This is a genomic window from Mycolicibacter algericus DSM 45454 (assembly GCF_002086455.1).
GTDB classification, from domain to species: Bacteria; Actinomycetota; Actinomycetes; order Mycobacteriales; family Mycobacteriaceae; genus Mycobacterium; species Mycobacterium algericum.
Genome location: NZ_MVHC01000020.1, coordinates 1 through 55,835, shown reverse-complemented (window position 1 = coordinate 55,835; position 55,835 = coordinate 1). Strand labels below are relative to the sequence as shown.

56 protein-coding genes, 2 tRNA genes and 1 pseudogene (1 of these 59 running past the window's edge) are annotated in these 55,835 nt (G+C 67.9%); 31 read left to right on the top strand and 28 right to left on the bottom strand.

The features are described from left to right. The 4 genes from BST10_RS16540 to ilvC all read left to right on the top strand — a co-directional run. A protein-coding gene (locus BST10_RS16540) for a metal-dependent hydrolase (RefSeq protein ID WP_083039092.1) crosses the window boundary here: on the top strand, window positions 1-106 show its end. It extends 767 nt beyond the left edge of the window; only the last 106 of its 873 coding nucleotides appear in the window; its start codon lies beyond the left edge, outside the window; the stop codon is at window positions 104-106. Between the two features lie 201 nt (window positions 107-307). After that, window positions 308-2,170, top strand: coding sequence for an acetolactate synthase large subunit (locus BST10_RS16535; protein WP_083039090.1), 1,863 nt, complete (start codon window positions 308-310; stop codon window positions 2,168-2,170). Then, a complete protein-coding gene (gene ilvN, locus BST10_RS16530; RefSeq protein ID WP_083039088.1) occupies window positions 2,170-2,682 on the top strand; it encodes an acetolactate synthase small subunit in 513 nt (170 codons plus the stop codon). Before BST10_RS16535 ends, ilvN begins: the two co-directional genes overlap by 1 nt. Window positions 2,683-2,741: 59 nt before the next feature. Then, on the top strand, window positions 2,742-3,743 hold the full coding sequence (gene ilvC / locus BST10_RS16525) for a ketol-acid reductoisomerase (protein ID WP_205277480.1): 1,002 nt from the start codon (window positions 2,742-2,744) through the stop codon (window positions 3,741-3,743). 162 nt (window positions 3,744-3,905) lie between these two features. On the opposite strand, the gene BST10_RS16520 is transcribed toward ilvC, so the two are convergent. Beyond that, a complete protein-coding gene (locus BST10_RS16520; RefSeq protein WP_083039085.1) occupies window positions 3,906-4,529 on the bottom strand; it encodes a hypothetical protein in 624 nt (207 codons plus the stop codon). Between the two features lie 334 nt (window positions 4,530-4,863). On the opposite strand from BST10_RS16520, the gene serA reads away from it, so the two are divergent. Together serA and BST10_RS16510 are read left to right on the top strand one after the other, a co-directional pair. Next, window positions 4,864-6,450 carry a phosphoglycerate dehydrogenase gene (gene serA / locus BST10_RS16515; RefSeq protein WP_041318314.1) on the top strand — a complete coding sequence of 529 codons (1,587 nt, stop codon included), beginning with the start codon at window positions 4,864-4,866 and terminating at the stop codon, window positions 6,448-6,450. Beyond that, entirely contained in the window at window positions 6,447-7,463 is a 1,017-nt protein-coding gene (locus tag BST10_RS16510) for a 3-isopropylmalate dehydrogenase (RefSeq protein WP_013829646.1), read from the top strand. Before serA ends, BST10_RS16510 begins: the two co-directional genes overlap by 4 nt. A gap of 45 nt (window positions 7,464-7,508) precedes the next feature. Here the strand turns inward: BST10_RS16510 and pcaDC are convergent, their stop codons facing one another. Genes pcaDC through BST10_RS16465 form a run of 9 tightly spaced genes read right to left on the bottom strand, consistent with a single transcriptional unit; the run spans window position 7,509 to window position 15,001 of the window. Continuing rightward, window positions 7,509-8,669, bottom strand: coding sequence for a bifunctional 3-oxoadipate enol-lactonase/4-carboxymuconolactone decarboxylase PcaDC (gene pcaDC, locus BST10_RS16505; protein WP_083039082.1), 1,161 nt, complete (start codon window positions 8,667-8,669; stop codon window positions 7,509-7,511). Further along, a complete protein-coding gene (gene pcaB, locus BST10_RS16500) occupies window positions 8,666-9,865 on the bottom strand; it encodes a 3-carboxy-cis,cis-muconate cycloisomerase (protein ID WP_083039079.1) in 1,200 nt (399 codons plus the stop codon). The genes pcaDC and pcaB overlap by 4 nt, the downstream gene beginning before the upstream one ends. Continuing rightward, window positions 9,862-10,413, bottom strand: a complete 552-nt coding sequence (gene pcaG / locus BST10_RS16495) for a protocatechuate 3,4-dioxygenase subunit alpha (RefSeq protein WP_083039076.1) — start codon at window positions 10,411-10,413, stop codon at window positions 9,862-9,864. Before pcaG ends, pcaB begins: the two co-directional genes overlap by 4 nt. Then, complete coding sequence (gene pcaH / locus BST10_RS16490) at window positions 10,410-11,156, bottom strand: protocatechuate 3,4-dioxygenase subunit beta (protein ID WP_083039074.1); 747 nt, start codon at window positions 11,154-11,156, stop codon at window positions 10,410-10,412. The genes pcaG and pcaH overlap by 4 nt, the downstream gene beginning before the upstream one ends. Window positions 11,157-11,186: 30 nt before the next feature. Next, entirely contained in the window at window positions 11,187-11,915 is a 729-nt protein-coding gene (gene phtC, locus BST10_RS16485; protein ID WP_165757206.1) for a 3,4-dihydroxyphthalate decarboxylase, read from the bottom strand. Next, the gene (gene hcaB / locus BST10_RS16480; RefSeq protein WP_083039073.1) at window positions 11,912-12,727 is read right to left on the bottom strand and encodes a 3-(cis-5,6-dihydroxycyclohexa-1,3-dien-1-yl)propanoate dehydrogenase; all 816 of its coding nucleotides are present in this window, start codon (window positions 12,725-12,727) and stop codon (window positions 11,912-11,914) included. The genes phtC and hcaB overlap by 4 nt, the downstream gene beginning before the upstream one ends. Then, the gene (locus tag BST10_RS16475) at window positions 12,724-12,984 is read right to left on the bottom strand and encodes a dihydrodiol dehydrogenase (protein WP_083039071.1); all 261 of its coding nucleotides are present in this window, start codon (window positions 12,982-12,984) and stop codon (window positions 12,724-12,726) included. Before BST10_RS16475 ends, hcaB begins: the two co-directional genes overlap by 4 nt. After that, entirely contained in the window at window positions 12,981-13,607 is a 627-nt protein-coding gene (locus tag BST10_RS16470) for a 3-phenylpropionate/cinnamic acid dioxygenase subunit beta (protein WP_083039070.1), read from the bottom strand. The genes BST10_RS16475 and BST10_RS16470 overlap by 4 nt, the downstream gene beginning before the upstream one ends. Further along, window positions 13,604-15,001 carry a Rieske 2Fe-2S domain-containing protein gene (locus BST10_RS16465; RefSeq protein WP_205277479.1) on the bottom strand — a complete coding sequence of 466 codons (1,398 nt, stop codon included), beginning with the start codon at window positions 14,999-15,001 and terminating at the stop codon, window positions 13,604-13,606. The genes BST10_RS16470 and BST10_RS16465 overlap by 4 nt, the downstream gene beginning before the upstream one ends. A gap of 165 nt (window positions 15,002-15,166) precedes the next feature. Between BST10_RS16465 and BST10_RS16460 the strand changes: the two genes are divergently transcribed. Then, entirely contained in the window at window positions 15,167-15,979 is an 813-nt protein-coding gene (locus BST10_RS16460) for an IclR family transcriptional regulator (protein WP_083039067.1), read from the top strand. 7 nt (window positions 15,980-15,986) lie between these two features. Here BST10_RS16460 and BST10_RS16455 read toward each other — a convergent pair whose 3' ends face one another. The 3 genes from BST10_RS16455 to BST10_RS16445 are packed head-to-tail and all read right to left on the bottom strand — an operon-like array spanning window position 15,987 to window position 18,141. Then, window positions 15,987-16,670, bottom strand: a complete 684-nt coding sequence (locus BST10_RS16455; protein ID WP_083039065.1) for a GntR family transcriptional regulator — start codon at window positions 16,668-16,670, stop codon at window positions 15,987-15,989. Further along, window positions 16,667-17,386, bottom strand: coding sequence for a maleate cis-trans isomerase family protein (locus BST10_RS16450; RefSeq protein ID WP_083039063.1), 720 nt, complete (start codon window positions 17,384-17,386; stop codon window positions 16,667-16,669). Before BST10_RS16450 ends, BST10_RS16455 begins: the two co-directional genes overlap by 4 nt. Further along, complete coding sequence (locus tag BST10_RS16445; RefSeq protein ID WP_083039062.1) at window positions 17,383-18,141, bottom strand: maleate cis-trans isomerase family protein; 759 nt, start codon at window positions 18,139-18,141, stop codon at window positions 17,383-17,385. The genes BST10_RS16450 and BST10_RS16445 overlap by 4 nt, the downstream gene beginning before the upstream one ends. A gap of 81 nt (window positions 18,142-18,222) precedes the next feature. Between BST10_RS16445 and BST10_RS16440 the strand changes: the two genes are divergently transcribed. Both BST10_RS16440 and BST10_RS16435 read left to right on the top strand, forming a co-directional pair. After that, complete coding sequence (locus BST10_RS16440) at window positions 18,223-19,188, top strand: D-2-hydroxyacid dehydrogenase (protein ID WP_163762353.1); 966 nt, start codon at window positions 18,223-18,225, stop codon at window positions 19,186-19,188. Window positions 19,189-19,201: 13 nt separating this feature from the next. Continuing rightward, a complete protein-coding gene (locus tag BST10_RS16435) occupies window positions 19,202-20,575 on the top strand; it encodes an amidase (RefSeq protein ID WP_083039060.1) in 1,374 nt (457 codons plus the stop codon). A 65-nt stretch (window positions 20,576-20,640) separates the two neighbouring features. On the opposite strand, the gene BST10_RS16430 is transcribed toward BST10_RS16435, so the two are convergent. The 6 genes from BST10_RS16430 to BST10_RS16405 all read right to left on the bottom strand — a co-directional run bounded on the left by BST10_RS16430 (window position 20,641) and on the right by BST10_RS16405 (window position 25,760). Continuing rightward, window positions 20,641-21,132, bottom strand: coding sequence for a DUF3830 family protein (locus tag BST10_RS16430; RefSeq protein ID WP_013829630.1), 492 nt, complete (start codon window positions 21,130-21,132; stop codon window positions 20,641-20,643). 27 nt (window positions 21,133-21,159) lie between these two features. Beyond that, complete coding sequence (gene thpD / locus BST10_RS16425; RefSeq protein ID WP_013829629.1) at window positions 21,160-22,062, bottom strand: ectoine hydroxylase; 903 nt, start codon at window positions 22,060-22,062, stop codon at window positions 21,160-21,162. Beyond that, window positions 22,059-22,466, bottom strand: a complete 408-nt coding sequence (locus BST10_RS16420) for an ectoine synthase (protein ID WP_013829628.1) — start codon at window positions 22,464-22,466, stop codon at window positions 22,059-22,061. Before BST10_RS16420 ends, thpD begins: the two co-directional genes overlap by 4 nt. Next, on the bottom strand, window positions 22,463-23,734 hold the full coding sequence (gene ectB, locus BST10_RS16415) for a diaminobutyrate--2-oxoglutarate transaminase (protein WP_041318294.1): 1,272 nt from the start codon (window positions 23,732-23,734) through the stop codon (window positions 22,463-22,465). The genes BST10_RS16420 and ectB overlap by 4 nt, the downstream gene beginning before the upstream one ends. Window positions 23,735-23,926: 192 nt before the next feature. Next, window positions 23,927-24,433 carry a diaminobutyrate acetyltransferase gene (gene ectA, locus BST10_RS16410; RefSeq protein ID WP_013829626.1) on the bottom strand — a complete coding sequence of 169 codons (507 nt, stop codon included), beginning with the start codon at window positions 24,431-24,433 and terminating at the stop codon, window positions 23,927-23,929. A gap of 64 nt (window positions 24,434-24,497) precedes the next feature. Then, the gene (locus tag BST10_RS16405; protein ID WP_013829625.1) at window positions 24,498-25,760 is read right to left on the bottom strand and encodes an MFS transporter; all 1,263 of its coding nucleotides are present in this window, start codon (window positions 25,758-25,760) and stop codon (window positions 24,498-24,500) included. 128 nt (window positions 25,761-25,888) lie between these two features. Here BST10_RS16405 and BST10_RS16400 point away from each other — a divergent pair, with 128 nt between their 5' ends. From BST10_RS16400 to BST10_RS16385, 4 genes are all read left to right on the top strand, one after another. Next, a complete protein-coding gene (locus BST10_RS16400) occupies window positions 25,889-26,686 on the top strand; it encodes a fumarylacetoacetate hydrolase family protein (RefSeq protein ID WP_013829624.1) in 798 nt (265 codons plus the stop codon). Then, on the top strand, window positions 26,683-28,170 hold the full coding sequence (gltX, locus tag BST10_RS16395; RefSeq protein ID WP_083039058.1) for a glutamate--tRNA ligase: 1,488 nt from the start codon (window positions 26,683-26,685) through the stop codon (window positions 28,168-28,170). The genes BST10_RS16400 and gltX overlap by 4 nt, the downstream gene beginning before the upstream one ends. A 118-nt stretch (window positions 28,171-28,288) precedes the next feature. After that, window positions 28,289-28,360: transfer RNA gene (locus tag BST10_RS16390), tRNA-Gln, on the top strand. 73 nt (window positions 28,361-28,433) lie between these two features. After that, a tRNA-Glu gene (locus BST10_RS16385) sits at window positions 28,434-28,506 on the top strand. Window positions 28,507-28,564: 58 nt separating this feature from the next. On the opposite strand, the gene BST10_RS16380 is transcribed toward BST10_RS16385, so the two are convergent. Together BST10_RS16380 and BST10_RS16375 are read right to left on the bottom strand one after the other, a co-directional pair. After that, entirely contained in the window at window positions 28,565-29,065 is a 501-nt protein-coding gene (locus BST10_RS16380) for a pyridoxamine 5'-phosphate oxidase family protein (RefSeq protein WP_013829622.1), read from the bottom strand. 33 nt (window positions 29,066-29,098) lie between these two features. After that, window positions 29,099-29,800 (bottom strand): IclR family transcriptional regulator, encoded by a 702-nt coding sequence (locus BST10_RS16375; RefSeq protein ID WP_083039056.1) that lies wholly within the window; start codon window positions 29,798-29,800, stop codon window positions 29,099-29,101. Between the two features lie 56 nt (window positions 29,801-29,856). Between BST10_RS16375 and leuC the strand changes: the two genes are divergently transcribed. The 3 genes from leuC to BST10_RS16360 all read left to right on the top strand — a co-directional run bounded on the left by leuC (window position 29,857) and on the right by BST10_RS16360 (window position 32,781). Beyond that, window positions 29,857-31,275, top strand: coding sequence for a 3-isopropylmalate dehydratase large subunit (gene leuC, locus BST10_RS16370; RefSeq protein ID WP_083039101.1), 1,419 nt, complete (start codon window positions 29,857-29,859; stop codon window positions 31,273-31,275). Between the two features lie 28 nt (window positions 31,276-31,303). Then, the gene (leuD, locus tag BST10_RS16365) at window positions 31,304-31,900 is read left to right on the top strand and encodes a 3-isopropylmalate dehydratase small subunit (RefSeq protein ID WP_013829619.1); all 597 of its coding nucleotides are present in this window, start codon (window positions 31,304-31,306) and stop codon (window positions 31,898-31,900) included. Between the two features lie 188 nt (window positions 31,901-32,088). After that, window positions 32,089-32,781, top strand: coding sequence for an HU family DNA-binding protein (locus tag BST10_RS16360; protein ID WP_083039054.1), 693 nt, complete (start codon window positions 32,089-32,091; stop codon window positions 32,779-32,781). A 47-nt stretch (window positions 32,782-32,828) separates the two neighbouring features. Here the strand turns inward: BST10_RS16360 and mutT1 are convergent, their stop codons facing one another. From mutT1 to cofC, 3 genes are all read right to left on the bottom strand, one after another. Beyond that, window positions 32,829-33,761 (bottom strand): 8-oxo-(d)GTP phosphatase MutT1, encoded by a 933-nt coding sequence (mutT1, locus tag BST10_RS16355; protein ID WP_083039100.1) that lies wholly within the window; start codon window positions 33,759-33,761, stop codon window positions 32,829-32,831. Window positions 33,762-33,828: 67 nt separating this feature from the next. Continuing rightward, window positions 33,829-36,039, bottom strand: a complete 2,211-nt coding sequence (locus tag BST10_RS16350; RefSeq protein WP_083039052.1) for an RNA degradosome polyphosphate kinase — start codon at window positions 36,037-36,039, stop codon at window positions 33,829-33,831. Beyond that, window positions 36,032-36,697 (bottom strand): 2-phospho-L-lactate guanylyltransferase, encoded by a 666-nt coding sequence (gene cofC, locus BST10_RS16345; RefSeq protein ID WP_165757207.1) that lies wholly within the window; start codon window positions 36,695-36,697, stop codon window positions 36,032-36,034. Before cofC ends, BST10_RS16350 begins: the two co-directional genes overlap by 8 nt. 133 nt (window positions 36,698-36,830) lie before the next feature. Here cofC and BST10_RS16340 point away from each other — a divergent pair, with 133 nt between their 5' ends. After that, a complete protein-coding gene (locus BST10_RS16340) occupies window positions 36,831-37,865 on the top strand; it encodes an NAD(P)H-dependent glycerol-3-phosphate dehydrogenase (RefSeq protein WP_264079695.1) in 1,035 nt (344 codons plus the stop codon). Between the two features lie 27 nt (window positions 37,866-37,892). Next, window positions 37,893-39,008, top strand: coding sequence for a D-alanine--D-alanine ligase family protein (locus BST10_RS16335; RefSeq protein WP_083039048.1), 1,116 nt, complete (start codon window positions 37,893-37,895; stop codon window positions 39,006-39,008). Window positions 39,009-39,080: 72 nt separating this feature from the next. On the opposite strand, the gene BST10_RS16330 is transcribed toward BST10_RS16335, so the two are convergent. Then, window positions 39,081-39,626: a DUF3515 domain-containing protein gene (locus BST10_RS16330; protein ID WP_083039046.1), complete on the bottom strand. Its 546-nt coding sequence runs from the start codon at window positions 39,624-39,626 to the stop codon at window positions 39,081-39,083. 39 nt (window positions 39,627-39,665) lie between these two features. On the opposite strand from BST10_RS16330, the gene BST10_RS16325 reads away from it, so the two are divergent. Genes BST10_RS16325 through BST10_RS16315 form a run of 3 tightly spaced genes read left to right on the top strand, consistent with a single transcriptional unit; the run spans window position 39,666 to window position 41,608 of the window. Next, window positions 39,666-40,631, top strand: coding sequence for a thiamine-phosphate kinase (locus BST10_RS16325; protein ID WP_083039044.1), 966 nt, complete (start codon window positions 39,666-39,668; stop codon window positions 40,629-40,631). A 9-nt stretch (window positions 40,632-40,640) separates the two neighbouring features. Beyond that, entirely contained in the window at window positions 40,641-40,931 is a 291-nt protein-coding gene (locus BST10_RS16320) for a DUF1330 domain-containing protein (protein ID WP_083039043.1), read from the top strand. Beyond that, on the top strand, window positions 40,928-41,608 hold the full coding sequence (locus BST10_RS16315; protein ID WP_083039041.1) for a uracil-DNA glycosylase: 681 nt from the start codon (window positions 40,928-40,930) through the stop codon (window positions 41,606-41,608). Before BST10_RS16320 ends, BST10_RS16315 begins: the two co-directional genes overlap by 4 nt. Before the next feature lie 99 nt (window positions 41,609-41,707). On the opposite strand, the gene rpmB is transcribed toward BST10_RS16315, so the two are convergent. Then, complete coding sequence (gene rpmB / locus BST10_RS16310) at window positions 41,708-41,899, bottom strand: 50S ribosomal protein L28 (protein WP_083039039.1); 192 nt, start codon at window positions 41,897-41,899, stop codon at window positions 41,708-41,710. A 173-nt stretch (window positions 41,900-42,072) separates the two neighbouring features. Between rpmB and BST10_RS16305 the strand changes: the two genes are divergently transcribed. The 3 genes from BST10_RS16305 to BST10_RS16295 are packed head-to-tail and all read left to right on the top strand — an operon-like array spanning window position 42,073 to window position 46,699. After that, entirely contained in the window at window positions 42,073-43,755 is a 1,683-nt protein-coding gene (locus BST10_RS16305) for a DAK2 domain-containing protein (protein WP_083039037.1), read from the top strand. A 2-nt stretch (window positions 43,756-43,757) separates the two neighbouring features. Further along, window positions 43,758-45,986, top strand: coding sequence for an ATP-dependent DNA helicase RecG (recG, locus tag BST10_RS16300; RefSeq protein WP_013829606.1), 2,229 nt, complete (start codon window positions 43,758-43,760; stop codon window positions 45,984-45,986). Beyond that, window positions 45,983-46,699 (top strand): HNH endonuclease family protein, encoded by a 717-nt coding sequence (locus BST10_RS16295; protein ID WP_013829605.1) that lies wholly within the window; start codon window positions 45,983-45,985, stop codon window positions 46,697-46,699. Before recG ends, BST10_RS16295 begins: the two co-directional genes overlap by 4 nt. A 42-nt stretch (window positions 46,700-46,741) precedes the next feature. Here BST10_RS16295 and BST10_RS16290 read toward each other — a convergent pair whose 3' ends face one another. After that, window positions 46,742-47,581 carry an aldo/keto reductase gene (locus tag BST10_RS16290; RefSeq protein ID WP_083039035.1) on the bottom strand — a complete coding sequence of 280 codons (840 nt, stop codon included), beginning with the start codon at window positions 47,579-47,581 and terminating at the stop codon, window positions 46,742-46,744. Between the two features lies 1 nt (window position 47,582). Further along, complete coding sequence (locus BST10_RS16285; protein WP_041319985.1) at window positions 47,583-48,428, bottom strand: aldo/keto reductase; 846 nt, start codon at window positions 48,426-48,428, stop codon at window positions 47,583-47,585. Here BST10_RS16285 and BST10_RS16280 point away from each other — a divergent pair. From BST10_RS16280 to BST10_RS16250, 7 genes and pseudogenes are all read left to right on the top strand, one after another. Beyond that, complete coding sequence (locus BST10_RS16280; protein WP_083039098.1) at window positions 48,427-49,551, top strand: alpha/beta hydrolase; 1,125 nt, start codon at window positions 48,427-48,429, stop codon at window positions 49,549-49,551. The two genes, BST10_RS16285 and BST10_RS16280, sit on opposite strands and share 2 nt — an antisense overlap. Window positions 49,552-49,617: 66 nt before the next feature. Then, window positions 49,618-50,373: a DsbA family protein gene (locus tag BST10_RS16275; RefSeq protein WP_083039033.1), complete on the top strand. Its 756-nt coding sequence runs from the start codon at window positions 49,618-49,620 to the stop codon at window positions 50,371-50,373. Continuing rightward, complete coding sequence (locus BST10_RS16270; RefSeq protein WP_083039031.1) at window positions 50,370-50,987, top strand: vitamin K epoxide reductase family protein; 618 nt, start codon at window positions 50,370-50,372, stop codon at window positions 50,985-50,987. Before BST10_RS16275 ends, BST10_RS16270 begins: the two co-directional genes overlap by 4 nt. Window positions 50,988-50,997: 10 nt before the next feature. Beyond that, window positions 50,998-54,381, top strand: coding sequence for a pyruvate carboxylase (locus tag BST10_RS16265; RefSeq protein WP_083039030.1), 3,384 nt, complete (start codon window positions 50,998-51,000; stop codon window positions 54,379-54,381). After that, window positions 54,378-54,932, top strand: coding sequence for a 16S rRNA (guanine(966)-N(2))-methyltransferase RsmD (gene rsmD / locus BST10_RS16260; RefSeq protein ID WP_083039096.1), 555 nt, complete (start codon window positions 54,378-54,380; stop codon window positions 54,930-54,932). The genes BST10_RS16265 and rsmD overlap by 4 nt, the downstream gene beginning before the upstream one ends. A 24-nt stretch (window positions 54,933-54,956) precedes the next feature. Beyond that, on the top strand, window positions 54,957-55,436 hold the full coding sequence (gene coaD / locus BST10_RS16255) for a pantetheine-phosphate adenylyltransferase (protein WP_013829597.1): 480 nt from the start codon (window positions 54,957-54,959) through the stop codon (window positions 55,434-55,436). 239 nt (window positions 55,437-55,675) lie between these two features. Further along, a pseudogene (locus BST10_RS16250) lies at window positions 55,676-55,835 on the top strand (IS256 family transposase); the annotation flags it as partial.

The following is a 55,835-nucleotide window of genomic DNA, read 5'->3' as shown; positions in this document are numbered from 1 at the left end:
CCGGCCGGGATTCCACCCCGATGACCACGACAACACCGTGCTGCTGCAGCGCTGGGAGGCGGAGTTGTTCGGCGAACGCGGATCGCTGGTCGGTCACCTGCACTGAACCGTGGACCGGCCATTTGACCCTGGTCGGTCCAGCGACTACCGTCATCCGCTATGGACAACGGCATGCTCGTAGTAGCCCCCTGCGCGTTGGTTGTTGCCTGAGCTTTCAACCACCAACGCGCAACCCTCGTGCAGCAGCTGAGCTGGCGGGGGTTTTTTGTTGCCACCAGTCCAGAGCACCAGAGACAAAGAGGAAACCGTGAGCGCACCCACCACGCGACCGCCGGAGCGGCCGGCCGCAACTGACAGGCCGCAGCCGGCCAACGGGACCGCCGCCGGCCAAGCCAAACCGTCGGCCAAGAGTGTCCCCCCCGAGCAGATGACCGGTGCCCAGTCGGTGATCCGCTCCCTGGAAGAACTCGACGTCGACGTCATCTTCGGTATCCCCGGCGGCGCGGTGCTGCCGGTCTACGATCCGCTGTTCGACTCGAAGAAGCTACGCCACGTGCTGGTCCGCCATGAGCAGGGCGCCGGACACGCCGCCAGCGGTTACGCGCACGCCACCGGCCGGGTCGGAGTGTGCATGGCCACCTCCGGGCCCGGCGCTACCAACCTGGTCACGCCGCTGGCCGACGCGCAGATGGACTCCATCCCGGTGGTCGCCATCACGGGGCAGGTGGGTCGGCAGTTGATCGGCACCGACGCCTTCCAGGAGGCCGACATCTCCGGGATCACCATGCCGATCACCAAACACAACTTTCTGGTTCGCAACGGCGACGACATCCCCCGGGTGATCGCCGAGGCGTTCCACATCGCGGCAAGCGGACGGCCCGGGGCAGTTCTCGTTGATATCCCCAAGGACGTGCTGCAGGGCCAGTGCACCTTCGCCTGGCCGCCGAAGCTGGACTTGCCGGGCTACAAACCCAACACCAAACCGCACAACCGACAGATCCGTGAGGCGGCCAAGCTGATCGCCGCGGCGCGCCGGCCGGTGCTCTACACCGGCGGCGGGGTGATCCGCGGCGACGCCTGCGCGGAGCTGCGTGAACTGGCCGAGCTGACCAACATCCCGGTGGTCACCACCTTGATGGCGCGCGGCGCCTTCCCCGACAGTCACCGCCAGCACCTGGGCATGCCGGGTATGCACGGCACCGTGTCGGCGGTGGCCGGCCTGCAGCGCTCGGATCTGCTGATCACCCTCGGCGCCCGGTTCGACGACCGGGTCACGGGCCAGCTGGACTCGTTCGCACCGGACGCCAAGGTTATCCACGCCGACATCGACCCGGCCGAGATCGGCAAGAACCGGCATGCCGACGTGCCGATCGTGGGCGACGTCAAGGCCGTCATCACCGAACTGACCGCCGCGCTGCGCCAGGAGAAGGCCGAGCTGGACCTGGATGAGTGGTGGGCCTACCTCGACGACGTGCGCTCCACTTATCCGCTGAGTTACGGTCCGCAGAGCGACGGCAGCCTCGGTCCGGAGTTCGTGATCGAGAAGTTGGGTCAGATCGCCGGGCCCGAGGCGCTGTACGTCGCCGGCGTGGGTCAGCACCAGATGTGGGCGGCGCAGTTCATCAAATACGAGAAGCCGCGCACCTGGCTGAACTCCGGGGGACTGGGCACCATGGGCTTTGCGATCCCGGCGGCGATGGGGGCCAAGATGGGCCGCCCGGACGCCGAGGTGTGGGCGGTCGACGGCGACGGCTGCTTCCAGATGACCAACCAGGAGTTGGCGACCTGTGCGATCGAGGGCATCCCGATCAAGGTGGCGCTGATCAACAACGGCAACCTGGGCATGGTGCGGCAATGGCAGACCCTGTTCTACGGAGAGCGGTACAGCCAGACCGACCTGGCCACCCACTCGCACCGGATTCCCGACTTCGTGATGCTGGCCGAGGCGTTCGGTTGCGTCGGATTGCGTTGTGAGCGTGAAGAAGACGTCGAAGACGTCATCAATCAGGCGCGGGCGATCACCGATCGCCCGGTGGTGATCGACTTCATCGTCGGCGCCGACGCACAAGTGTGGCCGATGGTGGCCGCCGGCACCAGCAACGACGAGATCCAGGCCGCCCGCGGTATCCGTCCGCTGTTCGACGACGACGACAACGAGGGACACGCCTGATGACCACCGCCTGGAAGACCCACACGCTGTCGGTGCTGGTCGAGGACAAGCCCGGCGTGCTCGCCCGGGTGGCGGCGCTGTTCTCTCGGCGCGGCTTCAACATCGAGTCGCTGGCGGTCGGTGCCACCGAGACCAAGAACATGTCGCGGATGACGATCGTGGTCTCGGTGGAGGACACTCCCCTGGAGCAGATCACCAAGCAGCTCAACAAACTGATCAACGTCATCAAGATCGTCGAGCAGGAGGACGACAACTCGGTGTCGCGCGAGATCGCGCTGATCAAAGTCCGTGCCGACGCCGGCACCCGAGGGCAGATCATCGAGGCGGTGAACCTGTTCCGCGCCAGGGTGATCGACGTCTCGCCGGAGTCGCTGATCATCGAGGCCACCGGCACCCCGGCCAAGTTCGAGGCGCTGCTGCGGGTGTTGGAACCCTATGGCATCCGCGAGATCGTCCAATCGGGTCTCGTATCGTTGTCGCGCGGTCCGCGCGGCATCGGCACGGCCAAATAGTCCCGCCAATACTTCATCGAAGAACGAACAGAAAGAAGTGACACAAAGTGGCAGTTGAGATGTTCTATGACGACGACGCCGACCTGTCGATCATCCAGGGCCGCAAGGTCGGCGTGATCGGCTACGGCAGCCAGGGCCACGCGCACTCGCTGAGCCTGCGCGACTCCGGCGTGCAGGTGAAGGTGGGCCTCAAAGAGGGCTCGAAGTCGCGCCCCAAGGTCGCCGAGCAGGGCCTCGAGGTCGACACCCCCGCCGAGGTCGCCAAGTGGGCCGACGTGATCATGCTGTTGGCGCCCGACACCGCGCAGGCCGAGATCTTCACAACCGACATCGAGCCCAACTTGGTGGCTGGCGACGCGCTGTTCTTCGGCCACGGCCTGAACATCCACTTCGGTCTGATCAAGCCGGCCGCCGACATCGTCGTCGGGATGGTCGCGCCCAAGGGGCCGGGCCACCTGGTGCGCCGCCAGTTCGTCGACGGCAAGGGTGTGCCGTCACTGATCGCGGTCGCCCAGGACCCGCGCGGCGACGGCGAGGCGCTGGCACTGTCGTATGCCAAGGGCATCGGCGGCACCCGGGCCGGCGTCATCAAGACCACCTTCAAGGAGGAGACCGAGACCGACCTGTTCGGTGAGCAGGCCGTGCTGTGCGGCGGCACCGAGGAACTGGTCAAGGCCGGCTTCGAGGTCATGGTCGAGGCCGGTTACGCCCCGGAGATGGCCTACTTCGAGGTGCTGCACGAGCTCAAGCTGATCGTGGACCTGATGTACGAGGGCGGTATCGCCCGGATGAACTACTCGGTGTCCGACACCGCGGAGTACGGCGGCTACCTGTCCGGGCCGCGGGTGATCGACGCCGACACCAAGCAGCGGATGCGCGACATCCTCTCCGACATCCAGGACGGCACCTTCGTCAAGCGCCTGGTCGCCAACGTCGAAGGCGGCAACAAGGAACTCGAGGGGCTGCGCAAGGCCAACGCCGAGCACCCGATCGAGGTCACCGGCAAGAAGCTGCGCGACCTGATGAGCTGGGTGGACCGGCCCATCACCGAGACGGCCTGACGAGCTGATATCGGCCCGATAGCCGTTGGTCTCCAACGGCTACCGTGCCGGACACTGTCCCCACAAACGAGCGGCCCCTGCCATGGCAGGGGCCACTCGCTTATCGTCACGGGCTCGACTGGACCTCCGGCCCGCCCGGGTCCGGTCTGCCGGCGCCGCCCTTTACAGGCCGCCGAACAGGTCGTCGAGCAAGCCGGACAGATCCAGGCCGCCCAGGAGCTCCGACAGGTCGAAGTCGGCGAAGAAGTCGCCGAGGCCGGTGAAGATGCCGGACAGGTCGAAGTTGGCGAAGAAGTCGGTGATGCCGGTGAAGATGCCGGACAGGTCGAAGTCGGCGAAGAAGTCGCCGAGGCCGGTGAAGATGCCCGACAGGTCGAAGTCGGCGAAGAAGTCGGTGATGCCGGTGAAGATGCCCGACAGGTCGAAGTTGGCGAAGAAGTCGGTGATGCCGGTGAAGATGCCCGACAGGTCGAAGTTGGCGAAGAAGTCGCCGAACATTTCGGACAGATTCAGGTTGGCGAAGAAGTCGCCGAAGATCTCCGACAGATTCAGGTTGCTGAAGAGGTCGCCCAGGATCTCCGACAGATCCAGGCTGCTCAGCAGGTTGCCCAAACTGTCGCCGAGCGAGCCGAGCGCACCCTCGAACGCGCCGCCGGCGTCGGCAGTGAGCTCGATGACCGGTGTCGGCACGCTCACGGGTACGACCACCACGGGTGTGGCGGCGATTGCGGTGGCGCCGATGATCGCGGCGCCCGCCAGGGCAAACGGACGAAGGGTGGCGTTCATGGCTGCTCCTCGGGACTGTGACCTGCATCATGGCTAGGACTGTTTGTTATGTTCACCACAGAGGAACTGAGATTACATTAAAGTGCAAACAAGTCCATACTTAATTGAAAATTAGCGGTGTCGCACGTTCGATGCCCGATACGTCCGCCAGCACGGAATTCGGTCGCCGACGAAGTCGCTCCGGTCCAGGTGCGGTGCAGCCGCGGTCGATACGGCGTGGCGCCGGCCTCGGTGCAATCCCGGGGATCGACGGCAACAGCCCTTCCCCACAAAGCGGGAGGTGCCCGCCAGCGCCCGGCTACGCCGCTCCGGCGGCCATCGTTAGGCTGTTCGGGTGACTCTGCCCGTGGTACTGATCGCTGACAAGCTCGCCCAATCCACCGTCGCCGCACTCGGGGATCAGGTCGAGGTTCGCTGGGTCGATGGCCCCGACCGGGAGAAGCTGCTGGCCGCTGTACCGGAGGCGGACGCACTGCTGGTGCGCTCGGCGACCACAGTCGACGCCGAGGTGCTCGCGGCCGGCACCAAGCTCAAGATCGTGGCCCGCGCCGGGGTCGGCCTGGACAATGTCGACGTCGACGCCGCCACCGCACGCGGTGTGCTGGTCGTCAACGCCCCGACCTCGAATATCCACAGCGCCGCCGAGCATGCCATTGCGCTGATGCTCGCCGCCGCGCGGCAGATCCCGGCCGCCGACGCCTCGCTGCACGGCAGGGAATGGAAGCGCTCGTCGTTCTCTGGCACTGAGATCTTCGACCACACCGTCGGCGTGGTCGGCCTGGGCCGGATCGGCCAGCTGGTCGCTGCGCGCCTCGCCGCGTTCGGCGCCCACATCGTCGCCTACGACCCCTATGTGTCGGCCGCGCGCGCCGCCCAGTTGGGCATCGAGTTGCTGTCCCTGGACGAGTTGCTCGGTCGCGCCGATTTCATCTCGGTCCACCTGCCCAAGACCCCCGAGACCGCGGGCCTGATCGGCAAGGAGGCGCTGGCCAAGACCAAGCCGGGGGTGATCATCGTCAACGCCGCCCGCGGTGGGCTGATCGATGAGGCGGCGTTGGCCGATGCGATCACCAGTGGTCATGTGCGGGCCGCCGGGCTGGACGTGTTCGCCACCGAACCGTGCACCGACTCCCCGCTATTCGACCTGCCGCAGGTGGTGGTGACACCGCACCTGGGCGCCTCCACATCCCAGGCGCAAGACCGGGCTGGCACCGATGTCGCCAAGAGTGTGAAGCTGGCGCTGGCCGGCGAATTCGTGCCCGACGCGGTCAATGTGGGAGGCGGCGCTGTCAACGAGGAGGTCGCGCCCTGGCTGGACCTGGTGCGCAAGCTCGGGCTGCTGGCGGGTGCGCTCTCCGACGGCCTCCCGGTCTCGCTGAGTGTGCAGGTGCGCGGCGAGCTGGCATCCGAAGACGTTGGAATACTTAAACTTTCGGCGCTACGCGGGCTGTTCTCGGCGATCATCGAAGATCCGGTGACGTTCGTCAACGCGCCGGCGCTGGCCGCCGAGCGCGGAGTCGACGCCGAGATCGGCACGGCCACCGAAAGTCCCAACCACCGCAGCGTCGTCGAGCTCAAGGCAGTCACCGCCGACGGTGCGGCCGTGACGGTGGCCGGCACCCTCTCCGGCCCGCAGCTGGTGGAGAAGATCGTCCAGATCAACGGACGGCACTTCGACCTGCGCGCCGAGGGTGTCAACCTGATCATCAACTACTCCGACCAGCCCGGCGCGCTCGGCAAGATCGGCACCCTGCTGGGCTCCGCCGACATCAACATCCACGCCGCGCAACTGTCCGAAGACGCCGAAGGGCCGGCGGCGACGATCCTGCTGCGGGTGGACCGCCCGGTGCCGGCGGACGTGCAGTCGGCGATCACCGCCGCGGTGGGCGCCAACAAGTTCGAGGAGGTCGACCTGGCATGAGTGTCAAACTCGCGGTCATCCCGGGCGACGGCATCGGCCCGGAGGTCATCGCCGAAGCCGTCAAGGTGCTCGACGCGGTGCTGCCCGGCACCGAGAAGACGACCTACGATCTCGGGGCCAAGCGCTATCACGCCACCGGTGAGGTCTTGCCCGACTCGGTGCTCGAGGAGCTCGGCGCACACGATGTGATCCTGCTCGGCGCGATCGGCGACCCCTCGGTGCCCTCCGGGGTGCTGGAGCGCGGCCTGCTGCTCAAAGCACGTTTCGCGCTGGATCACCACGTCAATCTGCGTCCGGCCCGGCTCTATCCCGGGGTCAGCGGCCCGCTCGTCGGCAATCCGGAGATCGACCTGGTGGTGGTGCGCGAGGGCACCGAGGGGCCCTACGCCGGCACCGGTGGTTTCCTGCGGCGCGGCACCGAGCACGAGATCGCTTCCGAGGTCAGCGTCAACACCGCATATGGCGTGCGCCGCGTGGTGCACGATGCGTTCGGCCGGGCCCAGCGCCGACGCAAGCACCTGACGTTGTTGCACAAGACCAACGTGCTCAACTTCGCCGGGGACCTGTGGTGGCGCACGGTGCAGGAGATCGCTGCTGAATATCCCGATGTCGAGATCGCCTACTGCCACACCGACGCCGCGACCATCTATCTGGTCACCGATCCCGGCCGGTTCGATGTGATCGTCACCGACAACCTGTTCGGTGACATCGTCACCGACCTGGCGGCCGCGGTGTGCGGCGGTATCGGACTGGCGGCCAGCGGCAACATCGACGCCACCCGCACCAACCCGTCGATGTTCGAACCGGTGCATGGCAGCGCGCCGGACATCGCCGGTCAGGGCATCGCCGATCCGACCGCGGCGATCATGTCGGTGGCGTTGCTGCTGGCACACGTCGGCGAGGACACCGCAGCCGAGCGGGTCGACCAGGCCGTCGCCGAGCACCTGGCCACCCGAGGTGAGGCGAAGTTGTCCACGGCCGCGACCGGCGATCGGATCCTGGGCCTGCTCTGAGGCTGCGGCAGCGGCCCAGCCGCGATGGGACCGCCGCTCATCGGATCAGGGTGCGTCGCCGTCCGAACTCTCGTGGTCGGCGAGCACCCGCGCTGCGATGCGGAACGCCGCATTGGCATCGGGCACACCGCAATAGACGGCGGTCTGCAATAGCACCTCCTTGATCTCGTCGTCACTGAGACCGTTGCGGCGCGCTGCGCGCAGATGCATTGCCAACTCCTCATGGTGGCCGCGGGCCACCAGCGCGGTCAGCGTGACGATCGACCGGCTGCGTCGGTCGAGGCCGTCCCGGGTCCAGATGCTGCCCCACGCGTAGCGGGTGATCAGGTCCTGAAAGTCGGCGGTGAAGTCGGTGGTGCGCGCGATCGCCCGATCGACGTGGGCATCGCCGAGAACCTGTCGTCGCACGGCCATGCCCGAGGTGTAGACCGGGTCGCGCACCATCAGCTGGTCGAGAATCAGGTTGGCGGTGGCCTCGGGCGCCTCGAGTGGTGCTAGGTGACCAACGCCGTCGAGTGTCACCAGCCGGCCGTGCCGGGCGCCGGAAGCGATACGCCGCAGCGATTCCGGGGGAGTGGCGACATCTTCCGAGCCCGCAACGGCCAACACGGGCACCGTGATCTGAGCAAGTCGCGCGGTGACATCGAAATTGGCCAGGGCCTCGCACGCTTGCGCATACGATTCAGTGTCGGTGAGGCTCAGCGCCTCCGACAGCGCCGCGACCGCATCGGGCCGGCCGGCGGCGAAACCAGGGGCGAACCAGCGTTGCAGGGAAGACTCGATGACCGCGCCGGTGCCCGATGTGCGCACGGTGGCGGCGCGGTTGGCCCAATCCTCGGCCCGTCCGATGCTGGCGCCGGTGCACAGCAGCGTGGCGCTCGACAACCGCTCGGGGGCATCGAGCAGCAATTGCAGGCCGACCGCACCCGCGATGGAGACACCGGCGTAGTGGAACGCAGTGTGCGGGCCGATCTCGTCGGCCAACGCAAGCACGCCGGTTGCCAGATCCGGTATCCCGAATCGCCCTGCCGGGCTATGGCCGTGGCCGGGAAGATCCCACGCGACGACGCGCACGTGCTCGGCGAGTCGTTCAGCGGCCGCGCCCCACAGCGCGCTTGCCGATGTGCCCAGTGATGGCCCCAGCAGCAGCAGATCCGCGTCCGGCGGTCCGCCGAAGTCGGTCCCGACCAGCCCTGGCACGCTCATGTCACTCCCGTCGTGTGGCGCGCGCGTTGCAGCACGACATCGATGAGATGGCCTGCCGCGCCGGTGTAGTCGCGCCGAGCCGTACGACTGGTCAACTCGGTCATGGACCGCTGCTCTGCGAGCAGATCACCGGCGGCGGCCAGATTCGCCGCGGCACGGTCGGTGTCGATCACCAGGCCGGCGAGCAGTTCGGCGGTCTGGGCCGCGGCCACGACGGTGTGACGGCTCAATGTTCGGAGAGTGGCCCATTCGGCATGCCAGCCGCCGTCGGAGCGCTCATCGACGCTGGCTGCCGACGCGACGTGCACGGCGGCACTCAGCGACGGCGCAACCAACGCGGCGCGCCGGATCAGGATGGACAACACCGGATTGCTCTTGTGCGGCATGGTAGATGAACCGCCACCTCGGCCCTCCGCCAGTTCGCCGACCTCGGCCCTGCTGCCGATCGCAACATCGCCGGCGATGTGGCCCCAGGCGTCGCAACACGTCGCCAACGCGTCGCCCACACGGGTCAAAACGGACCGGGTGGTGTGCCATGGTGGGCTGTCGGTGAGATCAAGCGCGGCGGCCAGTCGCCCTGACAGTGTGACGGCGTCACCGGGTGAGCCGGCTAGCTCGGTGGCAGCCGCCAGCGTCCCCGCGGCGCCACCGGCCTGAACCGGAAGTGCCGGCAGTGCGGCTAACGAGTCGGCCGCGTCGAGAACCCCGCCAAGCCAATGTGCGACCTTCATGCCGATCGTCGTGGGCAGCGCGGGCTGGGTCAGGGTGCGGGCGAGCATGGGGTTGTCGCGGTAGGTTTCGGCCAGCTCGGCCAACCTGCGCACCTGCGCGACGGTTTCGCCGTGGATCCGCTCCAGGGCATCGCGAAGACAGAGCATCAGCGCGGTATCGACGACGTCCTGGCTGGTCAGGCCTCGGTGCAGCCAGCGTGCCGGTTCACCGCCGGTGCGATCACGAAGCAGGGTCACCAGCCCGGGCACCGGGTTGCCGGTGGTCTCGGCCGCTACGGCCACCTCCTCGACGTCGGTTGCCGCGATCGTCGCGGTCAGATCGGCTCGCGCCGAGTCCGGCGCGATACCGGCGTCGACGAGCACACTGAGCCAAGCGTTTTCGACCCGTGCCATTGCGGTCAGAAACGCCGCGTCGCTGAAGATGTGCCCCGCCCGGTGGTCGCCGGGCCACAACAAGTCCGTCACGGTTGCCCCCGATAACGTAGGAACACCGTCTCCTCGAGGCCCTGCAGCCTGATGTCGAAACGGAAACCTTGCTCGTCGGGCACCGCGATGAGGGTATGGCGCCGATCGTCGGGCAGCGAGCTGAGCAGTCGGTCGGCCTGGAGTCGCTCGTCGGGCAGGTAGGCGCGGGTGAACAACCGGTTCAGCAGACCGCGTGCGAACACGGTGACCGCGATGAATGGTGTCAACCGTTGCCGCGCACCGGGTTTGATCGTCGTGAAGCTGTAATGACCGTGCGCGTCGGTCTCAGCGCGTCCCCAGCCGGTGAACGCCCGGCCGTCCCGGCGAAAGGACCCGGTGGCCGTTGACACCGAGCCGTCGGTATCGGGCTGCCAGATCTCCAGCAACGCATCGGGAACCGGCGCTCCGGCGCCGTCGGTGACGGTGCCGTGCAGGCGGATGGCATCGGGTGAGCCGGGGGAGACGAGTTCGTTGCCACGGTCGAACGGCAACGCGAACCCGAAGAACGGGCCGACGGTCTGCCCCGGGGTGGCGGTCAACCTGGTCATCGCGGCTCCTCGCACGGCGTTGCTGCCGGACCGGTGAGCACCACGTCCCATCGGTAGCCCGTGGCCCATTCGTGGCTGGTGATGTCGTGGTCGTAGCTCGCGACGAGCCGGTCGCGGGCCTGCTGATCGGTGATTGACTGGTAGATCGGGTCCAACGCGAACAGCGGGTCGCCCGGGAAGTACATCTGAGTGATCATCCGCTGCGTGAAATCACTGCCGAACACCGAGAAATGGATATGCGCGGGGCGCCAAGCGTTGTGGTGGTTACGCCACGGGTAGGGGCCCGGTTTGATCGTCGTGAACCGGTAGGAGCCGTCGTCGTCGGTGAGGCAACGTCCCGCGCCGGTGAAATTGGGGTCCAACGGCGCCGGGTGCTGATCCCACTGGTGGATGTAGCGGCCGCTGGCGTTGGCCTGCCAGATCTCGACGAGTTGCCGACGCACCGGCCTGCCGTCACCGTCAAGGATGCGCCCGGTCACCACGATGCGCTCGCCGATCGGTTCGCCGGGGTGCTGGGCCGTCAGATCGGCGTCGGCTGCATCGACATCGGAGTCGCCGAAGCAGGGCCCCCGCAACTCGACGGTCTCCGGATCGGTGAGGTGTAGAGGCCTTTTGGGATGGCGAAGCCTGCTGCTGCGATACGGCGGATAGTCCAGCCTCGGTTGGCTCTCCTGGGTACCTGCGGTCGGGTACTCGGCCTGGATCGCCGCGATCTCTGCGCTGATCTCCGCCTGGCCGGTCATAGCGTCACGGTATCGGTAGGCGCCATCGGTTCAGCCGGTTTCCACTCGGGCGATCTCATGGCGCCAGGCCGCGTCTGCGGTGAACGACGGGCCCAAATCGGGCAGATCTGCCCAATCCGACTCGTCGATCGGTGTCAACGTGCCGCCCGCGGCGCGGATGCGCAGCGACATGGCCGCCAACTGGTCGAGGCTGATCGCTTGCAGGACGGCCTGGGGGACCGTGGCGGCGGCACTGGTGATGCCGTGGCCACGACAGATCACCACCGGCTTTCCCCGCATGGCGGCGACCATCTCCTTGCCCAGTTCCGCGCTGCGGATCAGCACGGCCCTCGGATAGACCGGAACACCGTCACGGGCCAGCCGTGCGCCCGGGATATCGAAGGCGCCGTAGATGGGTTCGATTGTGATACCGGCCAGATCAGCCGCCACGACGGTCGGCGGATGCAGGTGGGCCACCGCGCGGTGCTCGGGATGTGCCAGCAGCGTCTCGACGTGGATCGGCAACTCGTTGGGTACCCGGTAGCCGTCCAGTTCGCCTGTCGCCCCGGGTGTTCCGTCGAAGCGGATGAGGCGGATGTCGTCGGGTCGGGTGAATGCCACACCGTCGTCGGAGTGGCTGCGGCACCGGATGAGCAGGTGATCTTCGTCGATTCGGGCACTGATGTGTCCGAGAATGCCGTCGACGAGGCCGCGTGATGCAGCCACTCGGCACGCTTGTGCGATCTCGGCCCGTAGCACCGTCAGGTCGGCTGCCGTCACGCGTTGTCCCCGGTGGGCGCTGCGGCTTTACCCATCCCGAACCCGCCGTCGGGGTGGATGCTTCCGGCGGTGATGCCGCGGGAGCGGTCCGATGCCAGGAACACAAAACTCCAGGCGTGATCCTGCGGTGTGAGGGCGACATTGAGTGGGGTGCGTGCTGCCAGATCGCGGGCACGGTCGGGGGTGTCGTCCAGCCGGATATGGTCCAGCGACAGGTTGCGCAGGCCGCGCAGGTCGGTGTGCAGCGTTCCGCCCGGTGCAACGCCGTTGACGCGGATGTGCGGGGCGAGTTCGTGGGCGAGTGTGGTGACCAGGCCGCGAACCGCGAACTTCGAGGCGACGTAGAGCACGCCGCCGCGGCCCGGATGGAACGAGGACGTGGACTCGGTGAGAACGATCGAGGACCGCTCCTGGGCTCGCAGCGCCGGAAGGGCCGCCTTCACCGACTGCAGATGGCTCAACACGTTGGTCGTGAACATCTCGTCGAAGGCCGGCGCAAGCTCATCGGTCGATATGTCACTGATGCCCTGGTAGAAGTCGAAGATCCCGACGCAGTTGACCAGCGTGTCCAGTCCGCCGAAGGACGCGACGGCGGCGGCGACGGCACGCGCGTTGGCCTCGGCCATTGTCGCATCTCCCCGTGTCACCGGCAGCCCCGGCAACTGCTCCTGCAGGGCAGCGCATTTGGCGGTATCGCGCTCCAGGACGGCGACCTGCGCTCCCTCTTCGAGATATGCGTCCACGACCGCTCGACCGATACCGGACCCAGCGCCGACGACCAGTGCCCGTTTGCCCTCGAGCCATCGCGTCATGGCAGTTCGGCTTCGTCGCACAGCAGCGATTCGTGCATCTTTCCGACCATCGCCGCCAGGGTGTAGGCGTTCTGCCACGTCAGTGCTTCGATCTCCAAGGCGTCGAGACTGATCCACTGTCCCGACTTCGGTGAGGTGACGAGCAGCCGCGAACCGTTGCGGGTGTCGACTCGGCGCAAGGTCACCTCGGTGAATTCATTGGCGATGGTGATGGTTTCGCCCACCGAGCAGTCGATGAGGTCTTCGAGTTCACTCACAGGAACACCGCCAGATTCTGCATGCGAAGGACCGACTCGTCGAGATAGATCGTGCGGCGCGCCAGCTTCCAGCCCTGATCGGTGAGACGCAGCAGATCCTCTCGACCGCAGGAGATCAGCGCGGCCTCGTTCACATCACCACGGCTGCGGAAGAGCAACTCGGCCGACTCCACGATCAGATGCGCGTCATCGTCGCAGGCGAAGGTGCGCACGTTGGTGATGTGATGGCGCAGCCGTGACGGCGGATCCTCGGTCCAGGCGTGTTCGGTCGCAAAGCGCGCGACGCGTCGGTTCAGCGAGTACTTGTTCTCGTCGAAGTGGGCCATGCCGGGCGAGGTGTCGAATCCGGCGCCCGAGGCCGTGGTCACCCGGACCGGGGCGAAGTAGTGGATGTCCTCGGTGAGGGTGTCGAGCCATTCGCTGTAGCGCTGTGCATCCAGCAGATAGGCCTCATCGACCAGGAACTGATGCGCTTGCAGATGCCGGATGTCGTTGAACGGCAACGGCTTGCCGGTGCGGACCTGCCGGGGCGCATCACCGCCCAGCACGGCGAGCTCCCACGGTCGCGCGGCGTCGCTCGGCCGGGGGAATCCGGCGCGCTCGTCTCGTTCGGTCGCCGTCATGCCCGGGCCTCCTGGTAGGCGGTCCGGCATGCCGACGTGCCGTTGGTCTGCACCAGCGGGGTGATCCCATCGGGCTGTCCGCCGATAACCGCCGGCTCCAGCGGCACCGGAGGCAGCTGCAGGTGATCTGCCCACATCCGCAGGATGGCGCGCTGGTTGTTCTCGTTGTAGCCGACCTGGGCGACACCCGGTCCATGGAACTGTTCCGGCGGCAACGCATTCACCACCGGTGTTCCGTCAGCGAGCAACCCCATCCGGCCGTTGAGCAGTAGTTGGCGGGCCATGGCGCCGGCAGCGGTATTGGTCAGCGAGACCCAGTTCTCCACATCGTCCTGTTCGAACATGCCGGTGGAACCGAAGCACATCAGGTAGGCCTTGTAGGAGTCCTTTTTGAACTGCTCGGGCGCCGCTGCGTCGACCGCGAACCACGAATACACCTCGGTTTCGTTCTCGCTGATCGGCTGCCAGGTGCGAATCGATATGAACGGCAACACATCGTCGCTGTCTTGGATCTTCGGCCAATTGTGCACCAGGCTCAGGTTCGGAAAGCAGGATGCCGCCGAGATCATGAAGCCGTCGTCGCCGACGACGCGCTGATGGTCCTCGGACCACACTTGTTTGATTCGCCCCACCATGTCGTCGGGGTAGCCGACGTAGCGCATCCGCTCCTCGAACGTGCCCGGCGGCAGCTTGTACGTCGTGCCACCGCCACAGCTGGCCCAATACGTGGCGCCGTCTTTGCGTTTCTGCGCCTTGGGTTCGCGGAACAACCCGATGTCGACGACCGAGGCGTGGGTATGGGGCGTGTGATACATGTCGCCGGCGAAGTTCTCGACGCCGATCTTCCAGTTCGCCTTGATGCGCCACCGCTGCGGGCCGCGCACCTCCAAACCGCTTCGGCTTTGCCTGGTGTAGAAGTCGAGGTAGAACCTGAAGTCGCCGAGAAACTCCTCCAGTGGCGGGGCTTGCGCGTCGAGACTGATGAAGATCATGCCGTTGTAGCTGGCCAGGTTCGGTGCCGGCAACAGCGTCTGGCCCCGTTTCTGGAAGCCTGCCTCGCCGCCGTAGGCCTCCTGGTGAAAGGGCAGGCCGGTGAGTCGCCCGTCGTTGCGGTACGACCAGCCGTGGTACGGGCACCGGAAATTCGAGGCATTGCCCATCTCGGCGCGGCACACCTGCATGCCGCGATGCAGGCACATGTTGAACATGGCCCGCACGTCGCCCTTCGAGTCGCGGGCGATGATGAACGAGTCGTTGAGGAGTCGCCGTACGACGTAGTCGCCGTCTTGCGGGATCTCCGACTCGTGCGCCACGAACATCCAGGCCCGGCGGAAGAGTCGCTCGCGTTCGAGTTCGAAGATCTCGGCGTCGTTGTAGATGTGCGCGGGGACCATCCCCCGTCGGACCTCGTCGAGGACTTGCCGGTGATCACTCACTAATGCGACTCCAGTCTCTGAGCCCGCCAGGATATCTGCTAGGCAGAAAAAGCTCCTGGTACATAATGGAAATTCTGCCAGGGATGCGCTTTGAAGGTCAATTGGCCAGGTAATCTCTCTGCTATGCAGAGACAACGGCGTGCCCGGTCCGCGGCCGTCGGCCCCGCGGCTCCGAACCACGGGGTGCCGCAGTATCCGATCGGATCGGTGGACAGGGCGCTGAAGCTCATCCTGTTGCTGGGAGAACAACCGCGGCTCCGCTTGACGGATGCGGCCGAACATCTGGCCGTCGCGTCATCGACGGCCCATCGGCTGTTGGCGATGCTGCAATACCGCGGCTTCGTTCGCCAGGACCCGGTGTCCAAGGCGTACTACCCCGGGCCCGCGTTGATGAGCGTGGCGTCGTCGGTGTTCAACCGCCTCGACATCGAAGACGCGGCGACCCCGGTGCTGCGCCGGCTCAGCGAGCACCTCAGGGAATCGGTTCATATCGGGATGATCGAGGGCGCCCACGTCCGGTTCATCGCAGCCGCCGAGGGGCCGACGGCGGTTCGGGTCGCATCACGGCTCGGACGCACGATGCCCGCGCACTGCACCTCGACCGGAAAGGCGCTGCTGGCACGCCTGTCCGAGGCTGAGGTCGCCCGCCTCTACCCGGACGAGGAACTCGAGCGTGTCACGGCGCATTCGGTCGGCACCAGAACCGAACTGCAACGGGAGCTCAGCCGGATACGACAACAGGGGTACGCGGTGAACCGGGAGGGGAGCGAGGACGGTGTCGCCTCCGTCGCGGTTCCCATTCCAACGCGGGCGTCCGGTGTGCTGCTGGCGCTCAATGCCGCCGCGCCGGTTCACCGCCTGAGCCCGTCGCGGCACCGAGCGGTGGCAGCTCTGCTGGTCGAGGCCGCCAAAGAGATCGGCGACCGGATCGGATAACCGGCGGCTACAACGCCAGCTGCGCTCTGCGCGCCAGCAACCGGCGGACCGCATCGTCCATGTGCTCGTCGATCAGCCGGACCGCGGCTGCCTCGTCACCGGCCGCGATCGCCTTGCGCAGCACGACATGTTCGGTGACCTGCTCGCGCAGATCGGGATAGGCCTCTTCGAGCTCGCCGAGCAGGATCCGGGTCTCCGAGAGCAGGGTCCGCATGGCCCGGTGCAAGCGGGGACTGCCCGCGCAGTCGACCAGGACCTCATGGAACGCCTGGTCGGCGTCGGCCACCGCGGAGCCGTCGCCCGCGGCGGCCGCGGCGCGCAGCGCCTCGACCGGGTCGCGCAACCGGGCGGCGGCCGCCGCCGGGTCGCCGCCCAGCACCTCGATCACGGCGGCACGCTCGATGGCCTTGCGTGCTTGATACACGTCGCGGACGTCGTCGTCGCTGAGTTCCACAACGAAGATGCCCCGGTTGCGCTCGCTGCGCAGCAGGCCTTCGGCCACCAGCCGCTGCATGGCCTCGCGCAGTGGGCCGCGAGACACCTCGAACTGCGCGGCGAGACTGGCTTCACCGAGCTGCTGTCCGGGCGTCAGCCGGCCGCGGGTGATCGCCTCCCGGAGCCGCTCGGCGATCAGCTCGGGCGTCGATGGCCTGCTCAACGGCTCGAACCCGGCCTCGTGCGAGAGCGTCATCGGTTGTCCTCGAACAATATGCCGAGTCCGGCTGTGCGCCGGGTTATCCCGGCGATGCGCAGGCCTTCCCAGACTGTCACGGCATTGGCGGTCAGTACCGGCTTGCCCAGCAGTCGCTCGAGCTCGTCGACCTGGTCCACGGTGTGCATGGCGGTGTCGGGGATCAACAATGCCTCCGCCCCGGGCGAATCGTTGCCCAGCGCCAGGTCCCGGACCTGACTGCGGGTCAGGCGGCCGACCTGCGCAGCCGTGGGGATGCCGGCATCTCCCATCGCCTCGACTGAGACACCGTGGGCCGCAACGAAATCCGCAAACAGCGCGGCGATGTCGCGCGGATAGCTGGCGGCGACCGCAACGCGGCGGCAGCCCAGCGCAGCCAGGGCGTGCACGAACGCGAACGACGTGCTCGACGCGGGCACACCGGCTTGGGCGGCCAGCCGGTCGACCTGTTCGGCAGCACCGTCGGGACCGAATACGAAGCTGCCCGACGTGCAGGCCCACACCACAGCGGCCGGTCGCTGCGGGGCCAGCAGTGCGGCCCCCTCGGCGAGCCTGGCCGGGCTGCCGAGATCCAGCAGCTCCGGTACGGCGTGCAGGTCGGTGCCGTAGATGTGGACGACGGGCAGGTCCACGCCCAGCAGCCGGGCGGCGCGCGGGTAGTCGGACTCGGCGGCATGGTCGGGATAGATGATTCCGACGCGGCCGGTGCTGCTCACTGCGGGGCTCCGGTGAAGACATCGCGAAGCCACTGGCCCGGCCCCATCATCGGCAGATTCATCCGGCCCAGGCACGCCCACATCGTCAGCTGGTTGGCCGTCAGGATCGGTTTGCCGAGCATCTGCTCCAGCGGGGCGATGATGTCGTAGGTGCGCAGGTTGGTGCAGCTGACGAAGATCGCCTGGGCTTCCGGGCGGTTGGCGGCGAGGATCCGCTCGGCCACGGTCCGGTAATTGACCTTCCAGATGCCGCCGCCCAGGCCGAGGTAATCCGAGTGCAGCACCGTCACACCCAGTTGATTCAGAAACACCCGTAGTAGGTCGGTCAGCTCCTCGTCGTAGGGGGTCAGCACGCAGATCCGGGAGATGTCCAACGCGACGATGGCCTCGGCCAGCGCCCCGGACGTCGTGACCGCGGCTTTGGCGCCTGCCGCTTCGATCGCGGCGACCAGCGTTTTCTCGTACTCGACGCCGTGGATGAAGCTGCCCGACGCGCACAGGTAGGCGACCACCTCCGGCTCGACGTGCAGCACGTCGCGGGTGGCGGCCTGCAGATGGTGGGTATCGGAGACCAGTTCGGCCATCGCCCGGCTCACCGGGACGGGTTCGTAGTGCGTGCGCGCAAGGTGCAACGTCACTTCGGCGGGGATCCAGCGCCACAGTTCGCGCTCGATCGCCAGGTCGAAGGGCGCGATGATGCCGACACCGCGCTGATCGGCCGGCCCGTCGAAGTCCGGCAATTGGGACAGATCCATGCGTGTCCCCGTACTGACGTCGCAACCCCAGGCCGCCCCTGGATTGTTGACAATCATACGATCGCTTTTTACCGTGTCAATGTGGACGCGCGTCCGGTGGTGACCGTCCAGCACGGTGAGTCGGTTCCCGCCCAACTCGATTCGATCAGCGCAGCCGCGGAACTGCGGATGGTTCCGTCGTCGCGGCTGGGTGAAGCGATCGCCGGGACCGATGTGCTGTTCGTGTACGACTTCTCCTCTCCGGCCCTGGCGTCGGTGTGGTCCGACGCCGACGCGCTGCGCTGGGTTCAGGTGGCCGCCATCGGGGTCGATGCGGTGTTGTTCGCCGGCCTGATCGACAGTGACGTCGTCGTCACCAATTCCCGCGGCATCTTCGAGGAACCGATGGCCGAGTACGTGCTGGGGCAGATCCTGGCCTTCGCCAAGGATTTCCGGCGGTCCTGGGACGCGCAGGCTGCAAAGCGCTGGCAGCACTTCGACACCGAGCCGATCGCCGGCTCGTCGGTCACCATCGTCGGCCCCGGCCCGGTCGGGCGGGCCGTGGCGCGGTTGCTGCACGCGGTCGGCATGTCGGTGCGCGGCGTCGGGCGCTCAGCACGCGACGACCCCGACTTCGGCGTCATCACCACCGATGTGGTCGACGCGGTCGCCGACGCGGACTATGTCGTGCTCGCCGCCCCGCTGACGCCCGAGACCCGGGGCATGGTCGATGCCGCCGTGCTGGCGTCGATGCGCCCCACCGCGCGACTGATCAACGTCGGACGCGGCGAACTGGTGGACACCGACGCGCTGGTGATGGCGTTGCGGGACGGCGCGATCGCCGGTGCCGCCCTCGACGTCGTCGATCCCGAACCGCTGCCGCCGAACCATCCGCTGTGGAGTGCGCCCAACGTCCGCCTGACGCCGCATAACAGCGGCGATATCAAAGGCTGGCGAAATATGTTGCAGCAGCAGTTTATCACCAACTTTCAACGGTACGTGGCCGGTCAACCGCTCCATAACGTCGTCGACAAGGGCCACGGATACGCGCCGAGCGGCACAGGTTGAGGAGGCGTGTCACATGACTCATCCCACCGAACTGACGGCCTTGCAACTGGTGGCCGCCTACACCTCCGGTGAACTTTCGCCGGTTGAAGCAACCGCGGCCGCCCTCTCGGTGATCAACGAACGCGACGGCGAGGTCAACGCGTTCTGCCTCGTCGACGAGGAGGCCGCGTTATCCGCGGCGCGTAAGTCCGAAGCCCGTTGGAGCGGCAACTACACCAAGGGCCTGCTCGACGGGGTCCCGGTCGCCGTCAAAGACGTGTTCCGCACCGCCGGTTGGCCCACGCTGCGGGGATCGCTGCTCTCCGACGCCGCGGGCCCATGGCCCGACGACAGCCCGGCGGTCGGCAAGATGCGCGACGACGGCATGGTGCTGTTGGGCAAGACGACCACCCCGGAACTGGCGTGGAAGGGCGTCACTGACAGCCCGCGGACCGGTATCACCCGCAACCCTGTCGACATCACCCGCACCGCGGGTGGTTCGTCGGGTGGCAGCGCCGCCGCGGTCGGCGCCGGGATGGCGCCGTTGGCGATCGGCACCGACGGTGGGGGGAGCATCCGCATCCCGGCCGCCTTCTGCGGCGTCGTCGGCTTCAAGCCCACCCACGGGCGGGTGCCGATGTACCCGATCAGCCCGTTCGGGCCACTGGCACATGCCGGCCCGATCACCCGGACCGTCGAGGACGCCGCCATGCTGCTGGACATCATTGCGCTGCCCGATCACCGCGACCCGACATCGTTGGCGCCGACACTGACCACCTATCGCGGCGAAGTCCGGCGCGACGTGGTCGGCCTGGGAGTCGCCTACTCGCCGAACCTGGGCTATGCCGACGTCGATCCGCAGATCGAAGCCGCGGTCGGCGCTGCGGTCCGGGCACTGGCCGACGCCGGTCTCAACGTCACCGAGGCCGACCCCGGCTTCGCCGATCCGATCGACGCGTTCGAAGTGCTGTGGGCCACGGGGGCCGCGGGCAGCCTGCGTGGTCACGAGGCGGACCGTGGGCTCGTCGACCCGGGCCTGGCCGAGATGTGGGAACGCGGCCAGGCGGCCTCGGCGGTCGACTACCTGGCCGCACGTCAGGTCAGTGTCGAGCTGGGTCTGGTCATGGGGCGCTTCCACGAGCGCCACAACCTGCTGATCACCCCGACCACACCGATCCCGGCGTTCGCCGCCGGCCACGACGTACCGGCCGACTCCGGCATGCGTTGGTGGGCCCAGTGGACGCCGTTCACCTACCCGTTCAACATGACTCAACAGCCGGCGTTGAGCATCCCGATCGGCACGACGTCGGAGGGTCTGCCGATCGGCATGCAGATCATCGGACCGCGGCACAGTGACGATCTGGTGCTGGCGGCCGGCTTGTTCGCCGAGCGGGTGCTGGGCCTCTGACGGCGAGCAGACATAAACGTCCCCAAAATACGCCTGGATGGGGGGCTTTCGCGTCTGCTCGGGACTTAGGCGCGGGAGAAGGCCAACTGTTCGCCGACCGCGCCGGCCATCCACAGGTCGTTGCAGGCGGCCGCCATCTCGGCCAACCCGTCTTCGATCGTGGCGAACACATTGCCGGGAACCCAGCCGACGTCGCCGTTGAGCAACAAATTGTTGCGGCCGTAGAAGATCGCCAGGTCGGTCGCGCCGACCGGTGAATTCCCTTGCGCGCCCTCGTCGTAGCCGTAGGCCGGATTGCCGATATCGCCCGGCTCGAAGCTGAAGAAGCAGACGTCGCCGGGGATCGGCGTCACGGTGGTGTTCTCCCGGCCCGGCGCACCCATCGGCGGCAACAGCGTGTAGACCTCGTTGCGTGCGTACTTGCCGTGGTAGGCCTGGCCGGCCACCGGCAACGCATTCCATACCACGGCGCAGGTCCGGGGAGCCGCGTCCTCGAGCAGCCGCGCTCGGCAAGACACGCCGCGGCTGGTCAACGTGATGGACAGAAAACGTGCCACGGTCAACCTCTTCCGCCGGCCGAGTGCCTAGACCGGATCGAAGGTTCGGCTGGCGACGAACGTCGGCCGCGGCGCGGCAGCGCCGAACGGCTCCACCAGGGCGTTTTCCACGCTGTTGTAGACGATGAAGACGTTCGAGCGCGGATAGGGGGTGATGTTGCTGCTCGACCCGTGCATGCAGTTGCTGTCGAAGAACACCGCTGACCCGGCCGGGCCGGTGATCTGACGGATACCGTGCTGGTCGGCCATCCAGGTCAGGCTGTCGTCGTCGGGGGTGCCGATCTCCTGCTGCTTCAGCGACGAGCGGTAGTGATCAGGCGGCGTCTCGTCTGGGCACGACACGAACCAGCGGTGCGATCCGGGCATGATCATCAATGAGCCGTTGCTGTCCAGGTTTTCGGTGAGCGCCACCGAGACGCTGATCGCGCGCGGGGTGGGCATCCCGTCCTCGGCGTGCCAGGTCTCAAAGTCGGAGTGCCAGTAGAACTCCCGGCCGTTGAAACCCGGCTTGAAGTTGACGCGGCTCTGATGCACATACACCTCCGAGCCGAGCAGTTGACGGACCGGGCCGACCAGCCGCGGGTCGGCGATCAGCGCGGCGAACGCCGGGCTGATCCGGTGTACCTCGAAGATCGACCGGATCTGGCCGCTGTCCCGCTCGCAGATCGAGCGCTCGTCGGCGGCCAGCACCGGGTCGGCGCGCAGGTTATCCAGCTCGTTACGCAGGTCGGCGACGACATCGGCGTCCACCAGCGCGTCAACGGCCAAGAACCCGTCGGCATCGAACGCCGCCACCCTATCGGGGGTCAGTGGGCCGCCGCTGCCCGCGGGCGCCCACACCACCGGGTCGCGTCGCGGCTCGATGCCGAGCGTGACGTTGTTGCGGGTGGGGTAGTGATCGGTGACGGCCTTGGTGATGGGAGGGGTCACGGCGCCGCCTCTTGAGGTTCCTCGGTGAGCAGGGGGTAGGCGCCGGTCTCGTCGTGCACCTCCCGCCCGGTGACCGGCGGGTCGAACACGCACACCATGCGCAGGTCGGTGTGGGCCGAAACACGGTGGTGCTCATGCCCGTCGAGCAGGTAGAGGGTGCCGTCGGCAAGCGGAAAGGTCTCACCTGTTTCTTCATTGACCAGCTCACCCTCGCCGCCGACGCAATACACCGCCTCGACGTGGTTGGCGTACCACATCGCGGTTTCGGTGCCGGCGTACAGGATCGTCTCGTGCAGCGAGAAGCGCTGGCCGTCACGGGCCAGCAGCAGTCGCTGGCTGTTCCAGGTCTTGGCCTGGACATCGCGGTCGGTGCCCTTGATCTCGGCGAGGGTACGAACGATCATGCCTTGGCTCCTGAGGTTGTGAGTTCTTTAGCGGCGACGGCCTCGATGGATTGGGCCGCCAGTGTCAGGCCTTCGGCCAGGTCCTCGTCATCGATGACCAGCGGTGGCATCAGCTTCACCACCTCGCCCTCCGGTCCCGAGGTCTCCAGCAGCAGGCCGCGGGCGAACGCCTCCTTCTGCACGGCGCCGGCCAACTCGGGTCGCTCGAAGGCCACACCGCGGATCAGGCCGCGGCCGCGAGTCTCGATCCCGTCGAAGGGCTCTATCACCTCGTGCAGCGCCTGATCGATCTGCTCACCCTTGCGGAGCACCTGCTTTTCCAGCAGATTGTCGGTCCAGAAGTTCAGCGCCGCGGTGGCGGTGACGAAGGACGGGTTCTGGCCGCGGAACGTGCCATTGTGTTCGCCGGGCTCCCACACATCCAGTTCGGGCTTGAACAGCGTCAGCGCCATCGGCAGCCCGTAACCGCTGATCGACTTGGACATGCAGACGATGTCCGGCACGATGCCGGCCGCCTCGAAGCTGAAGAACGGCCCGGTGCGTCCGCAGCCCATCTGCACGTCGTCGACGATCAGCAGCAACCCGTGCCGCTTGCACAGTTCGGCCAGCCCGTGCAGCCATTCCAGCCGGGCCACATTGATCCCGCCTTCGCCCTGCACCGTCTCGACGATGACCGCGGCCGGTTCATTGAGGCCGCTGCCGCTGTCCTGCAACAGGCGCTCGAACCAGATGAAGTCCGGGGTGACGCCGTCGAGGTAGTTGTCGTAGGGCATCGGGGTGGCGTGCACCAGCGGGATCCCGGCGCCGCCGCGCTTCATCGAGTTGCCGGTGACGCTCAGCGAGCCCAGTGTCATGCCATGGAAGGCATTGGTGAAGCTGATGATGCTTTCCTTGCCGGTGACCTTGCGGGCCAGTTTCAGCGCCGACTCGACCGCGTTGGTACCGGTGGGGCCGGGGAACTGGACCTTGTAGTCCAGCCCGCGCGGCTTGAGGATCACCTCTTCGAACCGTTCCAGGAACGCCGCCTTGGCGACGGTGTTCATGTCCAGGCTGTGCACCACCCGATCCGCACTTAGGTATTCCACCAGCGGTGCCTTCAGGTCTGGATGGTTGTGTCCGTAGTTCAGCGCGCCGGCGCCGGCGAAGAAGTCGACGTATTCGTTGCCGTCGACATCCCACATGCGGGAGCCGAGGGCCCGGTCAAATGTCACCGGCCAGGATCGGCAATAACTCCGCACCTCGGATTCAAGGGTTTCAAAAATAGTCATGATTTCCTCCGTCCGTCGGTCACATACAACGGAACGGAACGACAGGTCGATTTCAAAACTCGTGCCGTGGGTGATCTCGGCTCGACCCACCACCCCGCTCGGATGCCCCCGGCTAGGTCTGCCGGGGCTCACGTTTGCGCGGACGTGACCTTACCGAGACCGTTTTGTGATCTCAACCTTGCCATGCTGTCCTCAACGGCCAATGTTTACCCGCAGTGGTCCGATTCGAAACAGTTCTTCGGCTAGATGGGATTCGGGAAACAAGCTGGCCTCGAACAGCTCGGAGCACTCCAGATCGGCGGCCCATCGCCGGGCGAATGCCCCGAATAGCCGTCGACTGGCCTCGTTGTCCGGTGTGATTGACGTCTCAAGATGCGTGCCGCCGTCGGCGACCAAGGCGGTCGCCAGATGGTCGAGCATCCGGCCGGCCAGACCCATCCCGCGATGAGCGTCGTTGACCGCGACCTGCCAGACCATCAGGGTCTGCGGCTGATCCGGGCGGCGGTAGCCGGTGATGAAACCGGCCGGAGCGCCGCTGACCTCGGCGATTACCGAGCTGGCCGCGAAATCGCGGCACCACAACAGATAGGCGTAAGGGGCGTTGACGTCGAGCGTGACGCTGTCGAGGGCCATTTTCCACAGGGCCGGGCCGTCGGCCACCGTCGGTGTCCGGAGCGCGATGTGAGCCGGTTCGGTCATCTCGCCGACGCTACCGGCAGCCGATCTCGGCGTCGGCCGCGGATCCGCCCGGTTGCGGCAGGGGTCAGCCGTCGGGAGGGGGTTGTACCGGCGGCAACGGCTGCGGCGGGACCCGCAGCGTGCGCAGCGCCTGGAGCACCGAGCGGCCCTCCGGCTCGGCGCTGACCGGCACCAACCGCACGGCGGCCAGCGGGAACAGCCCGGACAGCGCGAACGCCAGCGGATAGCCGGCGGCGCCGATCAGCGCGCCGAACACCGGGGGAGCGATCCCGGCGGTGAGTCGCTGGGTGGTGTTCTGCGTACCCAGTGCACGCCCGCTCCAGTACGGTCCGGCGATCTCGGCGACCGCGGTGGACGACAAGCCGTTGTCCAGCACGCTGATGACCGCCGCAACGACCATCGCCGCCTCGGCCAGCGGAGAGTGGAGATGGTCGGTCACGCCGAGCACCATCATCGCCACCGCGCCGGCGACGGCGAGGCTGCGGATGGGTCGTAGCCGTGACTGCACCCGATCTGACCACCGACCGGCCAGCACGCGGCCGGCAGCACCGAGCAACTGCGACACGGTGACCAGGCTGCCGGCGGCGGCGATCGACCAGTCGGTATCGACGATCAGCCACACCAGCATGAAGGTGGCCAACACCGACTGGTGAACCATCAGCAGCGCCGACGACAAGTGGATGCGCCACAGCACCTTCGAGCCGGCGTAGGGGTTGGCCAGCTCCGTCCCGGTCGCCGCCGACCGCGGTCGGCGGGGCGGGTCGACCACCCCGACGGCGCAGGCCACCGCCGCCACCGCGCACAGCGTCGCCGGGAACATCAGCGCCCGGGCCAGGCCGTGCTCGGCCAGTTCGGGAATCACCTCGGCTCCCAACGCGATTCCCAGCGGCTGTGCTGTCTGCCGGATTCCCATCACCAGGCCGCGCTGGTGCGGCGGGAACCAGCCGGTCACCAGCCGGCCACTGGCGGTGTTGGCGCTGGCGGCGGCCATGCCGCCCAGGAAAAGGAAGGCGCCCACCCCGACCAGGGAGCTCATCGAGGCCGCCCCGAAGGTGGCCAGCGCCGTCAGCGCGGAGCCGACGGTCAGCACGATCCGCTCGCCGATGCGGTCCAACAGCGCGCCCCATGCGAACAGCGTCAGCACCATGCCGAAACTGGGCATCGACGCCAGCAGACCCGCCATCGCCAGGTTGGTCTCCCGCTTGGTCTCCAGCATTGGGATGACGAAGGCGATCCCGTTGATGAACACGAACGAGCACAGCGTCGCCACCAACGCCACGATGACCACTGACCAGCGCGCGGCGCTGCTCATCGACTCCGTGGTCACCCCGATAATGGTTCCACAGGTTTACGTCGTACAGGTCCGCATCCGCCAGGCAACGACCACTGTGCCGTCTGATGGTGTCCCCAGCGCCCGGCTCCGCCGCGGTTGCGATCGCCATTAGGCTTGCTCGAATGCGCCTAGGCCGAATTGCCAGCCCGGACGGCGTCGCCTTCGTCAGCCTGGAGGGCGATCCGGACCGGCCCGATGACATGACCGCGATGACAGCTCGGGAGATCGCCGAGCATCCCTTCGGCACACCGGAGTTCACCGGTCGATCCTGGCCACTGGCCGACGTGCGGCTGCTGGCCCCGATTCTGGCCAGCAAGGTGGTCTGCATCGGGAAGAACTACGCCGCCCACATCGCCGAGATGGGTGGTGCGCCACCGGCCAACCCGACGATGTTCCTCAAGCCCAATACCGCGATCATCGGGCCGAACGTTCCGATTCAGCTGCCCGCCAACGCTTCCCCGGTTCACTACGAAGGCGAGTTGGCGGTGGTGATCTCACGGCCCTGCAAGGACGTTTCGGCCGCCCGGGCCAAGGACAACATCCTGGGTTACACCATCGGCAACGACGTGTCAGCCCGTGACCAGCAGAAATCCGACGGTCAGTGGACCCGCGCCAAGGGGCACGACACGTTCTGCCCGGTCGGGCCCTGGATCGTCACCGACCTCGACCCCGCCGACCTGGCGATCCGCACCGAGGTCAACGGCCAGGTCAAACAGGACGGCCGGACGTCGCTGATGCTCCACGACATCGGCGTGATCGTGGAGTGGATCTCTGCGGTGATGACCCTGTTGCCCGGTGACCTCATCCTCACCGGAACCCCCGACGGTGTCGGCCCGATCGAACACGGTGACACTGTGTCGGTTTCCGTCGAGGGCATCGGCACGCTCACCAACCCGGTTATTCGCAAAGGAATGTCGTGACTCAAGGTTTCCAGGCTGATTCAGCGGTGCGGGTCCGGTTCTGCCCGTCACCGACCGGGACGCCGCACGTCGGGCTGATCCGCACCGCACTGTTCAACTGGGCCTATGCCCGACACACGGGCGGCACGTTGGTGTTCCGGGTGGAGGACACCGATGCCGAGCGCGACAGCGAGGAGAGTTATCAGGCGCTGCTGGAGGCGCTGCGCTGGCTTCGGCTGGACTGGGACGAGGGGCCCGAAGTGGGCGGACCGTACGGCCCGTACCGTCAATCGCAACGCGCGGACATCTATCGCGACGTGGTGGCGCGCCTGGTAGCGGCCGGCGAGGCCTACGAGGCCTTCTCCACACCGCAGGAGGTCGAGGCCCGCCACTTGGCCGCCGGCCGAAACCCCAAGCTGGGCTATGACAACTTCGACCGCGACCTGACCGACGAGCAGCGTGCCGGCTACCTCGCCGATGGCCGCAAGCCCGTCCTGCGGTTGCGCATGCCCGATGGCGAACTCGGCTGGCAGGACCTGGTGCGCGGGCCGACGAGCTTTCCGGCGGGCACCGTCCCCGACTTCGCACTCACCCGCGCCAACGGTGACCCGCTGTACACGTTGGTCAACCCGGTCGACGACGCGATGATGAAGATCACCCATGTGCTGCGGGGCGAGGACCTACTGCCCTCCACGCCACGCCAGATAGCGCTGTATCAGGCGTTGATCCGCATCGGGGTGGCCGACAGGATTCCGGAATTCGCCCATCTTCCAACCGTTCTGGGTGAGGGCACCAAGAAGCTGTCCAAGCGCGACCCGCAGTCGAACCTGTTCGCGCACCGCGATCGGGGTTTCATCCCGGAGGGCCTGCTGAACTACCTGGCGCTGCTGGGCTGGTCGATCGCCGATGACCGCGACGTGTTCGGTCTCGACGAGATGGTTGCCGCGTTCGACGTAGTCGACGTCAACTCCAACCCGGCCCGATTCGACCAGAAGAAGGCCGACGCGCTCAACGCCGAGCACATCCGACTCCTGGACGTCGACGACTTCACCACGCGACTGCGCGGCTATTTCGACACCCACGGTTACCGCACCGGACTTGACGACGCGGGATTCGCGGCGGCCGCGGCGCTGGTGCAGACCCGGGTGGTCGTGCTGGGCGACGCCTGGGGATTGCTCAAGTTCTTCAACGATGACGAATACGCACTCGACCCGCGTGCGGTGGCCAAGGAGTTGGGCGCCGGCGCGGCGCCCGTCCTGGACGCCACCATCGCCGCCTTGGCGGGCCTGGAGGGGCCGGCGGACTGGACCACCGCCGGGATCGAGGCCGCACTGAAGGCCGCGCTGCTCGACGGGCTGGAGCTCAAACCGCGCAAGGCGTTCGGCCCGGTGCGGGTCGCTGTCACCGGCGGGTTGGTCAGCCCGCCGCTGTTCGAGTCACTGGAGCTGCTGGGTTCGGCTCGCACCCTGGCGCGGTTGCGGGCCGTCCGGGACGGCATCGAGTGAGCGCGATGAGTACTTCGCGGTAGAAGTTTGGTAGTCTGCACGTCGGCCCACAGCAGCTGGCCGGTAGTGCCCAACCGGCACGCTGACCAGCGGTTATGGCCAGGCCCTCGGTGGCCATTGGGGTATGGTGTAATTGGCAACACAGCTGATTCTGGTTCAGCCATTCTAGGTTCGAGTCCTGGTACCCCAGCAAAACCGGTCCGCCCCAAGCGATTAGGCGGGCCGTGTGGGTTGGGCTATGCTGACAACCCGGACTAGTTCTAGCCCCCGTCGTCTAGCGGCCTAGGACGCCGCCCTCTCACGGCGGTAGCGTGGGTTCGAATCCCATCGGGGGTACTCGTCACAAGGCCCGCGTCTTTCCCAAGACGCGGGCCGTCGTGCTTTCGGTGGGGACTCAGTCACCCGTCGGTGCGGTCGACCCGGCCAGCGGCATCGCCGGCAGGCCCAGCTTGCGGTGGTCCCAGGACCGGGTGCGGCGTGTGACGATGCGCACAGCCACCCGGTTGTTCATCATGGCGTCGACGCCCGGCTTCATCTCGTCGGTGTAGGGGCCGGTGTAGCGCTCCCAGACGCTGACACCCACCCGGAAGAGTGTGTCGGGGTCGTCGACGATCTCCGCGACACCCTCGAAGGACACCCCGCGCAGCGTGTCGTAGGTCTGGCCGGCCTCGAGCAGGAAGCTGACGCGCGGATCACGCCGCAGGTTGACCGCCTTCTGCGACTTGGCCTTGGTCTCCAGCCAGATCTCGCCGTCGAGCACCGCGTACCACATCGCCGTCAGGTGCGGTTGCCCGTCGGGGCCGATGGTGGCCAGCGTTCCGGTGCGGTGGCTGGTCACGAAGTCGGCGACCTCGGCATCGGTCATGACGATCTGTGCGCGTTGCTTGGTTCCCATGTCAGCAGTCTGGCAGGTGGTCACCAAGACCGATTATAGCCGGGCGGTGAGCGCGTCGGCGGCCGCGAGCAGGTCGGTGGCCCAGCGCGCCCCGGGGCGTCGTCCCATCCGGTCGATGGGGCCGGACACCGAGATGGCCGCCACCACCGCGCCGCGCCGGTCGCGTACCGGCGCCGAGACACTGGCCACACCCGGTTCGCGCTCGGCGATGCTCTGCGCCCAGCCTCGTCGGCGCACCTCTGACAGGGTGCGGCTGGTGAACTTCGCCTGCGCCAGCACTTCCTGCTGCAGCGCCGGATCGGCGAAGGCCAGCAGCACCTTGGCGCCCGAACCGGCCGTCATCGGCAGCCGGGCGCCGACCGGAACCGTGTCACGCAGCCCCGCAGGGGGTTCCAGTGCCGCCACGCAGATTCGCGAGGCCCCCTCGCGGCGATACAGCTGCGCACTCTCGCCGGTGATCTCGCGCAGCCGTGGCAGCACCGCCGCACCGGCCGCCCGCAGCGGATCGTCGGCGCGGGACGCCAGCTCGCTGACCGCCGGACCGATCTGCCAGCGCCCGTCGTCGTCGCGGCCGAGCAGCCGGTGGGCCTCCAGTCCGGCGGCCAGCCGGTGCGCCGTCGCGCGGGGCAACCCGGTGCGCTCACACAGTTCGGCCAGGCCACAGGGTGATTCGGCGACCGTGTGGAGCACGGCCAGGGCTTTGTCCAGAACGCCGATGCCGCTATGCTGTCCCATATACAGATACTAGCGTCTCATATTGTGAGACACCGCAGATTTGGGGAATGGCAGTGATGTCCAAGACGCAGCAGCCTCGCACCCTGGCCGAAAAGGTCTGGGACGACCATGTCGTGGTCTCCGGAGGCGGGTCCGAACCCGACCTGATCTACATCGACCTGCACCTCGTGCACGAGGTCACCAGTCCGCAGGCGTTCGAAGGCCTGCGGCTGGCAGGCCGTGGCGTCCGGCGCCCAGATCTGACCATCGCCACCGAGGACCACAACGTGCCGACAGTCGACATCGACAAACCGATCGCCGATCCCGTATCGCGCACCCAGGTCGAGACGCTGCGGCACAACTGCGCCGAGTTCGGCATCCGGTTGCACCCGATGGGCGACATCGAACAGGGAATCGTGCACATCATCGGACCGCAATTGGGTCTCACCCAGCCGGGCACGACTGTGGTCTGCGGCGACAGTCACACCTCCACCCACGGCGCATTCGGTGCGCTGGCGATGGGTATCGGCACTTCGGAGGTCGAGCATGTGCTGGCCACCCAGACGTTGCCGTTGCGGCCCTTCAAGACGATGGCGGTCAACGTCGAGGGGGCGCTGGCCGAAGGGGTGACGGCCAAGGACATCATCCTGGCGGTGATCGCCCAGATCGGCACCGGCGGTGGCCAGGGCTACGTCATCGAATACCGGGGCAGCGCCATCGAGGCGTTGTCGATGGAGGCTCGGATGACGATCTGCAACATGAGCATTGAGGCCGGTGCCCGGGCTGGCATGGTAGCTCCCGATGACACCACGTACGACTATCTGCGGGGGCGGCCGCACGCACCGTTTGGTGCCGACTGGGATGCCGCCGTCGCCCACTGGGACAGCCTGCGCACCGATCCGGGTGCGAAATTCGACGCCGAGGTGTTCCTGGATGCGGCCGCGCTGACCCCGTTCGTCACCTGGGGGACCAACCCCGGCCAGGGTGTGCCGCTGGGCGCGGCGGTGCCCGACCCGGAGACGATCAGCGACGAGGCCCAGCGGCGGGCCGCGGAGAAGGCGTTGGCCTACATGGACCTTCGCCCGGGGACGCTGATGCGTGACATCGCGGTCGACACGGTGTTCGTCGGGTCGTGCACCAACGGTCGCATCGAGGATCTGCGCGCGGTGGCCGACGTGCTGCGCGGCCGGCGGGTCTCCGAGGGCGTGCGGATGCTCGTGGTGCCGGGATCGATGCGGGTGCGAAACCAGGCCGAAGCCGAAGGCCTCGCCGAGGTTTTCACCGCCGCCGGTGCGGAATGGCGCCAACCCGGGTGCTCGATGTGTCTGGGAATGAACCCCGACCAGCTTTCGCCGGGCCAGCGGTGCGCCTCGACCTCCAACCGCAATTTCGAGGGCCGGCAGGGCAAGGGCGGACGGACCCACCTGGTCTCGCCGGTCGTCGCCGCCGCTACTGCCGTGCGCGGGACGTTGTCGGCGCCCGCTGACTTGAACTGACCGCCACGGTATTTAAAGGAGTTTACTCATGGAAGCTTTTCACACCCACACTGGAATCGGCGTCCCGCTGCGGCGCTCCAATGTCGACACCGACCAGATCATTCCCGCGGTCTATTTGAAGCGCATCACCCGGACCGGATTCGAGGACGGCCTGTTCGCCACCTGGCGCACCGATCCGTCGTTCATCTTGAATCTCAAGCCGTTCGACCAGGGTTCGGTGCTGGTGGCGGGGCCGGATTTCGGCACCGGATCGTCGCGAGAACATGCGGTGTGGGCACTACTCGACTACGGGTTCCGGGTGGTGATCTCTTCACGCTTCGCCGACATCTTCCGTGGCAATGCCGGCAAGGCGGGGTTGCTGGCGGCACAGGTGGCCCAAGACGACGTGGAACTGCTCTGGAAACTCATCGAGGCAAGCCCGGGGCTGGAAATCACTGTCAATCTTCAAGATCGGAATATCACCGCTGGAACGGCGGTGGTGGCGTTCACTATTGATGACTACACCGCTTGGCGACTGTCCGAAGGGCTTGACGATATAGGCCTTACGCTGCGGAAACTGGACGAGATCGCCACCTTCGAGGCGGACCGCCCAGGTTGGAAACCGCGCACCGTTCCGGCTTCTTGACGGCACGCCCCGGAGCCTAATTCCGGTCGATCGAGCGGTCTGGTCAGCACCCAAGGGCAGTAACCGGATTGCGGAATTCGCCGATAATCTCATCTGAAATTGCGCGTGGCTCTTGGATATCAGTGGTATCAGGGTTTACCGTGTGCTCTAGTCGGCTCAAGTAGGGCCACTGGTCTCGGAGGGATTGGATGAACAAAGCAGAGCTCATCGAGGTGCTCACAAAGGAATTGGACACCGACCGCCGGTCGGCGACCGAAGCCGTCGAGCACTTCGTCAATGCCATTGTGCGCGCCGTCCACAAGGGCGAGAGCGTCACCATCACCGGGTTCGGCGTGTTCGAGCGCCGTCGGCGCGCCGCGCGCGTGGCCCGCAATCCCCGCACGGGTGAGACGGTCAAGGTAAAGCCGACTTCGGTCCCCGCATTCCGCCCGGGCGCGCAGTTCAAGGCGATTGTTTCTGGCGCGCAGCGTGTCCCGTCCGAGGGGCTCGCGGTCAAGCGTGGCGCCGGCGCCAGCACCACGGCGGCGAAGAAGGCTGCGAAGAAGTCGCCGGCCAAGAAGGCCACCAAGGCCGCGGCCAAGAAGACCGCGGCGAAGAAGGCCACCCCGGCGGCCGCGAAGAAGACCGCGGCCAAGAAGGTGACCGCCAAGAAGACCGCAGCCAAGAAGGCTCCGGCAAAGAAGGTGACCGCCAAGAAGACCGCAGCCAAGAAGGCTCCGGCCAAGAAGGCGGCAACCAAGGCTCCGGCCAAGAAGGTGACCGCCAAGAAGACCGCGGCCAAGAAGGCTCCGGCCAAGAAGGTGACCGCCAAGAAGACCGCGGCCAAGAAGGCCCCGGCCCGCAAGGCGACCAAGGCCACAGCACGAAAAGGCCGTAAGTAACTACGAATAGCCGAGCGCCGCGGGTCAGTCCCGCGGCGCTCGGCTGTTCACACCAGCACTTGTTTCGCCAGCGGGCTGCCCATGTGGTCCGCGGCGATCAGCCGCCCGCCCGACAGCGACAGCACCCAGGTACTGCCCTTGCGGTTGCGCGACTTGTCGGGGCTCACGCCGTCGCGGGCACACCACCAGGCGATCAGGTCCGGAATCACCTTGCCCTGCGTACAGATAACCGGTGTGCCGCCCAGTCGGGCGATCTCCAGCACCCTGCGGCGGGCTTTCTTCGGCGTATCGGAGTAGGCCTCTTCGGTCAGCGTCGGCTCGTTGTGCACGACCACGCCCAGTTCGGCTGCCAGCGGTTCAACGGTCTGATGACAGCGGACCCGGTCGGCCGCGTATACGTCGGTGGCGCCGAAGGCCAGCAACAGCTCCGTCAGCGCCTCGGCCTGCGCGCGGCCGTTCTTGTCCAACGGCCGCAGGGTGTCATCGCCGGAGAACCGGGACCGGCGCCCGGCGGTGCCGTGCCGCACGATCAACACCGTGCGGGTATCGGCGGGAGCCTTGGCGAACCGCCGCAATATCTTCCGATCGTAGGGATAGTGCAGTTCCTTGAGTGCCGCGCCGACCGGTAGCCAGACCAGATCGTCGACCTCGTGGTTGGGCACGAAGTCACCGCCCAGCGCCCGCGCGCTCCAATAGCGCACCTTCTTGACGCCTTGGGTGACCGGGTAGCTCACCGAGCCCAGCCGACGCCCGAGTTCGGCATGCTGGCCGGTCTCCTCGAAAATCTCCCGCACCGCTGTCACCGGTTCGGTCTCCCCGGGATCGACCTTGCCTTTGGGCAGCGACCAGTCGTCATAGCGGGGCCGGTGAATGAGCGCCACCTCGACGGTCTTACGCCGAGTGCGCCACAGCACCGCGCCTGCGGCGTGGACGGTTCTGTCCGGCGGCACCGAGCCGTTCGACGAGGACTTTGTGTGCACGTTCACTCCTGCAGCTGGATTCGGGCCTCATCGACGAAGGTCGACGGCGGTTGCCGGCGGTCTCGGTTCAGGGATTGCGGTGTCGTTCCATCAGGGACACCTGGTGGTCGCGCACCGTCGCGCCCTCGCGCGGTGCCGCAGTCCATTGGCCGTCGGGCCCGAGTTCCCAGCAGCGGGTGGCCGGGTCCATCGCCGAATCGAACATGTCGCTCAGTTGCGCACTCAATCGCGGGTCTTTCACCTGCACCATCACCTCGACCCGCCGGTCCAGGTTGCGGTGCATCATGTCGGCGCTGCCGATCCAGAATTCGTTGATGGCACTGCATTCGATGACGCGCGAGTGCTCCAGGAAACGGCCGAGAATCGACCGAACGACGATGTTTTCGGAGAAGCCTTCGACACCCGGACGCAGTGCGCAGATTCCGCGCACCACCAGCTCGACCTGCACACCGGCGCGCGAGGCGCGGTAGAGCGCATCGATCACCTGCTCGTCGACCAAGGAGTTGAGCTTCAGCCGGATCCGGCCCTGGCCGCCGCTGTCACGGTGCGCGGCGACCTCGCGTTCGATGCGTTCGACGATGCCGGCCCGCACGCCGTGCGGGGCCACCAATAGGTTGCGGTAGGTGTCCTTGCGCGAATAACCGGTCAGCGAGTTGAACAGGTCGGTGAGGTCGGCGCCGATATCCGGGTCGGCGGTCAACAACCCGATGTCCTCGTAAAGCCGTGCGGTCTTGCTGTTGTAGTTGCCGGTGCCGACATGGCAGTACCGCCGGATCGCCGAACCCTCACGGCGCACCACCAAGGAGACCTTGCAGTGCGTCTTCAGCCCGATCAGGCCGTACACCACGTGCACGCCGGCCTGTTCCAGCTTGCGGGCCCATTTGATGTTGGCCTGCTCGTCGAACCGGGCTTTGATCTCGACCAGTGCCACCACCTGTTTTCCGGCCTCGGCGGCGTCGATCAACGCGGTGACGATCGGCGAATCACCCGAGGTGCGGTACAGCGTCTGTTTGATCGCCAGCACGCCCGGGTCGGCGGCGGCTTGTTCGACGAACCGCTGGACGCTGGTGGCGAATGAGTCGTAGGGGTGGTGCACCAAGACATCACCCTCACGCAGGGTGGCGAAAATGCTTTTGGGAGTTTCACGTTCGGCGAATGCCGGGTGGGTCGCCGGGACGAAGGTACGGTCCTTGAGGTCCGGACGGTCCTGCCGGTACACCTGCCACAACGACGACAGATCCAGCAGCCCGGGCACCTCGATGACGTCGCCGGGATTCACGTCGAGCTCCCGCAGCAGCAGCTCCAGCATGTTCTCGGTCATGTCGTCGGCGACCTCGAGGCGCACCGGTGATCCGAATCGGCGACGCGCCAACTCCCGTTCCAACGCCTGCAGCAGGTCCTCGTCGCGGTCCTCTTCGACTTCGAAATCGGCGTTGCGGGTGATGCGGAAGGCGTGATGCTCGACGATCTCCATGCCGGGGAACAGCGCCGGCAGGAACGCCGCGATCAACTCCTCCATCGGCAGGAAACGGATCTCACCGCGGCCCTCGCCGCCCTTGGCGCCGGCGTCGAGTTCAACGAACCGGTCGACGTTGTCGGGCACCTTCACCCGGGCGAAATGGCTCCCGCCGTCCTCGGGGCGCTTGACCGTGACCGCCAGGTTCAGACTGAGACCACTGACGAACGGGAACGGGTGCGCCGGGTCGACCGCCAACGGCGTCAGAACCGGGAACACCTGCTCTTGGAAGTACTCCGACAACTGCTCGCGTTCGTCCGGTTGCAGGTCGGCCCAGGTGACGATGTGGATGCCTTCGTCGGCGAGCGCCGGTCGCACCGACTCGAGGAACACCCGGGCGTGACGGGTGGCGATCTGCTGGGTCTGCTCGCCGATCCGGCGCAGTTGCTCACGTGGTGTCAGCCCGTCGGCCGAACGCACCGACAGTCCCATCTCGTCGCGGCGTTTGAGCCCCGCGACCCGGACCATGTAGAACTCGTCGAGGTTGGAGGCGAAGATCGCCAGGAACTTGGCCCGCTCCAGCAACGGCAGCGAGGTGTCGGCGGCCAGTGCCAGCACCCGCGCGTTGAAGTCCAGCCAGCTCAGCTCCCGGTTCAGGTAGCGGTGGGCGGGCAGCTCGTCGCCGGGTTCGGTCGGCGGGACCGCGGTGGCGGCCGGCGGGGCGCTCGGCGTGGCGTCATTGGGGCGCCAGTCCGTTTCGTCGGTGCGCGGCTCGGTACGTTGGCCGACCTCGATTTCATCCACTCCGAGATCATTACTCATCGCGGGTGGCACTGCCACCGGTCTTGGCTTGCGCGAGTGCGCGCGCCGTCGCCGGACCGACCCCCAGACGCCGCGCCACCGCCAGGTCCTCGGGGGTGTCGATGTCGCAGCGCAATCCCGGCCAGACTCCGGTCAGCTCCAATGCGCCGGATCGCCGATGCCGCGTCGACGAATCCCGGCCGAACCGCGGGTCCAGGGCGGTTCCGAACGCGAACAGCGCAGCGGTGCCCATGCCGTGCCGGTCGGCGACGAAGCTGCGCGGGTGGGCGCGGGCTGCGGCGATCGCCTCGTCGAGCTCGTAGGACTGCAATGCCGGCAGATCGCCTTGCAACGCAACGATATTGCGCACCGAGTCGGCCACCGCACGTTCGGCAGCGGCCAGCGCGTTGTTCAGCGGGTCCCCGTGCCCGTCCGGGGTCGGATCTGCCAGCACCGCTGCGCCCAGCTCGGCCGCGGCCGCGGCCGCGGCCGCGTCGGGGGTGACCACGGTGATGTGCTGCACGCCTTGGACCGCCGACGCCGCGGTGATGGTGTCGACCAGCATCGCCAGCACCACGGCCTCTCGCAGCGGTGCCGGGAACGCCGGCGCCAGCCTGGTCTTGGCCACGCTGAGCCGCTTGACAGCGATGATCAGGCCGATCCCGGATTCCTCGGCCATGGCGTTCACAACCGACATCCTGCCAGCGCCGGGTTCGGCGACCGACGCATCGTCCTCGCCGGCCGCCGGCGGTGGACCGGTTTGCCCGGCTCCGTCCCGCTAGGGTGAAGCCCCTATAGGGAGGTGGTGTGCATTGGGCACCGAGGGCGCTGAGGACACTGTCGCAGTGATGGGAGCCGGGGCGTGGGGCACGGCACTGGCCAAGGTGCTCGCCGACGCGGGTAGCCAGGTCAGGCTATGGGCGCGTCGGTCCGACATCGCCGCCCAGATCAACGAGACCCGACGCAACCCCGACTATCTGCCGGGCTTCACCGTGCCGGAGGCGGTCCGCGCCACGACCGACGCCGCCGAGGCGCTGGACGGCCTGACCACGGTGGTGCTTGCCGTGCCGGCGCAGACCATGCGGGCCAACCTCGAGGCGTGGACGCCGCAGCTGACCGACGGTGCGACCCTGGTCAGCGTCGCCAAGGGCATCGAACTGGGCACCCTGATGCGGATGAGCCAGGTGGTCGCCGCGGTGACCGGGGTAGACCCCGGACAGGTCGCCGTGGTGTCGGGCCCCAACCTGGCCGCCGAGATCGCCGCCGAGCAGCCGGCCGCGACGGTGGTCGCCTGCACCGACTCGGGGCGCGCCGTGGCGCTGCAGCGAATGCTCAACACCGGCTACTTTCGCCCGTACACCAACGCCGATGTGATCGGCACCGAGATCGGCGGCGCCTGCAAGAATGTCATCGCCCTGGCCTGTGGGATGGCGGCCGGGGTGGGTCTGGGCGAGAACACCGCCGCGGCGATCATCACCCGCGGGCTGGCCGAGATCATCCGCTTGGGTGTGGCGCTGGGCGCCAAAGGCGCCACGCTGGCCGGCCTGGCCGGGGTCGGCGACCTGGTGGCCACCTGCACATCGCCGCGGTCACGCAACCGGTCGTTCGGTGAGCGGCTCGGCCAGGGCGAGGCCATGCCGCCGCTACCGGAGTCGGCGGGTCTGGCGGGCACCACCGACGGTCATGTCGTCGAAGGCGTGACGTCGTGCCAGTCGGTGCTGGCGCTGGCATCGAGCTACGACGTGGAGATGCCACTGACCGAGGCCGTTCACCGCGTTTGTCACACCGGTCTGTCGGTCAACGAGGCGGTGGCGCTGCTGCTGGGACGACGCACCAAACCGGAGTGAGTCCGGCGTTGCCGTACCCTCTGGCGTGTGAATTCCCACGCACGCACCCGGGTGGCCGTCGTCTTTGGCGGCCGCAGTAGCGAGCACGCCATCTCCTGCGTGTCGGCGGGCAGCATCCTGCGCAACCTGGATCCGCAGCGTTTCGAGGTCATCGCCGTGGGGATCACGCCGGAAGGGTCGTGGGTGCTCACCAGCGGCGACCCGGACGCCTGGGCGATCAGCGGCCGGCAACTGCCCGCGGTGAGCAAGGCGTCCGGCGCCGAACTGACGCTGCCCGCTGACCCGCAGCGCAGCGGCCAGCTGGTGGCGTTGTCCGGCGGGGCGCCCGCGGAGCTGCTGGCATCGGTCGACGTGGTGTTCCCGGTGCTGCACGGTCCCTACGGCGAGGACGGCACCGTGCAGGGGCTGCTGGAGCTGGCCGGGGTGCCCTATGTCGGTGCCGGAGTGCTGGCCAGCGCCGCCGGGATGGACAAGGAGTTCACCAAGAAGCTGCTGGCGGCCGAAGGGCTGCCGATCGGTCCGTACGCGGTGTTGCGGGCCAACCAGGCGACGCTGTCGATCGAGGACCGCGAGCGCCTGGGGCTGCCGTTGTTCGTCAAACCGGCGCGCGGCGGATCGTCGATCGGGGTCACCCGGGTGGCGTCGCATGACGAGCTTCCCGCCGCCATCGCCGAGGCCCGCCGGCACGACCCGAAGGTCATCGTCGAGGCGGCCATCGTCGGCCGCGAACTCGAGTGCGGGGTGCTCGAATTCCCCGACGGCACCGTGGCGGCCAGCACGGTGGGGGAGATCCGGGTGGTGCGCGGCTGCGCCGAGCATGACGACTCCTTCTATGACTTCGCCACCAAATACCTCGATGACGCCGCAGAACTCGACGTCCCCGCAAAGATCGACGATGAGGTCGCGGACACGGTGCGGCAGTTGGCGATTCGTGCGTTCGCCGCGCTGGATTGCCAGGGGCTGGCGCGGGTGGACTTCTTTCACACCGACGCCGGTCCGGTGATCAACGAGATCAACACCATGCCCGGGTTCACCACGATCTCGATGTACCCGCGGATGTGGGAGGCCAGCGGGGTGGACTACCCGACGTTGCTGGCGACGATGGTTGACACCGCGCAGGCCCGCGGCGTGGGCCTGCGCTAGCGCGTCTTCCCTCGCGAATGTGCGCGTCCCCGCCCGACACGCCGGGAGCTCAAACGTTTTTGCGCACGTTGGCTAGCCAGGCGGACCCGGCCTGATCGGCACGGCATCCAGCCTGTCGGCGATCAGATCGGACAACTCCTGGATCGGCGTCGGCCCCGAACCCCGGGGCAGCGTCAGCGCCAGATAGACCTTCCGGTCGACGGCATACCAGGTGGCGCGCTCGCCTTCGCGGACTTCGAACCACTGCACCTGATCGACCACCTGGATGGGCGAGCCCACCACGAAGTCGGCCGGTCGGTCCAGCCCGCAGCGCAGCACCACCGTCCCGTTCGCGCCGGCCGTCCAGGCCGCCGCGCCGTCGGGTGCCGGGTCCGCGATCTCGGCTCGGTAATAATCGCCCAGCTGCTGGGGCAGCCCGTCGAGCACGGCACGGCAGGCCGCGCCGCCGGCATGCGGGGCAGGCACCGTGGCGATGCGCAGCGGCTCGTCCGGTTGGCTTTCCGGCCGGTGCGCGGCCGCGACCGCCAACGCGGCCACCACCGCGGCGACGGCGACCACCAACGCAGCGATCAGCGCAACACGCGGCGGCCCGTCGGTGTCGTCCCCGGGATCGATCAAACCCGCCTACCTAATCTGTTCGCACTTACACTCCAGGCTGTGCGCGGTAACGAGCCCACGCTGGGTCAGCTTGGAGAGTTTCCCATGATCGACCGGCTGGTGGCCGGTCGGCGTCAGCCCGGCAGCACCGAGCTGGGGCCCGGCGACGACGCGGCGGTGGTGCGCTGCCCCGACGGTCGCACCGTGATCTCCACCGACATGCTGGTGCAAGGCCGGCATTTCCGGCTGGACTGGTCCAGCCCGCACGACGTCGGCCGCAAGGCGATCGCGCAGAACGCCACCGACATCGAGGCGATGGGCGCGCGGCCCACCGCGTTCGTCGTCGGCTTCGGCGCCCCGGCGGATACCGCGGCCGCCGATGCCGCGGCGCTGGCCGACGGGATGTGGGACGAAGCCGCGCGATTGGGTGCCGGTGTGGTCGGCGGCGATCTGGTGCAGGCCGACTCCTGGGTGGTCTCGGTGACGGTGCTCGGTGAGCTGGCCGGCCGGACGCCGGTGCTGCGCTCCGGGGCGCGGCCCGGCGCGGTGGTGGCGGTGGCCGGCGGGCTGGGTCGCTCAGCGGCCGGTTATCGGCTCTGGGAGCGTGGTGTGGCCGGCTCGGAGAACTTCGATGAGCTGCGTCGCCGCCACCTCGTCCCGGAGCCGCCCTATGGGCAAGGGGCGGCGGCCGCGGACGCCGGGGCACAGGCGATGACCGACGTCTCCGACGGCTTGATCGCCGATCTGGGCCACCTGGCCGCCGCGTCGAAGGTGACCGTCGAGGTGTCCACCGCCGCGTTGGCGGCCGATCAGCAGGCGTTGGCCGCGGCCGCCACGGCACTCGGCGCGGACGCCTGGACATGGGTGCTGGGCGGGGGCGAGGACCATGCGCTGGTCGCCACATTTCCCGGCGCGGTTCCGGCCGGCTGGCGGGCGATCGGACGGGTCGCCGACGGGCCGGCCCGGGTGCTGGTCGACGGGGCGCCATGGGATGGGGATGCGGGCTGGCAGTCCTACCAGAGCTAGGGTGGCGCGGTGAGCGTCTACGTGATCGCCCAGCTCCGATTCACCGACCGCGCCGCTTACGACCGGTATCAGGCGGAGTTCGCCGGCGTCTTCCGTAGTCATTCGGGAACGCTGCTGGCCGCCGACGAGTCACCGGAGGTCGTGGAGGGGCACTGGGACCGGGAGAAGGTGGTGCTGATGTCGTTTCCCGACGAGGACGCATTCCGCCAGTGGGCCGAATCGCCGGAATACCAGCGCATTTCGCAAGACCGGCAAGCCGGCGCCGATACGGTGGTCCTGCTGGTGAAGGGGCTGGCGTGACCCCGCGCCCACTTGCTGAACTCGTCGAGTCCGGTTGGGCTGCCGCACTGGCGCCGGTGACCGAGTACGTCGCCGCGATGGGGCGGTTCCTGCGGGAGGAGACGGCAGCCGGACATCACTACCTGCCCGCCGGGCAGAACATCTTGCGGGCGTTCACCTTTCCATTCGACGCGGTGCGGGTGCTGATCGTCGGCCAGGACCCGTATCCGACTCCCGGGCACGCGGTGGGCCTCAGCTTCTCGGTCGCCCCCGATGTGCGGCCGCTGCCGCGCAGCCTGGAGAACATCTTCACCGAATACACCGCCGACCTGGGTTATCCCCGGCCGGCCAACGGTGACCTGTCGGTGTGGGCGCAACGCGGGGTGCTGCTGCTCAACAGGGTGCTCACGGTGCGGCCGGGCAATCCCGCGTCGCACCGGGGCAAGGGGTGGGAGGCGGTCACCGAATGCGCGATCCGCGCGCTGGTGGCCCGCAGTCAGCCGATGGTGGCGATCCTGTGGGGCCGCGACGCGGGGACGCTGAAACCGATACTGGCCGACAACTGCGTCGCGATCGAGTCACCGCACCCGTCGCCGCTGTCGGCGTCGCGGGGATTCTTCGGATCCCGGCCGTTCAGTCGCGCCAACGAACTGTTGGGACAGCTGGGAGCCGAGCCGATCGACTGGCGTCTGGAGTAGCGCCGATCAGTCGTCAGCGAGGGTGCGTGGAAACGGTGCCGACCACGGCGTGGCGGCCGGGGACGAGCACGCTCGCGCAGGAAGGGGCAGGGAGCGGGCTCAGCCGCGGAGGACCTTGCCGGCTTTGATGCAGGAGGTGCAGGCGTTGAGGCGCTGCTTGTTGCCGCCGGGACGGGCAGCGTGGACCACCTGGATGTTCGGGTCCCAGCGACGGCTGGTCCGACGATGCGAGTGGGACACCGACTTGCCGAAGCCCGGTCCCTTTCCGCAGATATCGCACACCGCAGCCATATGTGACACTCCTCAAAACGTCTGCTTGAGGGCCAACAACCTCAGAGCGGGTGGCCCGACAACCTGATCAGGATACCCGCCGGGCCGGACAACACCAAAACGCCCCGCCCCGGCTCTCGACGCGGTGTGAGCTGTGGTGTCGCCCGGAATGATTAGGCTTGCAGCCACCGGAGATGGCGGCAGGAAGGTGCGTGCAGGTGGGCAACCCGGATCGTCGGCTGGATGCGGCCACCCTGCGGGACTGGGCGCACACCGCGGTCGGCGATCTGATCACCCACACCGACGAGATCAACCAGCTCAACGTCTTCCCGGTCGCCGATTCCGACACCGGCACCAACATGCTGTTCACCATGCGTTCGGCGTTGGCCGAGGCCAACACCGAGGCCGCCTCCGGCGAGGTGGCCCGGGTCGCCGCCGCGCTGTCGTCCGGGGCGCTGCACGGGGCCCGCGGTAACTCCGGGGTGATCCTGTCGCAGATCCTGCGCGGCCTGGCCGATGTGACCGCCGCCGAAGAGGGCACCGCCGACCCCACCGTCGTTGATGCCGCGCTGCTCGGCGCCGGCCTGCGGCACGGGGTCGAGTTGGTGATCACCTCGATGGGCGGTCGCGAGGTGCCCGGAACCATCGTCTCGGTGCTGCAGGCCGCGGCGGCCGCCGTCGAACAGTGCGCCGCCCGGGGGGCGGCGTTGGCCGTGGCGGTGACCGCCGCCACCGATGCCGCCGCTGCCGCGCTGGAGAAGACCACCGAGCAACTCGACGTGCTGGCCCAGGCCGGCGTCGTCGACGCCGGTGGCCGCGGCCTGCTGGTGTTGCTCGACGCGCTGCGCTCGACGATCACCGGCCAGGCACCCGTGCGGCCGGTTTACCAGCCGTCGCCGCGGCCGCGTTCGGCGGAAGCCGTCACCGAGCAACCCGCACCGCAGTTCGAGGTGATGTACCTGCTCGGCGAATGCGCGCCCGAAGACACCGAAGCGCTGCGCGAACGGCTGACGCAGCTCGGCGAATCGGTGGCGATCGCGACGTCGGGGGTGGTCGGCGGTTATTCGGTCCACGTTCACACCGACGACGCCGGTGCCGCCGTCGAGGCGGGCCTCGCATTCGGCCGGCCGCGGCGCATCCAGATCTCGGCGCTGGCTGGGGCCACCGGCCTGCCGCCGGGCAGCTGGGCCCGCGAGCGCGCGGTACTGGCGGTGGTCGACGGCGAGGGCGCCCAGGAGTTGTTCGATTCCGAGGGTGCCTGCGTGCTGCGGCCCGACGCGCACAGCGCCGACCCGACCATGATGGTCACCGCCCAGCAGTTGCTGCGGGCGGTGGTCGACACCGGTGCGGCCCAGGTGATGCTGCTGCCCAACGGCTACGTCGCCGCCGAGGAGTTGGTGGCCGGGTGCACGGCGGCCATCGGCTGGGGCATCGATGTGGTCCCGGTTCCGACCGGGTCGATGGTGCAGGGGTTGTCCGCACTGGCGGTCCACGATCCGGGCCGGCCGGTTGTCGACGACGGCTACACCATGGCCCGGGTGGCCGGTACCACCCGGCACGGCTCGGTGCGTGTCGCTACCGAGCAGGCGCTGACCTGGGCCGGCACCTGCCGTCCCGGCGATGGGCTCGGCATCGCCGGCGACGAGGTGTTGATCGTGGCCGGCGACGTCGGTACCGCCGCGATCGGCCTGATCGACCTGCTGCTGGCGGCCGGCGGTGAACTGGTCACGGTGCTGATCGGGGCTGAGAGCGACGGCGTGGCGGGCGATGTCGTCGATGTGCTGGCCAAGCATGTGCATGATCGGCATCCGGGCATCGAATTGGCGGCCTATGTCACCGGGCACCGGGGCGACGTGTTGCTGATCGGGGTTGAGTAGCGATGGTCACGCTGGCTGATCGGCTGGATTTCATTGTCGGCTCCGATGCCGCCGGAAAGCTCGACGATGCATTCGGCATCCGTACCGTCGGCGACCTGCTGCGGCACTATCCGCGCAGCTACGTCGAAGGCACCGGGGTCCGCGGCGCAGCGGACAGCCGCCCCGAAGAAGGCGACCACATCACCGTCGTCGACACCATCGGCTCCGCGGTGCTCAAAGACATGCAGCGCCGCAAGGGCAAATACCTCGCCGTCACGGTCGGTAGTGGACGCAACAAGGTCAGTGCGACCTTCTTCAACCCCAAAGGCCTGCGTTGGCGGCTGACGCCCGGCACCCGGGTGATGCTGTCCGGCGAGGTCAAACTGTACCGGGGTGCGATCCAGCTCACCCATCCGGACTTCCTGGTACTCAAGGAAGCCGACGGCGCAGCGCAGCAACACAACTTCGGCAGCAGCTCGCTGCGCAACATCGCCGACGCATCGCAAAAGGTCAGCGGGCAGATCAGCCAGGCGGACTTCGAGCGCAGCTGCTATCCGATCTATCCGGCCACCGCGAAACTGCAGAGCTGGGACATCTTCGCCTGTGTCCGGCAGGTTCTCGCGGTGCTCGATCCGGTTCCCGACCCGCTGCCGGCCGCGGTGCGTACCGAACGTGGTCTGCTCAGCGAAGACGAGGCGCTCCGGGCGATCCACCTGTCGGAAAAGGCAGTCGAACGGGACCGTGCCCGCGATCGGCTGGCCGTCGACGAAGCCTTCGGTTTGCAATGGGCGCTGGCGATGCGCCGGCACAGTGAACTGTCCGAATCCGGCTTGCCTGCGCCACGCCGTGCGGACGGGTTGGTTGCAGAACTGCTGCGGCGGTTGCCGTTCGAGCTGACGGCCGGGCAGCGTGATGTGCTCGACGTATTGAAGGCCGAGCTGGGTGAGACGCGCCCGATGAACCGGCTGCTGCAGGGCGAAGTCGGGTCGGGAAAGACGATCGTGGCGCTGCTGGCGATGCTGCAGCTGGTTGATGCCGGCTATCAGTGCGCTTTGCTGGCTCCCACCGAAGTGCTTGCCGCCCAACATGTCCGATCGATCCGCGACATGCTCGGACCGCTGGCGCTCGGCGGTCAGCTGGGCGGGTCGGACAATGCCACCGCGGTGACGCTGCTCACCGGTTCGATGGCGGCGGCTGCCAAGAAGCAGGCTCGCGCAGAGATCGCGGACGGCCGGGCTGGCATCGTCGTCGGAACCCATGCCCTGCTGGTCGACGCGGTCGAGTTCGCCAACCTGGGTATGGTGGTCGTCGACGAACAGCACCGGTTCGGCGTCGAGCAGCGAGACCGGTTGCGCGCCAAAGCCCCCGACGGCATCACCCCGCACCTGTTGGTGATGACCGCGACACCGATTCCGCGGACCGTCGCGCTCACCGTCTACGGTGACCTGGAGACCTCCACGTTGCGTGAGCTCCCGCGCGGCCGCCAGCCGATCGTCAGCTCGGTGATCTTCGAAAAAGAGAAGCCGGCCTGGCTGGAGCGGGCCTTTGCGCGGATACGCGAGGAGGTCGCCGCCGGCCGGCAGGCCTACGTGGTGGCGCCCCGCATCGACGAGTCCGACGACGGCGCCAAGTCCGGCGCGGCCGAGGAGAACGGCCGGACCTCGGCCACCGCGGTGGGCCTGTTCGATCAGCTGCGGGCCGGGCCACTGTCCGGGTTGCGGTTGGGCTTGATGCACGGACGGCTCAACGGCGACGAGAAGGACGCGGTGATGGCCGCGTTCCGCTCCGGGGCGGTGGATGTGCTGGTGTGCACCACCGTGATCGAGGTCGGCGTCGACGTGCCCAACGCGACCGTCATGCTGATCGCCGATGCCGACTGGTTCGGCATCAGCCAACTGCACCAGCTGCGCGGCCGGATCGGCCGCGGTGAGCACGCCAGCCTCTGCCTGTTGGTGACCTCCAGCAGCCCGAAATCCAAAGCCGGGAAACGTTTGGAGGCCGTCGCCGGAACACTGGACGGATTCGCGCTGGCCGATCTGGACCTACGCGAGCGCGGCGAGGGAGATGTTTTGGGCCGCAACCAGTCCGGTTGGCGCGGCGGCCTGAAACTGCTATCGCTGGCCGATCACGGTGAGCTGATCGAAGCCGCCCGCGACTTCTGCGTGCGGGCATGGGCTGCCGACCCGTCCGACCCCGGATTGGCACTGCTGGCCGAGCCTTTCGCCGACATCGAATATCTGGACAAGGCATGAATCCCAGCCGCAAGACCCTGCTGTGGCTGGCCGTGGCGGCCCTGCTGGCCGTCGTCGTCGCCTTGCAGACCGTGTCCGCGGCGAATCATCGCAGTCGTGCCATCGCCGCGCAGGCCGGCATGCCCACCGTGGCGCCCGGCGCCGACGTGTTGGCCGGGATCACGGTGGTGCCGGCCCGCACCCACCGCTATGACTACCGCCGGTCGCTGTTCGGCGACGCCTGGGACGACGACAACGACGCCCCCGGTGGGCGCAACGGCTGCGACACCCGCAACGACGTCCTCAACCGCGACCTGGTCGACATCACCCATGTCTCGACGAAACGCTGCGCGGCCGCGGTGGCGACCGGGACCCTGCACGACCCCTACACCAACGCCACGGTCGCCTTCACCCGCGGCGCCAAGATCGGTGAGGCGGTGCAGATCGACCACATCGTGCCACTGGCCTACGCCTGGGACATGGGCGCTGCCGCATGGCCGTACCGGCAGCGGCTGCGTTTCGCCAACGACCCGGCCAACCTGCTGGCGGTCGCCGGGCAGGCCAACCAGGACAAGGGCGACGCCGGGCCGGGGCAGTGGATGCCGCCGAACAAATCGTTTGCCTGCCAGTACGCCGTCGCTTATATCGCCGTGCTGCGCGGCTACGCGTTGCGCCTCGACCAGCCGTCGGCCGACGCGCTGCGCGAAGCCGCTGCGACGTGTCCGGCCGGATAGGGCTGCAACTGCGACGCCGCTCGCCGGTGGGGCGGGATGGGATCAGACCCCGGTGTAGGTGAGCGGGTCTTCGCGGAAGCGGGTGCCGTCGTCGAGCCCGTTGAGGCTGGCCATGTGTTCGTCGGCCAACTCGAAGCCGAACACGTCGAGGTTGGCGGCGATGCGTTCGGGCTGGGACGACCGCGGGATGACCACGTTGCCCAGCTGCAGGCTCCACCGGATCAGCACCTGAGCCGGGGTCTTGGAGTACTCGCCGGCGATCGCGGTCACCGCCGGATGGTCGAGCAATCGGGCCACGCCCAGCGGGCTGTAGGCCTCCGTGACGATGCCGCGCTCGGCGTGGAGGGCCCGCAGTTCGGCCTGGTTGAGCAGCGGGTGCAGCTCGATCTGGTTGACCGACGGCGTCTCGAACGCCAAGTCGATGACGTCGTCGAGGTGCGCGGGGGTGAAGTTGCACACCCCGATCGAACGGGTCAGGCCCTGCTCCCTGGCCTGGATCAGGCCGCCGAAGCTGTCGACGTACATGCCCAGCGCGGGGGCCGGCCAGTGGATCAGGTACAGGTCCACATAGTCCAGTAGGAGCCGCTCCAGGCTGGCTTGGCAGGCCTGGATGGCGGCGGTCAGCCCCTGGTCGGCGTTGGCCAGCTTGGTGGTGACGAACAGTTCCTCGCGCGGGACGCCCGACGCGGCGATCGCCCGGCCCACCGCGGCCTCGTTGCCGTACACCTTGGCGGTGTCGATCAACCGGCAGCCCGACTCGAGCGCGGCCGCGACCGCGCGCTCGGTCTCGGCGTCCGACAGTTCGGCCACCCCGAGGCCCAGCGTCGGCATGGAATGGCCGTCGTTGAGCGCAACGGTGGGGATCGCAGTTCCCGGCGTCATCTCACCTACCTGTGTAATCGAATGTGCGTGGATCGGGTCCCAGTCGGGCGCGGTCGTCGAGCGAGGATATCGCGGCCATCTCGGCCGCGCCGAGTTCGAAGTCGAAGACTTCGACGTTGCTGATGATGCGCTCAGGGTTCACCGATTTCGGAATCACGATATTACCGAGCTGAAGATGCCACCGGATGAGCACCTGCGCCGGGGTCCGACCGCAACGCTGCGCGACCTCGGTGACCGCCGGATGCGCCAGCAGCGAGCCGCGGCCCAGCGGCGCCCACGCCTCGGTGGCGATACCCAGTCGGGCGTGCACTTCACGCAGTTCGGGCTGGCTGAACCGCGGGTGTAGTTCGACCTGGTTCACCACCGGCACGATGCCGGTCCCGTCGATGAGCAACTCGAGGTGTTCGCGCTCGAAGTTGCTCACCCCGATCGAGCGGATCCGGCCCTGATCGCGTAGGTGGGCCAGCGCCCGGAAGGTGTCGACGAATTTGCCACGTGCTGGAAGCGGCCAATGGATCAGGTAGAGGTCCAGGACGTCCAGACCGAGCCGGTCCATGCTTTTGTCGAACGCCGTCAGCGTCGAATCGTATCCCTGATCGGCGTTCCACAGCTTGGTGACGAGGTACACCTCGTTGCGTGGCAGCCCCGACGCCGCGACCGCACGGCCGACCTCACGCTCGTTGCCGTACAGCGCCGCGGTGTCGATGTGACGGTATCCGGCCGCAAGTGCGGTGCTCACGGCCCGTTCGGTATCGGCGGGCGAAATCTTGTAAACCCCGAAACCGAGGCGGGGGATCGAATTACCGTCGTTGAGCGTGACCGAGCGCAAGTTACTTCGAACAGTCATGCCACGCAGTCTGCCAGCCGGGACCGGCCCCGGCGCGGCCACGCGATGGGCCGAACAGCTGCAGAGCACCGTCTTCAACGTCGGTATGAAGGTGACGCCGATGCTGCCGATCGGGTTACAGCGGCTGATGACCGGTGGGCGGTCGGTGACCATCGACGGCAACACCCTGGACCCGACGTTGCGGCTGGCGTTGGCCGGGCAGCGTGCGGTGGGCATCAACGGCATCGTCGTCGACGACGACGCGGCAGCCTCCCGGGCCCAGCTGCGGGAGCTGACCGCGGGGCTCGGCGGGGCCGACATCCACGGCTGCGAGGTTCGTGACATCGCGCTGCCCGGCCCGGCCGGCGAGATCGCCGCCCGGCACTACCGCCCGGTCGGTGGGCCGGACGGCCCCGATGGCACCGCCCACCCGCTGCTGGTCTTCTATCACGGCGGCGGATTCGTGGTGGGGGACTTGGATACCCACGACGCGGTATGCCGACTGACCTGCCGCGACGCCGATGTCGCGGTGCTGTCGATCGATTACCGGCTGGCCCCCGAACATCCGGCGCCGGCCGCTCTCGACGACGCCTATGCGGCGTTCCGGTGGGCCTGCGAGCATGCCGCGGATCTGGGCGCGATCCCGGGCCGGGTCGCCGTCGGCGGCGACAGTGCCGGTGGCAACCTGGCTGCCGGGGTGGCGCTGCTGGCTCGCGACGACTCCGGTCCGGCGCCGATCCTGCAGTGGCTGCTCTACCCGGTGACAGACTCCGCGGCGGTGACCCGCTCGCGCACGCTCTACGGCGATGGTTACCTGCTCACCAAGCACGACATCGACTGGTTCACCGCCCAGTACGTGGGCCGCTCGCAGCTGGAACCGACCGACCCGCGGGTGTCACCGCTGCTGGCCGGCGACCTGTCCGGGTTACCGCCCGCGCTGATCACGGTCGCCGGCTTCGACCCGCTGCGCGACGAGGGCGAACTGTTCGCCGCGGCCCTGCGCGACGCCGGGGTCGTGGTCGATCTGCGACGGATGCGGTCGTTGACGCACGGATTCATCAATCTGTTCGGCCTGGGCGGCGGCAGCGCCACTGCGACGGCCGCGTTGATCTCGGCGCTGCGCGCCCACCTCAGCCGCAGCTGAGCCGCCGAACCCGCGCCGGTACGCTGAACCGCAAAACCGACCACCGAACACGAGGATCAACCGACTGTGGCCAGCAAACCCAAACGCCCCGGCGCCTCCGGCTTGAAGGCCGGCGATCACAAACGCAACCTTGCCATGCAGATCGGGCTCATCGCCATCGTGGTGGTGTTCGCGGTGGGACTGATCGGCTACATCGTGGTGTCCAACAGCCACAAGAAGGGCGCCGGGGCCGGTGAAGCGGTCCGGGTGACCTCGAGCAAGCTGGTCACCAAGGACGGCACCGACGAGCCCAAGGCGGTGCTGACGTTCTACGAGGACTTCCTCTGCCCGGCCTGCGGCAACCTCGAACGGGTGCTCGGCCCGACGGTGTCCCGGCTGATCGACAGCGGGGCGATCGCGGCCGACTACCACATGGTCGCGATCCTGGACCGGTCACAGAACGACGATTACTCATCACGGGCGGGCGCGGCGGCCTATTGCGTCGCCGACGAGAGCATCGACGCGTTCCGCCGGTTCCACACCGCGCTCTTCACCGCCGAACTGCAGCCCTCCGAGATCGGCACGGAATTCCCCGACGACAAGCGGCTGATCGAGCTGGCCCGCCAAGCCGGCGCCGCCGGCAGCGTTCCGGCCTGCATCAACAGCGGCAAATACCTCAAGATGGTGGGCGGCATGGCCCAGTCCGCCGGCATCCACGCCACCCCGACGCTACGCATCAACGGCGAGGATTACCGCCCGTCGACCCCGGAAGCCCTGGTCTCGAAGATCCGCGAGATCGTCGGCGACCTGCCGGGTATGGACGTGCCGGCCCAGGAGTCGTGAGCATCGCCGCGCCGACGGAATCACCCGCGCCGCCGGCACCGGGGACGCAGCCGGCGGCGTCCACGGCCTGGTTGACGCTGATCGCCGGGGTCATCGGGTTGGCCGCCTCGGTCACGTTGACCGTGGAGAAGATCCGGCTGCTCAGCGATGCCGCCTATGTGCCCTCGTGCAATCTCAACCCGGTGCTGTCCTGCGGACCGGTGATGGCCACCCCGCAGGCATCGGTGGCGGGCTTCCCCAACCCGCTGATGGGCATCGTGGCGTTCACTGTCGTGGTGGTCACCGGTGTGCTGGCGGTGGCGAAAGTGCCTCTGCCGCACTGGTATTGGGTCGGCCTGGCGATCGGGACGCTGGGCGGGGCCGGCTTCGTGCACTGGCTGATCTTCCAGAGTCTGTATCGAATCGGCGCGCTGTGCCCCTACTGCATGGTGGTCTGGGCGGTCACCATGCTGCTGCTGGTGACCTTCACAGCCTTGGCATTGCGGCCCGGTCGCATACACAAAAGTTTGCAGCTTTTGCACCGGTGGCGGTGGACGCTGATTGCATTATGGTTTATCGGGTTATTCCTGTTGGTATTCATCAGATTTCAGGACTACTGGTTGACGTTGATTTAAGGGGTGCGGTGTGATCTCCAAAGTGCTGGTCGCCAACCGCGGAGAGGTCGCGATCCGCGCGTTTCGCGCCGCCTATGAGCTCGGGATCGACACGGTCGCGGTCTATGCCTACGAGGACCGTAATTCGGTGCACCGGCTCAAGGCTGACGAGTCCTATCAGATCGGTGAACCGGGCCATCCGGTGCGCGGCTACCTGTCGGTGGAGGCCATCGTCGCCACCGCCGAGCGGTGCGGCGCCGACGCGGTCTACCCCGGCTACGGCTTCCTGTCGGAGAACCCGCGGCTGGCGCAGGCCTGCGCAGACGCCGGTATCGCCTTCGTCGGGCCGAGCGCGGCGGTGCTGGCGCTGGCCGGCAACAAATCCCACGCGGTGGCCGCGGCGCGCGAGGCGGGGCTGCCGGTGCTGGCGTCGTCGGAGCCGTCACGCTCGGTCGAGGAGTTGGTTTCGGCGGCAGCCGACATGTCGTTTCCGCTGTTCGTCAAGGCGGTCGCCGGCGGGGGCGGTCGCGGGATGCGCCGGGTCGCCGACCTCGACGGGCTGGCCGAGGCGGTCGAGGCGGCCAGCCGGGAAGCCGAATCGGCGTTCGGGGATGCCACGGTGTATCTCGAGCAGGCGGTGATCAACCCGCGCCATATCGAGGTGCAGATCTTGGCCGATACCCACGGCAACGTTGTGCACCTGTTTGAGCGGGACTGCAGCGTGCAGCGCCGCCATCAGAAGGTCGTCGAGTTGGCGCCGGCGCCGAACCTGGATCCGGTACTGCGGGACAGCATCTGCGCCGATGCGGTCGCCTTCGCCCGTCACATCGGCTACAGCTGCGCGGGCACGGTGGAGTTCCTGCTCGACGAGCGCGGCCACTACGTGTTCATCGAGATGAATCCGCGAATCCAGGTGGAGCACACGGTCACCGAGGAGATCACCGACGTGGACCTGGTCTCCGCACAGTTGCGGGTCGCCGCCGGGGAATCCCTGCAGGACCTGGGGCTGGGTCAGGATGACATTGTTTCGCACGGCGCGGCGCTGCAGTGCCGGATCACCACCGAGGACCCGGCGAACGGATTCCGGCCCGACACCGGGAGGATCACCGCCTACCGCAGCCCGGGCGGTGCCGGCATCCGACTCGACGGCGGCACCCACCTGGGTGCGGAGATCAGCCCGCACTTCGACTCGATGCTGGTCAAGCTGACCTGCCGGGGCCGGGATTTTCCGACTGCGGTGAACCGGGCACGCCGGGCGATCGCCGAGTTCCGGATCCGGGGAGTGTCGACGAACATCCCGTTCCTGCAGGCGGTGCTCGACGATCCCGACTTCCGGGCCGGCAAGATCACCACGTCGTTCATCGATGAGCGCCCGCAATTGTTGACCTCACACGCCTCGGCTGACCGCGGCACCAAGATCTTGACCTACCTGGCCGACGTCACGGTCAACCAGCCCCACGGTGCGCGACCATCGGCGGTCTACCCGCGCGACAAGCTGCCAGAGATCGACCTGTCGAGCACCCCGCCGCCGGGATCCAAGCAGCGGCTGATGAAGCTGGGGCCCGACGGGTTCGCCCGCTGGTTGCGGGAGTCGCCGGCCGTTGCCGTCACCGAGACGACGTTCCGGGACGCGCACCAGTCGCTGCTGGCCACCCGGTTGCGCACCAAAGGCCTGCTCAATGTGGCGCCTTACATTGCCCGGACCACTCCGCAACTGTTGTCGATGGAGTGCTGGGGTGGGGCGACCTACGATGTGGCGCTGCGCTTTTTGAAAGAGGATCCGTGGGAGCGGCTGGCGGTGCTGCGCGAGTCGCTGCCCAACATCTGCCTGCAGATGCTCCTTCGGGGCCGCAACACCGTCGGCTACACCCCCTACCCGGAGTTGGTCACCTCGGCGTTCGTGGCAGAGGCCACCGCAACCGGCATTGATATCTTCCGGATCTTCGATGCGCTCAACAATGTCGACTCGATGCGCCCGGCGATCGACGCGGTGCGCGAAACCGGCAGCGCGGTAGCCGAAGTCGCCATGTGCTACACCGGTGACCTGACCAACCCGGCCGAGAACCTCTACACCCTGGACTATTACCTCAAGCTCGCCGAGCAGATCGTCGAGGCGGGCGCGCACGTGCTGGCGATCAAGGACATGGCCGGGCTGCTGCGGCCCGCGGCGGCCACCACCCTGGTCGGTGCGCTGCGCAGCCGCTTCGACCTGCCGATCCACGTGCACACTCACGACACCCCGGGTGGGCAGCTGGCCACCTACGAGGCGGCCTGGCAGGCCGGTGCCGACGCCGTCGACGGGGCGGCCGCGCCGCTGGCCGGCACCACCAGTCAGCCTGCGCTCAGCTCGATCGTGGCTGCGGCGGCCCACACCGAGTACGACACCGGCCTGTCGCTTGCCGCGGTGTGCGACCTGGAACCCTATTGGGAAGGTGTGCGAAAGGTCTACGCGCCGTTTGAATCCGGTCTGGCAGGACCGACTGGCCGGGTGTACCGGCACGAGATTCCCGGGGGCCAGCTGTCCAACCTGCACCAGCAGGCCAAGGCGCTGGGGCTGGCCGACCGGTTTGAGGAGATCGAAGCCAACTACGCCGGGGCCGATGCGGTGCTGGGCCGGCTGATCAAGGTCACCCCGAGCTCGAAGGTGGTCGGTGATCTGGCACTGGCCCTGGTCGGCGCCGGGATCACCGCCGAGGAGTTCGCGGCCGACCCCGCACGCGTGGATATCCCCGACTCGGTGATCGGCTTTCTGCGCGGGGAACTCGGCGAGCCGGCCGGCGGCTGGCCCGAACCGTTGCGCACCAAGGCGTTGGCGGGCCGGGGCGCGGCGCGGGAGGTGGAGCAGCTGTCCGCCGAGGACGAGGCTGCGTTGGCGGTGCCCGGGACGAAGCGGCAGGCGACCCTGAACCGGTTGCTGTTCCCCGGCCCCACCAAGGAATTCGAGGAACACCGCGATCTCTACGGCGACACCTCGCAACTGTCGGCCAACCAGTTCTTCTACGGGCTGCGGCAAGGCGAGGAACACCGGGTCCGCCTCGAGCGCGGCGTGGAACTGCTCATCGGGCTCGAAGCCATCGCCGAACCGGACGAACGCGGGATGCGCACCGTGATGTGCATCATCAACGGCCAGCTGCGGCCGGTGGAGGTACGCGATCGCAGTGTGGCCAGCGAGGCGCCGGTGGCCGAGAAGGCCGACCGCTCCCAGCCCGGTCACGTCGCCGCGCCGTTCGCCGGCGTGGTCACCATCGGGGTCTCGGAGGGGGAGCGGGTCACCGCGGGGCAGACCGTGGCCACCATCGAGGCGATGAAGATGGAGGCCGCCATCACCGCCCCGGCCGACGGCACCGTGGAGCGGGTGGCGGTCGCCGAGACCGCGCAGGTCGAGGGCGGCGATTTGCTGGTGGTGCTGAGCTGACTCGCATCGTCGGCGGCGTCGCGGGCGGGCGGCGCATTGCTGTGCCACCGCGCGGCACCCGGCCGACCACCGACCGGGTGCGGGAGGCACTGTTCAACGTGTTGGCCGCCCGGCTGGACCTGGACGGGATGGCGGTGCTGGACCTCTACGCCGGCTCGGGGGCGCTGGGATTGGAGGCGCTGTCCCGCGGCGCGGCCACGGTGCTGTTCGTCGAGTCGGACCGCCGCGCCGCCGATGTGCTGGCCGGCAACATCGCCGCGCTGGGCCTGCCCGGCGCGACGCTGCGCCGCGGCACGGTGGCCGCGGTACTGGCCGGTGGTACTGACGCCGCGGTGGATCTGGTGCTGGCCGACCCGCCCTACGAGGTTTCCGCCGCCGACATCGACTCGCTTCCGGGGCTGCTGGTCGCCGGCGGCTGGGCCGGCCCGGGCACCGTGGTGGTGATCGAACGCGCCGCCATGAGCCCGGCGGTGGCATGGCCGGAGGGCTGGAATGTCTGGCCGGATCGCCGCTACGGCGACACCCGGTTGGAGCTGGCCGAGTTGGTCTAACCCGTGCTGCTAGCGTCATGGACCATGAGTGGCGCGGTATGCCCGGGTTCCTTCGACCCGGTGACCCTCGGACACGTCGACATCCTGGAGCGCGCTGCCGCCCAGTTCGACGAAGTGGTGGCTGCGGTGCTGATCAACCCGGCCAAAAAGGGCATGTTCAGCCTGGAAGAGCGCCTGGAGATGATCGCCGAGGCCACCGCGCACCTGCCCAATGTGCGCGCTGAATCCGGTCAGGGCCTGGTGGTCGACTTCGTCCGGGAACGGAAACTGACCGCGATCATCAAGGGCCTGCGCACCGGCACCGACTTCGAGTACGAGCTGCAGATGGCGCAGATGAACAAGCACATCGCCGGTGTCGACACGTTTTTCGTGGCGACCACACCGCGGTATTCGTTCGTGTCGTCGTCGCTGGCCAAAGAGGTGGCGTCGATGGGTGGAGACGTTTCCGACCTGCTGCCCGAGCCGGTGAACCGGAGACTGGCCGCGAAGCTTGGTTCTTATTAGCGAAGGGGCGCCCGGCGAACGGATTGTCCGGTAGAACGCTGGGGTGTTCGGCTGCGCTGGCTCAAAAATCCGATCGGCTAGCGTTGCAGTCGTGCTGGACGTCGTGACGTGGGCGTGTCATTCCATCTGTGTAAGTCCGAGGTGGTCCATCATCGGACCGCCGTTGGGGCGGACAGAAGGAGTGTTTTGTGACCAAGTCCACGAAGGCGCCGGCTCAGGACAAGACGGCGGCCCGACGGTTGGCGGAGGCGTTCAGCGCCGACACACTGGATTCGCTGATCGCCGATGCAGTGAAATCGGGGACCCCGATCGACGGCGCGGACGGTTTGCTCAACGAGCTGACCAAGGCCGTGCTCGAGCGTGCCCTGAATTCGGAGTTGACCCATCACCTGGGTTACG

Excerpts from the sequence above, each read along its gene's own strand:
- pcaDC (WP_083039082.1), bottom strand. The coding sequence starts at position 8,669 with ATGAGCGTGCCAGGGCTGGTCGGGACCGACTTCGGCGGACCGCCGGAC.
- BST10_RS16460 (WP_083039067.1), top strand. The coding sequence starts at position 15,167 with ATGCAGAGACAACGGCGTGCCCGGTCCGCGGCCGTCGGCCCCGCGGCT.
- hcaB (WP_083039073.1), bottom strand. The coding sequence starts at position 12,727 with ATGACGCGATGGCTCGAGGGCAAACGGGCACTGGTCGTCGGCGCTGGG.
- BST10_RS16360 (WP_083039054.1), top strand. The coding sequence starts at position 32,089 with ATGAACAAAGCAGAGCTCATCGAGGTGCTCACAAAGGAATTGGACACC.
- BST10_RS16285 (WP_041319985.1), bottom strand. The coding sequence starts at position 48,428 with ATGACTGTTCGAAGTAACTTGCGCTCGGTCACGCTCAACGACGGTAAT.
- BST10_RS16400 (WP_013829624.1), top strand. The coding sequence starts at position 25,889 with ATGCGCCTAGGCCGAATTGCCAGCCCGGACGGCGTCGCCTTCGTCAGC.
- BST10_RS16445 (WP_083039062.1), bottom strand. The coding sequence starts at position 18,141 with ATGGATCTGTCCCAATTGCCGGACTTCGACGGGCCGGCCGATCAGCGC.
- BST10_RS16350 (WP_083039052.1), bottom strand. The coding sequence starts at position 36,039 with ATGAGTAATGATCTCGGAGTGGATGAAATCGAGGTCGGCCAACGTACC.
- recG (WP_013829606.1), top strand. The coding sequence starts at position 43,758 with ATGGTCACGCTGGCTGATCGGCTGGATTTCATTGTCGGCTCCGATGCC.
- ilvC (WP_205277480.1), top strand. The coding sequence starts at position 2,742 with ATGTTCTATGACGACGACGCCGACCTGTCGATCATCCAGGGCCGCAAG.
- BST10_RS16465 (WP_205277479.1), bottom strand. The coding sequence starts at position 15,001 with ATGGTCCCCGCGCACATCTACAACGACGCCGAGATCTTCGAACTCGAA.
- BST10_RS16470 (WP_083039070.1), bottom strand. The coding sequence starts at position 13,607 with ATGACGGCGACCGAACGAGACGAGCGCGCCGGATTCCCCCGGCCGAGC.
- BST10_RS16520 (WP_083039085.1), bottom strand. The coding sequence starts at position 4,529 with ATGAACGCCACCCTTCGTCCGTTTGCCCTGGCGGGCGCCGCGATCATC.
- cofC (WP_165757207.1), bottom strand. The coding sequence starts at position 36,697 with ATGGCCGAGGAATCCGGGATCGGCCTGATCATCGCTGTCAAGCGGCTC.
- BST10_RS16375 (WP_083039056.1), bottom strand. The coding sequence starts at position 29,800 with ATGGGACAGCATAGCGGCATCGGCGTTCTGGACAAAGCCCTGGCCGTG.
- BST10_RS16435 (WP_083039060.1), top strand. The coding sequence starts at position 19,202 with ATGACTCATCCCACCGAACTGACGGCCTTGCAACTGGTGGCCGCCTAC.
- rpmB (WP_083039039.1), bottom strand. The coding sequence starts at position 41,899 with ATGGCTGCGGTGTGCGATATCTGCGGAAAGGGACCGGGCTTCGGCAAG.
- BST10_RS16295 (WP_013829605.1), top strand. The coding sequence starts at position 45,983 with ATGAATCCCAGCCGCAAGACCCTGCTGTGGCTGGCCGTGGCGGCCCTG.
- BST10_RS16420 (WP_013829628.1), bottom strand. The coding sequence starts at position 22,466 with ATGATCGTTCGTACCCTCGCCGAGATCAAGGGCACCGACCGCGATGTC.
- BST10_RS16380 (WP_013829622.1), bottom strand. The coding sequence starts at position 29,065 with ATGGGAACCAAGCAACGCGCACAGATCGTCATGACCGATGCCGAGGTC.
- BST10_RS16510 (WP_013829646.1), top strand. The coding sequence starts at position 6,447 with ATGAGTGTCAAACTCGCGGTCATCCCGGGCGACGGCATCGGCCCGGAG.
- ilvN (WP_083039088.1), top strand. The coding sequence starts at position 2,170 with ATGACCACCGCCTGGAAGACCCACACGCTGTCGGTGCTGGTCGAGGAC.
- leuD (WP_013829619.1), top strand. The coding sequence starts at position 31,304 with ATGGAAGCTTTTCACACCCACACTGGAATCGGCGTCCCGCTGCGGCGC.
- BST10_RS16455 (WP_083039065.1), bottom strand. The coding sequence starts at position 16,670 with ATGACGCTCTCGCACGAGGCCGGGTTCGAGCCGTTGAGCAGGCCATCG.
- pcaG (WP_083039076.1), bottom strand. The coding sequence starts at position 10,413 with ATGACCAGGTTGACCGCCACCCCGGGGCAGACCGTCGGCCCGTTCTTC.
- ectA (WP_013829626.1), bottom strand. The coding sequence starts at position 24,433 with ATGACCGAACCGGCTCACATCGCGCTCCGGACACCGACGGTGGCCGAC.
- BST10_RS16280 (WP_083039098.1), top strand. The coding sequence starts at position 48,427 with ATGCCACGCAGTCTGCCAGCCGGGACCGGCCCCGGCGCGGCCACGCGA.
- ectB (WP_041318294.1), bottom strand. The coding sequence starts at position 23,734 with ATGACTATTTTTGAAACCCTTGAATCCGAGGTGCGGAGTTATTGCCGA.
- BST10_RS16290 (WP_083039035.1), bottom strand. The coding sequence starts at position 47,581 with ATGACGCCGGGAACTGCGATCCCCACCGTTGCGCTCAACGACGGCCAT.
- BST10_RS16305 (WP_083039037.1), top strand. The coding sequence starts at position 42,073 with ATGGCGGCAGGAAGGTGCGTGCAGGTGGGCAACCCGGATCGTCGGCTG.
- coaD (WP_013829597.1), top strand. The coding sequence starts at position 54,957 with ATGAGTGGCGCGGTATGCCCGGGTTCCTTCGACCCGGTGACCCTCGGA.
- leuC (WP_083039101.1), top strand. The coding sequence starts at position 29,857 with ATGTCCAAGACGCAGCAGCCTCGCACCCTGGCCGAAAAGGTCTGGGAC.
- pcaH (WP_083039074.1), bottom strand. The coding sequence starts at position 11,156 with ATGACCGGCCAGGCGGAGATCAGCGCAGAGATCGCGGCGATCCAGGCC.